Source organism: Halopseudomonas pachastrellae (genome assembly GCF_900114765.1).
Lineage (GTDB): Bacteria > Pseudomonadota > Gammaproteobacteria > Pseudomonadales > Pseudomonadaceae > Halopseudomonas > Halopseudomonas pachastrellae.
The window spans coordinates 56,940-106,546 of record NZ_FOUD01000018.1; the positions used below are offsets into that span (position 1 = coordinate 56,940).

Genomic DNA, 49,607 nt, shown 5'->3' on the forward strand with positions numbered 1-49,607 from the left:
TGGCCAGTATAAATCGCATCACTGCCCAATTCTTCGTAGCGCTGCACAACCAGCGGATGCGGATGCCCGTATGGGCTGTGATACGCAGCGCTGAATACCACCCAGTCCGGCGCCACCCGCCGGATGAACGCAAAGCTCGACGAACTGCGACTGCCATGATGCGGCGCCAGCAACAGGTTTGCCGGCGCCAGCAGCGGCAGCAGGGCATACTCCTCGGCCTGACGAATATCGCCCGGCAACAACAAGACCTGGCTGCCGGCGCGCACCTGCAACACGCAGGACTGGCCATTGGCAGGCGCATCAGGCAGCGCCGCACGCAACAGCGTGAACTCGACCCCATCCCAAGACCAGCTTTCCCCGTGGCGGCACACCTGCGCGCCCAGCCCCGGCAGGCGCTCGGGCTGACCCGCAACCAGGCGCTTGGTCGGCAGCATACGCACCACACTGGGTGCGCCACCGGCGTGATCGTTATCGCCATGACTGACCAGTAGCATGTCCAGTTGCTCAACCCCCAAAGCCAGCAGGCTGGGCACCACGACCGCCTCGCCGAGATCAAAGCCGCTGGCCAGCCGTGCACCGGCGTCATACAGCAGCGTGTGCTCAGACGTCTGCAGCAACACCGATAAGCCCTGCCCCACATCCAGCGTCACGACACGCAGCTCCCCGGGCGCCGGCCGCGTTTGCTCGGCCATCAGTAGTGGCAGCAGACACAGCAACGCCAGCGGCCGCAGGACAACGCTGCCGGGCAACAGCAAAAGCACGCACCCAGCCAGGGCCAGACTCCAGCTCCCCCAGCCCGGAAAAGACAGATAAATCAGCGGACTCCAGCTGCCCGCCCAGGCAAGCACCGTCATCAACAGGTTGAGTAACCAGGCAGCCAGCAGCAACGGCTGCCCCCAGCCGACCGTCAGCTCCATAACGCTGCCCAGCAGTGCCAGCGGCACTACCAGCAGGCTTATCCAGGGAATCGCCAGCAGATTGATCAGCATCGAGGCGCCACTGGCCGGCATGCCCCAGAGCACCAGCCAGGGCCAGAGCCCGATAAAGGCAACCCACTGGGCCCGCCCCCAGCGCCACCACAAACTGCAGTTATGCAGCCGTCCGCCCATTGCCAGGATCAACAGCGCAACCGCCATAAACGACAGCCAGAAGCCGGCACGCAGGGGCGCCGCCGGATTGGCCAGCACAACCATGCACATCGCCAGCAGCCAGACCGTAAGCGGCGCAACGGAGCGACGCCACAGCTGCAGCAACAGAGCCGCCGCACACATCAGCAGCGCTCGCTGCACCGGCACTGCCATCCCGGCCAGCAGCGCGTAACCGGCTGCAGCGCCCAGCGCCAGCGGCGCAGCCAGCCACAGTTGGGGCCAGGGCCAATGCCAGGGGGAGCAGCGCAGCAGCAGCTGCACCAATACAAAAAAGGCCAGAGCCAGCATGCCAACGTGCAGGCCGGAGATGACCAGCAAGTGGCTCGTGCCCGTGCGCTGCAGCACCTCCCAGTCGGCATCGGAGAGGGCCTGGCGATCCCCTATCAGCAAGGCCAGCAGGCGCTTGTTGTCCTCGGACACCAAAGTGGCGCCCAGATGCCGGTGCAATCGATCACGCCATTGCCCCAAGGGCGGCGCAGCTGCGATGCGCTGCCCGCCCCGCACACTCCCCACAGCACCGATGCCCTGGGCGTACAGCCAAGCCTCGTAATCAAATGTACCCGGGTTGCGCATGCCTCTCGGGGCACGCAAACGTACCGTCAGTTGCCATTGCTCGCCCGCACGGACGGCCTCTCCACCCCACCAGTGCAAGCGCATCAACGGCAGGCGCTGGCCCTCCAGACTACGCCCATCACGCAACATGAAGCGCCATCCGGTCTCGGTTTGCTCAGGCAAGGCGGCGACGGTCCCGACCAGCTCCAGCGTCTGATTATCCAAGCGCGATGGAAGACGCTGCCCAAGCTGCCATTGATGCCAGGCCAGCGCCCAGCACGCGCCCAGCGCAAAGACCAGGAGCAGCCGACCTGCAGGCCGGCGACGCAAGAAAAAGGCAATCAGCGCAAGGACCAGCCAGCCCCACCAGAGCAGCGCGGGCAAGCGGGTAAAACAGAGCGGGATCAGCAGGCCGACCAGCAGCGTGGTCAGCAGCAAGTAGGGGTGAGTCACGGAAACATCCTGTTTTCCTGTGGGCAGCTGCCGACGCATCTCGCTGCTTGGTTGGCAGCGCTACAGGCACCTCCGGAAAGACCCGGAAAAAAAACGGCACCAGACCCTCGCCGTCAGGCAGTAGTGCAGAGGTATCAATCCGGGCATAATTGGCCAACGCCCACCTAGCCGAATCCTGCGATGCCACGCCGTTTTCTCAAACGCATGATGCCCCACCCGGATCGGATCAAAGGCAGCAAGTCCCTGCAGTTCATGGGCAACCTGCTGCACGATCCCAACCTCTGGCATCTCAACCGCCATAGCGTCTCCCGCGCGATGGCCGTTGGCCTGTTCGTCGCCTTCCTGCCGATTCCGATGCAGATGGCCGTGGCAGCGGCGGTGGCCATCGTTGCGCGCTCCAACCTGCCGATTTCTGTCAGCCTGGTCTGGCTGACCAACCCGGTCACTATGCCGCCGATCTTCTTTGCCCAGTACAAGGTCGGTACGTTGCTGCTGGGCGCACCAGAGCGCAGCATGCCGATGGAGCTATCCTTCACTTGGCTGATGTCCGAGCTGCAGCACATCTGGCAGCCGCTGCTGCTAGGCTCATTGATCGTTGGCACGGTCATCGCCGGACTGGGCTACGTCCTGACGCTGTTGTATTGGCGCATCTGGGTGTCGCGCAACTGGCAGCGCCGCAAATTGCGACGCCGTCGCCAGTCGCCCGAGTAATCAGCGCTCAGACCTGCTCGCGCAGTTGCCCGTGCTTGAGGGTGAAGGTGCGATCCATACGCGCTGCCAGCGCCAGATCGTGGGTGACCACCAGAAAGGCAGTCTGCAGGGTTTGGCTGAGCTCCAGCATCAGTTGCTGAATGCTTTCGGCGGTCTGCTGATCAAGGTTGCCGGTCGGCTCATCCAACAGCACACAGGCAGGCTGACTGATCAAGGCTCGGGCAATGGCCACCCGCTGACGCTCGCCACCGGACAGCTCGGCCGGCTTATGGCCAATGCGCTCGCCCAGCCCTACCCGCTCCAACATTGCAGTTGCACGCTCTCGGCCCTCACTGATCGGCGTTCTGCCAATCAGCAGCGGCATGCACACGTTCTCCAGGGCAGTGAACTCCGGCAACAGGTGATGGAACTGATAAACGAACCCCAGCTCCTGATTGCGCAGGCGACCGCGCTCAGCCTCCTTCAGCGTCGACAATTGCTGCCCGGCCAGTCGTACTTCGCCCGAGGTCGGCGTATCAAGCCCGCCGAGCATGTTCAGCAGAGTGGTCTTGCCTGAGCCGGAACTGCCGACAATGGCGACGCGCTCACCGCGCAGCAAGCGCAACTGGACCTCATCCAGCACCCGCAGGGTTTGCGGGCCGACTGAGTACTCCTTACTCAGATCACGGCATTCGAGAACGACATCAGTCATAACGCAGGGCCTCCGCCGGCTCGGTACGTGATGCCCGCCAGGCGGGATACAAGGTAGCAAGGAAACTCAAACTCAGGGCGGTGGTACAAATCACCACAACATCGCTCCAGATCAGCTCTGAGGGCAGATAGCTGATGAAATAGACATCCGAGCTGAGGAACTGGATACCCAGCACCCGCTCCAGCCAGGCGACCATATCGGACACATTCAGCGCTGCCAGCACGCCGAGGATGCAGCCACTGACAGTACCAACGATGCCGATCAGTGAGCCCTGCACCATGAAGATGCCCATGATGGAGCCGGGCGTGGCGCCCAGGGTGCGCAAAATCGCGATATCGGCCTTTTTGTCCGTTACCACCATGACCAGCGTCGAGATGATGTTGAACGCTGCCACCGCGACGATCAGCATCAGCAGCAGACCAATCATGGTCTTTTCCATCTTGATTGCCGCAAACAGGTTGCCGTGGGTGCGCGTCCAGTCCTGGGCGTAATAGTCGCCCGGCAGCTCGCGAACCAAGTCCCAGGCCACCTGCGGCGCCTCGAACAGGTTCTGCAATTGCAACCTCACACCCTGCACCTGTCCCGGCTGCCAGCGACTCAGGCGCGCCGCGTCGGCAACGTGAATCATCGCCAATGAGCCATCCAGCTCGGCACCGACCTTGAACACACCGGCCACCGTGAAGCGCTTCAAGCGCGGGAAGACCCCGGCCGGCGTCACCGACGCTTCGGGCAGTACGAAGGTAAGCTTGTCGCCCGGAGCGACATCAAAGCGCTTGGCAATCAACTCGCCAATGACGATACCAAACTCGCCTTCGGCCAGATTATCCAGCGAGCCGGACTGCATGTGGTTCTGCAGGATAGAGACGCGCTTTTCGGCCTGCGGGTCAATCCCGTTGACCAGCACCGGGGCCACGCTGCCGTTATGCGTCAGCATGCCCTGCAATTGAATGAAGGGCGCCGTGCCGACAACCTTGGGGTTGCTCTCCAGCTGCTCTGCCAGCGAGCGCCAATCATCGATGGGCTGATAACCGTTGATGGTCGCATGCGGGACCATGCCCAGGATGCGGGTTCGCAGCTCGCGATCAAAACCATTCATCACCGACAGCACCAGGATCATGACCATGACGCCGAGCGTCAGGCCCAACATGGAGATCAGTGAGATAAAAGAAATGAAGTGATTACGCCGCTTGGCGCGGGTATATCGCAGGCCGATAAAAAAGGGTAAGGGTCTGAACATGAAAAGCAGGCTACCTTGTATCCGGCCCCAGCCGGTGAATTGTGCGCGACATGTTACACTGAACGACGGAGGCTGGTCAGCGCCTGTCATCAGCGCCCAACGAGAATCGCCATGCACACAGACCATGAAGACCACCGTGAGTTCTTTCGTATTCAGGATCAGGTGTATCTTGAGTGCAGCCCCATCGACGGCCCAGAGGTAGAACTCGATGCTCAACAGAGCACGCTGTTCAATCTGCTGGCCGACATGCACATGCTCGACTACGAGTCGCAGCATCTTCTGCGCCAGATCAGCGAGCGCGACCGCGCGTTGGCGCAATACCTGAAAATCATCAATAAACGCATCGACCTGCTCGGTCGCTCCGTAGCCCAGGAGCTGACAGCAGACCTTGGCGCGCCACGGCAGGTTACCCTGAGCGAGGGCGGCGTCGATTTTGACCACCCCGCCCCCTTCCCCGAAGACAGCTGGCTGGCTGTGCGCATGGTACTGCTACCAGCGCCACTTGGACTGGTCATGCCGGCGCGCGTCACCCGCTGCGAGTCGACTCAGACGCCCGGCACCTGGCGCATTGCAGTGAACTTTGATGTCATCAACGATGCCCAACGCCAACTACTGGCTCGGCATATCCTGCAAAAACAGGCGCAAGATATACGCGCCGCTAAATCGACCTGAAAGGAACTCACCATGAAAAGCCTCTCTGCCCTGCTGTTTGGCGCCAGTGTACTGCTGGCCACAACCGCCCAGGCTGACACCCTGCGCATCCCCGTTGGAGAACAGGCGGGCAGCAATCAGAGCGCCCTGCCCCAGCGCGGCGCCAGCTTCGACAGCGTCAGCTCACGCTGGGGCGAGCCCAGCCGCCGCCATGCCGCGGTAGGTCAGCCGCCAATCACACGCTGGGATTATCCCGGCTTCAGCGTCTACTTCGAGTACGACAAGGTGATCAACAGCGTCCGGCAACACAAGGCGCCCTGATCTGACATGACACTGATCTACGGCCACCGCGGTGCACGAGCAGAAGCACCGGAAAACACCTTGCCCAGCTTCCAGAAGGCGCTGGACGCCGGCGTCACCCGAGTCGAGCTGGACCTGCACCTGTCGGCAGATCAGCAGTTAATGGTCATCCACGATCCGACGCTCAAGCGCACCACCGGGCTACGCGGCAAGGTAGCTCAGCACACCGCCGCCGAGTTGACGCGCATGGACGCAAGACTCGGCCTGCCCGGCTGGCCCACACCCTGCCCTATACCGACGCTGGAGCAACTACTGCAGGCCTGCCCGCAGATTGAGCACTATCAACTTGAAGTCAAAAGCGGGTCCGAGCGCCAGTCCCGCATCGTGCTCAATGCAATCATGGCGCTGGTCGAGCGCTATCAACTGCACGACAAGGTGGTGGTTACCTCGGCCAGCCGCACACTGCTGCGCTACGCCAAACGCAGCGGTTTTGCGCTACCTACCGGCCTGGTTGAGGAGTACGGGCTGCTCAACCCGCTGAAAAGTGCGCGCCGTTACGGCTGCCAGTATCTGATCCTCAACTGGAAGCTGTGCAACGCCGAGCGTCTGCGCCAGGCTCAGGCGCAGGGCCTGCACGTTTCAGTCTGGACGGTGAACGACGCCGCCCGCATGCAGCAACTGATCAACATGGGCGTCGACAGCCTGATCACGGACTACCCGGCAAGAGCGATGGAAGTGAGTCAGGGGCGCGGCTAGCGCGCCCCTGCGGGTCAAAACAGACGGTTCAGACCGTCCAATGCCGCGACACGATAGGCTTCGGCCATGGTCGGGTAGTTGAAGGTAGTGTTAACGAAGTAGTTCATGGTGTTGGCGCCATCTTTCTGGTTCATGATGGCCTGACCAATGTGCACAATCTCCGCCGCCTGGTCACCAAAGCAGTGAATACCAAGCACTTCCAGGGTTTCGCGGTGGAACAGAATCTTCAGCAGGCCAACCGGCTCACCACTGATCTGCGCCCGGGCAATGCTCTTGAAGAACGCCTGACCGATCTCGTAGGGCACGCGGGCCTCGGTGAGTTCGCGCTCGGTCTTGCCCAGCGAGCTGATCTCCGGAATCGTGTAGATGCCGGTCGGCACGTCGTCAACAAAGCGCCAGGCATCGTTGCTGACAATATTGCCGGCCGCCGAACGCCCTTGGTCAAACGCAGCACTGGCCAGGCTCGGCCAGCCAATCACGTCACCCACGGCGTAGATGTTCGGCACACTGGTGCGGTAGTTTTCATCCACCTCAAGCTGACCGCGACCATTGGGGTGCAGGCCAACGTTCTCCAGCCCCAGACCATCGGTGTTGCCGGTCCGCCCATTACACCAGAGCAGCGCGTCAGCCTTCAGACGCTTGCCTGACTTGAGCTGCAGCACCACACCGCGACCATCTACACCCTCAATCTTCTCGTATTCCTCGTTATGCCGGATCAGCACGCTGCTGTTGCGCAGGTGGTAGCTGAGCGCGTCGGAGATCTCGTCATCCAGGAAGCTGAGCAGCCGGTCACGGGTATCGATCAGATCAACCTTCACGCCAAGACCGCAGAAAATCGACGCATATTCACAGCCGATAACGCCAGCGCCGTAGATGATCAGCGTGCGCGGCGTGTGGTTGAGCTTGAGAATGGTGTCGCTGTCGTAGATACGCGGGTGGCTAAAATTGACGTCTGCGGGGCGATACGGACGCGAACCGGTCGCGATAATCACCTCTTTGGCCATCAGCTTGTCGACAGCACCTGAGCCGTCGACCACCTCAAGCGTGTGCTCGTCAGCAAAGCTACCTTTACCGAAAAACACATCTACCCGGTTGCGCGCGTAATAACTGGTACGCGAGGCAACCTGCTTGCCCATCACTTTCTCGGCGCTGCGCAGAACGTCCGGGAAAGAGAACCAGCGCGGGTCGCCAATCTGACGGAACATCGGGTTGGTGTTGAACTGGATAATCTGCTTGACCGAGTAACGCAACGCCTTGGACGGAATGGTCCCCAGGTGAGTGCAGTTGCCGCCAACTTCCTTGCGCTCCTCCACGACGGCCACCTTGCGACCGTGCTTGGCGGCATTCATCGCCGCCCCTTCACCCGCCGGGCCAGAGCCCAGCACCACTACGTCGTAGTTGTATACGGCCATTCGGTATTCCTTGTTTCAACAGGCAATTCAGAGTGCCACGCAGGGCGATGGAGCCCTAGTCGACCTTGGTCGCGTCGTGAGCGAGATCGGTGCGCGGGCGCTGGACGACGCCGGCGTTGGCGCTCGCCTCTTCGCACTTGGTGGTGTCACCACCACAGATACCACAGGCCTTGTCAACACCAACGGCGCCGATGCCGCCACAGGAGCCGGCAATCGGCTTGCGGCCCATCATTACGCCGACCGCCATACCGGCGAACAGCAGCAGCATCAGGGCAAACGCCAGAAGCCAAACCATGAGTTACTCCTCGCCCTCAATCAGGGCATTGAAGCGTGGGGTGGCGCGAGATTCGAACACGTCGCCCGTACGCACTACAAAAAACGCGGGAATCTGATGACTGACAGCATAGTCCCAGCCAGCCTCCTCTCCCATGATCATCAGCACCGTAGACAGGCCATCGGCGCGAGTGGCCGAGTCATCCAGCACCGTCACCGCAGCCAGACGGTGCATCACGGGCCGACCCGTCCGGGCATCGAACGTGTGGGAATAACGCTGCCCATCCAGTTCGAAATAATTGCGATAGTCGCCCGAAGTCGACACCGACTCACCGTCCAGCGCCAAGATAATCTGAGCCACGCGATTGTCATCCCGCGGTTCTTCGACGGCGATACGCCACGGCCGGTCACCTGGTTTGCGACCTACCGCCTTCAGCTCGCCGGTAATCTCCACCATATAACTTTTGATGCCGTAGTGCTCGAGTCGTTCAGCCACCCGGTCCACCATGTAGCCGGCGCCGATACTGCTGAAGTCAACCGTCAACGGCACATCCTTGCACAGCTGACCATCGTCGATGTGCAGATGCTGCTGGCCAACTTGAGCCATGGCCTGCTCGAGCAGCTCCTGGTCAGGCACCGTCTGCAGCTGCGGGTCGCCATGAAACCCCCAGAGCTTGAGCAAAGGCGCCACAGTCACATCGAACGCACCATCACTCTCAGCACTCAGACGATCGGACTGCGCCATCATGGTCAGCACGGATTCCGGCATGTCCATACAGGTCCCTGCCGGCGCGGCATTGAACTGTGCCAGCGTCGAGTCGGCACGCCAGGTGGACACCTCGGCGTCGAAGCGCGCCAGCATGCCGTCTATATCGGCCTGCAGCGCCTCTGTGTCCGGCGCATCATCGACAGGCACCCACTTGATCGAATAGGTGCTGCCCATGGTGGCGCCGTACATTTCGGAAACCGGGTCTACAGAATTGAAACAGCCCGTTAGGGCTGTTGCCAGAGCAACAGCAATAACGGGCCGGATAACGCTCAGGCGCATGTACTAGCCGCCGAAGTCGTCGAGCAGGATGTTCTCGGGTTCAACACCAAGGTCCTGCAGCATCTTGATCACGGATGCGTTCATCATCGGCGGTCCACACATGTAGAACTCGCAGTCTTCAGGAGCCGGATGGTCCTTCAGGTAGTTCTCGAACAACACATTGTGGATAAAGCCTGTGGGGCCTTCCCAGTTGTCTTCCGGCAGTGGATCGGACAGCGCCAGATGCCACTGGAAGTTGTCGTTCTCGGCCGCCAGTTGGTCGTACTCTTCAACATAGAAGGCCTCACGCAGCGAGCGTGCACCGTACCAGAAGCTCATCTTGCGCTTGGAGTTCAGGCGCTTGAGCTGGTCGAAGATGTGCGAGCGCATGGGAGCCATACCGGCACCACCGCCGATGAAGACCATCTCGGCGTCGGTGTCCTTGGCGAAGAACTCACCGAACGGACCGTACACGGTCACCTTGTCACCCGGCTTCAGCGAGAAGACCCAGGAGGACATTTTGCCCGGCGGCAGGTCATCACGACCCGGCGGCGGCGAGGCAACACGAATGTTGAACTTCACCAGACCCTTTTCTTCCGGGTAGTTCGCCATGGAGTAGGCCCGGATAGTGGTTTCATCCACTTTGGAGACGTACTTCCAGAGGTTGAACTTGTCCCAGTCGCCACGGAATTCCGGCTGAATGTCGAAATCCTTGTAGTGAACGGTGTGCGGCGGACACTCCAGCTGAACATAACCACCCGCGCGGAAGTCGACGTTCTCGCCTTCGGGCAGCTTCAGCGTCAGCTCTTTGATGAAGGTCGCCACGTTCGGGTTGGACTCGACGGTGCATTCCCACTTCTTCACACCGAAGACTTCTTCCGGCACTTCGATCTTCATGTCCTGCTTGACCGGAGTCTGGCAGGACAGGCGCCAGCCTTCCTTCGCTTCACGCTTGGTGAAGTGCGACTCCTCGGTCGGCAGCATTTCGCCACCGCCGCTTTCAACGATGCACTTGCACTGGGCACAGGTACCGCCGCCGCCACAGGCGGAGGACAGGAAGATGCCGTTGGCAGACAGGGTGTTCAACAGCTTGGAACCGGCAGCAACAGTAACCGTGCGTTCACCATTGATTTCAATGGTGACATCGCCGCTGCTGACCAGCTTGGAACGGGCAATCAGAATGATGGCTACCAGCGACAATACAATCGCGGTAAACATCCCGACGCCCAGATAGATTTCCATGTTCATCAGTTACAGCTCCTCTTACAGTTGCACGCCGGAGAAGGACATGAAGCCCAGCGACATCAGACCAACGGTAATGAAGGTGATGCCCAGACCGCGCAGACCATCCGGCACATCGCTGTACTTGAGTTTTTCACGGATACCCGCCAACGCAACGATCGCCAGCGCCCAGCCGATACCGGCACCCGCACCGTAAACCACGCTCTCACCGAAAGCGTAATCACGCTCAACCATGAACAGCGACGCACCCATGATGGCGCAGTTCACGGTAATCAGCGGCAGGAACACGCCCAGGGCGTTGTAGAGCGCAGGTACGAACTTGTCGAGCAGCATCTCGAGGATCTGCACGATAGCCGCGATCACACCGATGTAGCTCAGCAGACCCAGGAAGCTCAGATCAACGTTCGGCATGCCGGCCCAGGCCAGCGCGCCATCCTTGAGCAGGTAGGTGTAGATCAGGTTGTTGGCCGGAACGGTGATGGTCAGTACCACGACCACCGCAATACCCAGACCCAGCGCTGTCTGCACCTTCTTGGAGATGGCGATAAAGGTACACATCCCCAGGAAGAAGGCCAGCGCCATGTTTTCGACGAAGATCGCCCGCACCAGCAGGCTAATGTAATGTTCGATCATGGCTTACATTGCCTCCTTCATGGCGCGGCTCTGCGGCGCCATCTTGAACTCAGCCTCTTCCACCTGATCTTTCTTCCAGGAACGCAGGCCCCAGATGATCAGACCGATGATGAAGAACGCAGACGGCGGCAGCAGCAGCAGACCGTTGGGCTGGTACCAGCCACCGGCGTTGACCACCGGCAGAATCTCGATACCGAACAGCTTGCCGGCACCCAGCAGCTCACGCACGACCGCAACGCAGATCAGGATGAAGCTGTAACCCAGGCCGTTACCCACACCGTCCAGGAAGCTCATGTGCGGCGGGTTCTGCATGGCGAAGGCTTCAGCGCGACCCATTACGATACAGTTGGTAATGATCAGACCGACGAAAACCGACAGCTGCTTGCTGATGCTGTAGGCATAGGCCTTGAGCACCTGGTCAACCACGATTACCAACGACGCAATGATCACCATCTGCACGATCATGCGGATCGAGCTGGGGATCTGGTTACGTACGATGGAAATAAAGAAGTTGGACAGCGCAGTTACCGAAGTCAGCGCGATACACATGACCAGGGTCACGCTCAGGCTGGTGGTAACCGCCAGCGCCGAACAGATACCGAGGATCTGCAGGGCAATCGGGTTATTGCTGAAAATAGGCTCGAACAGAACCTGTCTTGCAGTGGCTTTAGCCATGATTATGCCTCCCCTGCACGAAGATGATCGAGGAACGGACCGAAGCCGTCTTCACCCAGCCAGAAACGCACCAGACTCTCAACACCGCGGCTGGTCAGTGTGGCACCGGCCAGACCGTCAACCTGGTGTTCAGCTTTCGGGCTGTTCGGATCGACGCTGCCTTTGATGACACTGATATCAACGTCACCAGACTCATCGTAGACGACCTTGCCCTGCCACTGAGCCTTCCAGTTCGGGTTGTCGACTTCACCGCCCAGACCGGGGGTTTCGGCGTGCTGATAGAAGCCCAGACCAACGACAGTTTGCAGGTCGCTTTCCAGCGCCATGAAACCATAGAGGGTCGACCACAGACCGTAGCCGTGAATCGGCAGGATCAGGGTCTTGATGCTGCCATCAGTGTTCTCGACGACATAGACAGTGGAGTAGTCGGCACGACGACGGATGCTGGCAATGTCCTGCTCACCGGTGAGCTGCTGGGACATATCCGGATCCTTGGAAGCCTTCTGCTGATCAAAGGTCAGCGGGTCCTGAGCATCGCTGAACTCGCCTGTGCGCAGGTCAACCAGACGCGGCGTAATTTGCGAAAACTGCTCTTCGATGCTGCGGCTTTCGTCATACAGGCCGGCAATCTGCAGGATGTTGCGTTGCTTGTCCTGCAGACGGTTGGTGGTCTGTACCGGCTTGAGTGCAACAGCGGCAGCCGAAACCACCACCGAGCAGACCAGACAGACGAGCAGCGCTACCGTGAGCGTGCGGGCAACGGATTCTTTCTTACTGGACATTGCGTGCAAGCCTCCGTTTGATGTTGGCCTGAACCACGAAGTGGTCGATGAGCGGAGCAAAGAGGTTGGCAAACAGAATTGCCAGCATCATGCCCTCAGGGAATGCCGGGTTGACGACACGAATCAGGATGACCATCAGACCGATCAGCGCACCGAAGATCCACTTGCCGGTATTGGTCATGGAAGCCGACACCGGGTCAGTCGCCATAAAGATCATGCCGAAGGCAAAGCCGCCAATCACCATGTGCCAGTACCACGGCACACCGAACATCGGGTTGGTGTCGGAGCCGATGCCGTTGAACAGCAGGCTGGTGGCGATCATGCCGATCATCACGCCAGCAACGATGCGCCAGTTGGCGATCTTGGTCATCAGCAGCACCGCACCACCAATGAAGATGGCCAGTGTGGACACTTCACCCATGGAACCCTGCATGTTGCCGTAGAAGGCGTTCAGCCAGGTCAGGCCGCTGCCGACTACCTGCTCGATGCCACCGGAAGCAGCCATGCTCAGCGCGGTCGCGCCGGCAAAACCGTCCACGGCAGTCCAGACCGCGTCACCAGACATCTGCGCCGGGTAGGCGAAGAACAGGAACGCACGGCCGGTCAGCGCCGGGTTGAGGAAGTTCTTGCCGGTACCGCCAAACACTTCCTTGCCGATCACCACACCGAAGCTGATACCCAGCGCGACCTGCCACAGCGGGATGCTCGGCGGTACGATCAGGGCAAATAGGATGGAGGTCACGAAGAAACCTTCGTTCACTTCATGCTTGCGGATGGAGGCAAATACCACTTCCCAGAAGCCACCGACCAGGAAGGTCACGGCGTAGACCGGGAGGAAGTAGGCAGCACCGTGGATCAGGTTATCCCACAGGCTCGCCGGGTCAAAACCGGCAAACATGGCAATCAGCGCCAGACGCCAGTTGTCCTGAGCGGCCAGCAGACCGGGGTTACCTGCGTAGATGGTGTTGGCCTGAAAACCGATGTTGTACATCCCGTAAAAAATCACCGGGAAGGTGCACAGCCATACGGTAATCATCATGCGCTTGAGGTCGAGACCGTCACGCACGTGAGCAGTGGTCTTGGTGACGCTGCCCGGGCGGTAGAAGAAGGTATCAATGGCTTCGTACAGGGCATACCACTTTTCGTGCTTGCCGCCCTTTTCGAAGTTGTGCTCGATCTTGTCGAGGAATGAACGCAGGCCCATGTCAGCCCTCCTTCTCGATGCGAGTCAGGTTGTCCCGCAGAATCGGGCCGTACTCGTACTTGCCAGCGCAGACGTAGCTGCACAGCGCCAGGTCTTCTTCATCCAGTTCCAGGGCACCCAGCTTCTGCGCCATGTCAGTATCACCGACAACCAGATAACGCAGCAGTTGGGTCGGCAGGATGTCCAGCGGCATGATCATCTCGTAGTTGCCCACCGGAACCATGGCACGCGGACTGCCGTTGGTGCTGGTGTCAAAGTCGAACAGACGGGAAGGATTCAGCTTGGAAATGAAGATATTCAGTACCGAGTGCTTCTTAACGCCAGCACGCAGGTAGTGCAGCATCTGACGTTCGGTGCCTTCTTTGAGCACCGACACCTGGGAGTGGAAGCGACCCAGGAATGCAACCGGACCACGCGCCAGACGGCCACCGAACACGGAACCGGTGATCAGGCGATTCTCACCGCTTTTCAGCTCACCAGCGGTCAGCTCGTCCAGCTGGGCACCTAGGCGGGTTTTCAGCAGGCGGGGCTTTTCGACCTGCGGGCCAGCCAGAGCAACGTAGCGATCAGTCCAGATGCGACCTTCGGTGAACAGCACGCCGAACGCAATCACGTCCTGATAGTTGATCTGCCAGACGCTCTTGGTCTCGCCAACCGGATCCAGGTGGTGGATATGCGTGCCGGCCAGACCAGCCGGGTGCGGACCGGCAAAGCTTTCAGTGCTGACGCCACTGACGTTCTCGCCCGGCAGGCTGACGCCATCGGCCTTGCACAGCCAGACCTTGGCCATGCGGGCCAGGACTTTCAGACCGTTCTCGAATTCAGCCGCATGCTGCTTGATGATCACAGCCGGATCAGCCGCCAGCGGATTGGAATCCATGGCAGTGACAAAAATCGAACTGGGCTTGGCATCAACGGCGGGCGTTTTGCTGAACGGGCGGGTGCGCAGTGCGGTCCAGAGACCGGACGCAATCAGCTGGTCACGTACCTGCTGATCAGTCAGCTGCTCAAGGGCAGCGGCGCTGTGGGCATCAAAGCTGACCGCATCGTCACCATCGATATCGATGACAACCGACTGCAGTACACGCTTCTCACCGCGATTGATGGCACTGATGGTGCCAGCCGCAGGCGCGGTAAACACGACACCGGGTGTTTTCTTGTCGCTGAACAGAATCTGCCCCAGCTTGACCCGGTCCCCTTCGCGCACCTCCATGGTCGGCTTCATACCGTGGTAGTCGAAGCCAACAACAGCGACGCTGCGTACCGGACGTGCGTCCTCGATACGCTGCTCAGGAGAACCGGTGATCGGCAGATCCAAGCCCCGTTTGATTTTTATCATACGATTAGCCTAATCACTTGGTGGAATCTTTCAGGGCGGGCCGCTTACGCGAACAGATGCATGCGCCGAAAACCGATTGACAGCAGGTGCAAACGAACAGGGCAAGGCGACCACAAACCCCAATAAAAAATCCCTCTAAGTATAAAGAGCATGACTTTTCAATGCTACTGAGCCACTTGGGTTTTTCCCTTTTTATATGGCTTGCATTGATGAAATCTATGGATGCGCACTGCCCCTGCCGCCAACCTCGAAACACCCGGAAACACTGTATGTTCAGGGCGGCGACAACGCAGCAGGATAGACTGAACAGGTATCACCATCATAGCCGAGTCAAGCCATGCCATTACCCTTGCGCCCCATGACCCTTGCCCTGATGCTGACCATGAGCTGCACCAGCACCGCCGACGCCGCCCTTGAGCTGCGCAACCAGCACCTGTTCCGCTACTTGCTGGTCGACGTCTACACCGCCGAGCTCTACAGCGCCCCCGACACATCGCTTGAACAGGCCCTGAACAGCGACACACCGCTGCGCCTGACCCTGCGCTACCACCGCAACATCGACCGGGACGACCTGACCAAGGCTGCACTAACAACACTTGAGCGCCAGCATGGCAGCGAACAGCTGCAGCAGTGGCAAGACGAGCTTACTGCCCTGCACCAGGCGTTCCGCGACGTCAGCGCCGGAGACACCTACAGCCTGGATCGCCGGCCCGACGGCAGCCTTGAGCTGCACTACAACGACAGCCTGGCCTACCGCAGCGACACACCCGGGCTGGCGACTCTGTACCTTGGAATCTGGCTCGACGAGGACGGGCTATCCGAGGGCTTGCGCAGCGCGCTGCTCAAGTAACCCGACAAACAGGCAACAAAAAAGGCGCCGAAGCGCCTTTTTTGTCAGTACCCGCGAATCAGGCCGGGAATGCCGGCGGATTGACGTGGGCCATGTCTTCCAGAATGCGAACAACCTGGCAGCTGTAGCCAAACTCGTTGTCGTACCAGACGTACAGGATGACGCGATTGTCATTGCAGATGGTCGCTTCAGCGTCGACCACACCGGCGTGACGGGAACCAACAAAGTCAGTGGAAACCACTTCCTGGGAGTTGGTGAAGTCGATCTGCTTGTGCAGCTCGGAGTGCAGCGCCATGTGACGCAGGTAGTCGTTGACCTCGTCACGATCAGTCGACTTTTCCAGGTTCAGGTTCAGAATCGCCATGGAAACGTTCGGCGTCGGTACACGAATGGCGTTACCGCTCAGCTTGCCAGCCAGCTCCGGCAGTGCCTTGGCAACCGCTTTGGCAGCGCCGGTCTCGGTGATAACCATGTTCAGAGCGGCGCTGCGACCACGACGGTTGCCCTTGTGGAAGTTGTCGATCAGGTTCTGGTCGTTGGTGTACGAGTGAACAGTCTCAACGTGGCCGTTAACGATACCAAACTTGTCGTTGATCGCCTTGAGCACCGGCACGATGGCGTTGGTAGTACAGGACGCAGCGGAGATGATCTTGTCTTCCGGCGTGATGACCGCGTGGTTGATACCGTGAACCACGTTTTTCAGATCACCCTTGCCCGGCGCGGTCAGTACAACCTGGCTGGCACCCTTGCACTCCAGGTGCTGGGACAGGCCGGCCTCGTCACGCCACACACCGGTGTTATCGACAATGATCGCGTCTTCAATACCGTAGGAGGTGTAGTCGATGCTGGTCGGGTCACTGGCGTAGATAACCTGGATCAGGTTGCCATTGGCAGTGATGGTGTTGTTTTCTTCATCGATGGTGATGGTGCCCTGGAAGGAACCATGAACCGAATCGCGACGCAGCAGGCTGGCGCGCTTGGCCAGGTCGTTGGCAGCGCCCTTGCGCACAACAATGGCACGCAGACGCAGGCCGTCACCGGCACCGGACTTCTCGATCATGATGCGAGCCAGCAGGCGACCGATACGACCAAAGCCGTACAGCACAACGTCACGACCGTGGCGACGTTCGCCAGCCTTGCCGATAACGCTGGCCAGCTCGTCACGCAGGAAGGCATCCAGATCGTCGCTGCCGCTGGCGCGGAACTTGTTGACCAGACGGGCCAGATCAATGGAAGCCGGACCCAGGTTCATATCCAGCAGCGCGGTGAGAACCGGGAAGGTGTCGTGTACGGACAGTTCGGTATCGTCGATCTGACGCGCAAAACGGTGCGATTTCAGCAGGCTGATGACCGAGCGGTTGACCAGGCCACGTCCATAAATGGACGTCACCACGTTATGTTCACGGTACAGGCGGCCGATCAGAGGAATCATCGCCTCAGCGGTTGCTTCACGGTCCGTCCAGTTTTCCAGACACTGCTCAAATTGCGCTTGAGTCACGGCTATACCTTCCAAGTCTTGGTAACTAAAGGGCGCATATTATGCGTTCAGTGACCGCTATAGGCAATGATTCGCAAAAAACCAGCCGGTGCGGGCACAAACGTGACGAGCGCGTTAAACTGCCTGCCTTCGTCAGCCGGCCGCTGGCCAGCGCAACCCGAACCAACCCAAGAGTCATCGCATGCCCGCATCACAGCCGCTGCTATCTCCTCCTCTGACGGCCACCACCGGCAACCGCCTGTACTGGACGGGCCTGCAGGGCGCGGCCAGAGCGCTGGCGATCGCCGAAGGGGCCGAGCAACACTCGGGCCTGAGCCTGGTCATCACCCCCGACAGCGCCTCGGCCGACAGCCTTGAGCAGGAACTGCGCTTCTTTGCCCCGCAGTTGCCGGTCATCAGCTTCCCTGACTGGGAAACCCTGCCCTACGACCGCTTCTCGCCGCATCAGGACATCATTTCACAGCGCCTGAAAACCCTGTTCCAGTTGCCACGCATCGAACAGGGCATTCTCGTCGTACCGATGACTACCGTCCTGCACCGCCTGCCGCCCCGCGCCTTCCTCGGCGGCTCGGTACTGCTGATGGAAGTCGGCCAGCGCCTGGACATCGACCAGATGCGCCTGAACCTGGACGCCGCCGGCTACCGCTGCGTCGACACCGTGTATGAGCACGGCGACTACGCCGTACGCGGCGCCCTGCTCGACCTGTACCCGATGGGCAGCAGCCTGCCATACCGCATCGACCTGTTCGATGAAGAAATCGAAACCCTGCGCACCTTCGACCCCGAGAGCCAGCGCTCCATCGACAAGGTTGATCGCATTCATCTACTACCGGCCAAGGAGTTCCCGCTCGACAAGTCGGCCCTGACCGGTTTTCGCGCGCGCTTTCGCGAGCGCTTTGAGGTCGACCACCGGCGCTGCCCGCTGTATCAGGATTTGAGCGAAGGCCTGGTGCCCCCCGGCATCGAATACTACCTGCCGCTGTTCTTTGATGAGCTGGCCAGCCTGTTCGATTACCTGCCGGACAACACCCGCCTGTTCACGCTGCCGGGGATCGAGCAAAGCGCCGAACACTTCTGGCAAGACGTACGCACCCGCCACAGCGAACAGGGCGTGGACCCGACTCGCCCGCTGTTGCCGCCAGCCGAGCTGTTTCTGCCGGTTGAGGACGTTTTTGCCCAACTCAAGCGCCAGCCGCGCATCATCTGCCACCAGGACCGCCCCGACGAGCCCCAGGCTAATGTCTTCGACTGCCCGGCAGCCCCGGAACTGGCTATCGACAACAAGCTGGAAAACCCGCTGTCGGCGCTGCAGCACTTTTTGCAACAACACCCGGGGCGCACTCTGTTTGTCGCTGAAACGGCAGGTCGGCGCGAAGCACTGACCGAGCTGCTGGCACGCATTCAACTCAAGCCCGCGGCCGTCGACAGCTGGCCCGAGTTCACCGCCAGCGACACCCCGGTAGCAATCACCATCGCACCACTGGATCAGGGCATGCAGGTCAACAGCGCCGGCGTGGCGCTGATCGCCGAGAGCCAGCTGTTCGGCCAGCGCGTGATGCAGCGCCGCCGCCGCGGCAAGGCCACCGACCTTGGCGATGCGGTGATTCGCAACCTGACCGAGCTGCGCGAGGGTGCCCCCGTGGTTCATATCGACCACGGTGTCGGGCGCTACCTTGGCCTTACCAACCTGACCGTCGAGGACCAGCAAGCGGAGTTTCTGGTACTGGAGTACGCGGACGAAGCCAAGCTGTACGTTCCGGTCGCCAACCTGCACCTGATTGCGCGCTACTCCGGCAGCGACGACGGCAGCGCGCCACTGCATCGGCTTGGTTCTGACCAGTGGCAGAAAGCGCGCCGCAAGGCCGCCGAGAAGGTACGCGACGTTGCCGCCGAACTGCTCGACGTTTACGCCCGCCGCGCCGCCCGCCAGGGGTTCAGCTTTGCCAACCCGGAGCACGACTACCAGAGCTTTGCCGACGATTTCCCGTTCGAGGAAACCGCCGACCAGGCCGCCGCCATTGAGGCCGTGGTCAGCGATATGACCAGCGCCCAGCCGATGGACCGCCTGGTCTGCGGCGATGTCGGCTTCGGCAAAACCGAAGTAGCGATGCGCGCCGCGTTCCTCGCAGTCCACAGCGGCAAGCAGGTCGCCGTTCTGGTACCCACGACCCTGCTCGCCCAGCAGCACTACAACAGCTTCAAGGATCGCTTTGCCAATTGGCCGGTACGCGTTGACGTGATGTCACGCTTCAAGTCGGCCAAGGAAGTTAAAGCCGCCGCGGCCGAACTGGCCGAGGGTAAAGTCGACATCATGATCGGCACCCACAAATTGCTGCAGGGTGATGTGCAGTTCAAGGACCTGGGCCTGGTCATCATCGATGAAGAGCACCGCTTTGGTGTGCGCCAGAAAGAAGCGCTCAAGGCGCTGCGCAGCGAAGTCGATGTGCTGACACTTACCGCGACCCCCATTCCGCGCACGCTGAACATGTCCTTCTCGGGCATGCGCGACCTGTCGATCATTGCCACGCCGCCGGCGCGGCGGCTGTCGGTCAAAACCTTTGTCATGGCCCAGCAAAAGCCCGTGGTCAAGGAAGCGATTCTGCGTGAGCTGCTGCGCGGCGGCCAGGTCTATTACCTGCACAACGAGGTAGAAACCATCGAGAAGTGCGCAGCCGATCTGGCCGAACTGGTGCCGGAGGCCCGCATCGGCATCAGCCACGGCCAGATGCCAGAGCGCGCGCTGGAACAGGTGATGCGCGACTTCTACCACCGCCGCTTCAATATTCTGGTTACCAGCACGATTATTGAAACCGGTATCGACGTACCCAGCGCCAACACCATCATCATCGAGCGGGCCGACAAGTTTGGCCTGGCGCAGCTGCATCAGTTGCGCGGCCGCGTCGGCCGCAGCCATCACCAGGCCTACGCCTATCTGCTGACCCCGGAGGGCCGCAAGGTCACCAGCGACGCCGAGAAGCGACTGGAAGCCATCGCCGCCGCCCAGGACCTGGGCGCGGGCTTTACCCTGGCGACCCACGATCTGGAAATTCGCGGTGCCGGCGAGCTGCTCGGCGAAGGCCAAAGCGGCCAGATTCAGGCCGTTGGCTTCACCCTGTACATGGAGATGCTCGAGCGCGCCGTCAAAGCCATCAAACAGGGCAAGCAGCCCGAGCTTGAGCAACCGCTGGGCGGTGGCACCGACATCAACCTGCGCCTGCCGGCACTGATCCCCGAGGACTACCTGCCGGATGTGCATGCGCGCCTGATCCTCTACAAACGCATCGCCAACGCGACCGACGACGAAGCTCTGAAGGACCTGCAGTTAGAAATGATCGACCGCTTCGGCTTGCTGCCCGAGCAGGTCAAGACGCTGTTCCGCATTACCGCACTCAAGCTGCACTGCGAACCACTGGGCATCAGCAAGATCGACGTTGGCGCAGAACACGGCCGCATCGAGTTTGCCGCCGACACCCGTATCGACCCGATGATTCTGGTGCGCATGATTCAGGACAGCCCGCAGCGCTACCGTCTTGAAGGCGCCACGGTATTCCGCTTCAATGCTCCGATGGGCAATGCCGAATTGCGCCTGAACACCGTAGAGGCGCTCCTGGAGCGCCTCACAGAAACCCCGCCCAACACCCCACAAGGCAAAGGAAAACGCCCATGAAACAGTTGAGCAACGCGCTCGGCCTGCTACTGCTGACCACCCTGCTGGCCGCTGCGCCAATAGCTCAGGCAGAGGACTACCTGGTTGAGGTGGTCTTCTTTGGCCAGCCCTCCTCCCCACTGGTGCAAGGCACGCCACCAGACCTGGACTGGAGCGCCGACGCGGTCGACCTGACCTCCACGGCGCGCGCCGATGTGCGCAGCATCGACAAGACCCGCTATCAACTCGACAGCCAGGTCCGCAAGCTTGAGCAAAGTGGCTATGAAATCTACCTGCATCAGGCTTGGTCGCAGCCGCTGGACAACGACCTGGTAGTGGCACTGCATCGCGGCCAGGCAGACAACGGCATCTACCCGGTACAGGGCCTGGTTCGCCTCAGTCAGGAGAATCTGACCGAACTGCAGGTCGCCTTCTGGCGCAACCGCCCTGCTGCCGGCCTCGGTATCCAGTCAAGCTCCTCAGTGGTATCGGAGCAGCTGCACCAAACCCGCGCCCTGCGCCCGAACGAGGTCCACTATCTGGACCACCAGAGCCTGGGCATGCTGGTCACCATCCGCCGCTAAGCAGATATCGCCGGCGGCTCAGGCCGCCGGCGCCACCAACGCCCGTAACAGCGAGCGCACCTGCTGCATCCCGTCCTTCACAACCGCCTCGATGGCAGCCATGGTAATCACCTCAGTGGATTTGCCCGCCGCCGGATTGACTACCAACGCAAGACACGCATAAGCCAGCCCCAGCTCGCGAGCCAGCGCCGCCTCCGGCATACCGGTCATACCGACCAGGTCAGCACCGTCACGCTCGAGCCGACGTATCTCTGCCGCCGTTTCCAGACGTGGCCCCTGGGTAGCCGCATACACACCGCCATCGCGACAGCTGATACCCAGCTCAGTGGCCGCACGTAGCAATCCGGCGCGCAGGGACGCATCATAAGGCTCGGCAAAATCCACATGCACCACCTCGTCCAGACCGTCCTCGTAAAAGGTGGAGGGTCGGCCCCAGGTGTAATCAATCAACTGGTCCGGCACACAAAAGCGGCCGGTCGGCAGGTCAGCGTGAATCCCGCCCACCGCATTGACCGCAATGATGCGACTGACGCCGGCGTCGCGCAGCGCCCACAGATTGGCGCGGTAATTGACCCGGTGCGGCGGGATGGTGTGCGGATGCCCATGGCGCGCCAGAAAGCAGACCGGCTGGCCGGCCAGCTCGCCGTGTACTAGCGGAGCAGAAGGCTCGCCCCAGGGAGTCTGCGGGCGGCTTTCACCGGTCAGCTGCAGACCCTCCAGCTGACTCAGGCCGGTGCCACCAATGACACCCCAGATCCCGCTCATGCGTCCACCGCCTGCTCAGAGCGCGTCTCAGGCCCCGGCTCGCCCTCGCCAGCCTGGGCGCGGCGTAACGCCAGCGCATCAGGCAGGTGCAAGGTAGACGTGGGGAAGGCAACCTGCGCCTCATGGGACTCGATAATGTCGAGAATCTTCAGCAACACGTCTTCCTTGACCCGGTGGAACTCGGCCCACACCGGCGTGGTGAAGCAATAGATGAAAAAGTCCACCGAAGACGGCGAGCAGCGATCAAAGAAGACCATCAGCGTCTGGTCCTGATCGATATCCTCGTGCCCCTGCAGCATCTGCCGGACGTCAGCGACGATCTGCTCCATGCGACCGATATCGGCATAGCGGATACCAATATGCTCGTAGATGCGTCGATGGGTCATGCGTGACGGATTTTCCACCACGATGTTGTTGAAGATCGCGTTGGGGATGTACAGCGGGCGCTTGTCAAAGGTACGAATACGGGTCAGACGCCAGCCGATGTGCTCAACGGTGCCTTCGATATTGCGATCAGGCGAGCGCACCCAGTTACCCACCACAAAGGGACGATCCAGGTACACCATCAAGCCACCAAAAAAGTTGGCCAGCAGGTCCTTGGCGGCAAAGCCGACCGCCAGCCCGCCAATACCACCAAAGGCCAGCACCCCGGAAACGCTGTAGCCCAAAGATTGCAGGATCACCAGTGCAGCAGTAATCACCACCGAGGCGCGCAACAGCTTGCCAATGGCGCTCACCGTGGTCTGGTCCGCCGGCTTGTCGCGGTAACGCGGATCAACCAGCCGGCGCTCAATCTGCTGCATCAGGCGCAGCAGGAACCAGGCCAGCAGCACAATCAGCAACACCCGCTGGATCTGATCAAGCACCTGCTCCAGCGCCTGATCCATCTGCACAGCCGTAATCCGGGCTGCCCACATGAGCCCCATGCTCCAGATCATCACCCACGCCGGACGGCGCGCCGCGTCGACCAGGGCATCGTCCCAAATGTTACGGGTCCGCTCGGCACGGCGCTGAACATGATCCAGCACGCGCTTGACGATGTAAGCCAGTACCAGGGCCGAAAACACCACGGCAAAGACCTGGTAAATCCAGTATTCGCCAATCAACGGTAGCTGCTCTATCTGCTCAGGCAGCTGTTCCAGTAAGTCATTCAAACCAGCTCAAACTCCTTTAGTACGGACACAGCAGCACGCCATTGTGGCGTGGCGCGGTAATCAGACATGACAGGTCGACGAGCCAGCATGCGAGCGATGCGCGCCGGCGCCTGCAAGCCAATGCGCTGGGCATGCACCAGCCCTTCTTCTGCCGCCGCCCGGTCGTTGCAGATCAGCAGCATGTCGCCACCGGCCGCCTGGGCAGCATCAATCCGCTCGGGGATACCGCCAACCGCGTGAGCCCCAGCCATGGTCAGGTCATCACTGAAGATCACGCCGTCAAAGCCAAGCTCCGCGCGCAGAATTTCCTGCAGCCAGCGCAGCGAGAACCCGGCCGGCAAACTGTCGACCTGCGAGTACACAACGTGGGCCGGCATGATGCCGTCCAGCTTGGCTGCAAGCCGAGCGAAGGGCACCAGGTCCGTGCGACGAATATCCTCTAATGGGCGGTCATCGACCGGCAATGCGAAGTGCGAGTCGGCCTCAGCCCAGCCATGACCAGGAAAGTGCTTGCCCGTAGCAGCCATGCCGGCGGCGTGCAGGCCATCCAGATAAGCACTGGCCAAGCGGGCAACACGCTCAGGGTCGCCGCCCAGCGAGCGATTACCAATCACCTGGCTACGGCCGTAATCCAGATCCAGCACCGGCGCAAAGCTGATATCGATACCGCAGGCGAGCATCTCGGTCGCCATTACCCAGGCCGCCGTGCGCGCCACCTCGTCGGCACGCTCATCCGGCACCGCGGCAACATCGGCCAACGCCGGCAAACGCAGCACATCGCGGCGCAGACGCTGCACGCGCCCACCTTCCTGATCAATCGCAATCAGCATATCCGGACGCTCGGCACGGATGGCCCGCACCAGCTCGGTCACCTGCTGCGGCGATTCGGTGTTGCGGGCGAACAGAATCAAACCGGCCACTTCAGGTTGACGCAACAACTGCCGATCTTCCGCCTGCAGCCACAGGCCGGGCAGATCCAGCATCAATGCACCCTGTTTCAATGCAAATTCTCCTGATGAAACACTAAAAGACGCCTGCTAACGCCACACAAGCGGGCAAAAGTCAGGCGTCGATCTGGACTATGCAACCGACCGGCGTACGCGCGAACAGTTCCACCATCTCGGTGTTACGCATGCGCACGCAGCCATGGGACAAAGGCCGCCCCATCGGCTGGTCATCGCCGGTGCCATGTATATAGATGTAGCGTCGCTGGGAGTCGACATCGCCGCCGCGATTAAAACCCGGCTCCTCCCCGCACAACCAGAGGATACGGCTGAGGATCCAGTCACGCTGGGGAAAAGTAGCCGCCAGCTCTGGCGACCAGACTTCGCCGGTTGGCCGGCGGCCAATAAACACCGCTCCACACGGCTGCCCCTCACCAATACGTGCACGAATCCGGTGACGGCCACGCGGGGTACAACCGGAGCCTTCCGCCTCGCCTGCGCCATTGAGCGCAGTTGAAACGGCATAGCGGCATACCACCTGCCCCTCGGCATAACCGACGAGCTGCTGGTCAGAAAGGGATATATGAATACGGTCGAGCTGCATGTCACCTCCAACGCTGCGCACACCATAGCGGACAGCGCAGCGGAGGTAAATGCGGCAAGATCAGGCGAGCGCGGCCTGCTCCTGGGCGACAGCGCTGTCGGCACGCATGCCTGCAGCCAAAAAGGGCACCATCAGGCGTAAAACGCTGTCCACCGGGCGTGGCTCGCCCAGCTCAGCCTCGGCAATGGCGCGCAGAGCCTTCATGCTGGACATGGTAAACGCCGCGCTACCGAGCATGAAATGCACGCGCCAGAACAGCACCTGCGGGGGAATGCCCGGGACGGCACCCACCACCAGGCCCATGTAACGCTGGAACACCTTGCCGTACACCTCGCTGAGGTATTTGCGCAGGTGCCCCTGACTCTGGCTGAAAGCAAGCCCCAACAAGCGCATGAATGTTGCCAGATCATTGCCGCTGCGCGGCTTGACCGCCAGCGCCTGATCGACCAGCATCTCAAGCAAGGTTTCGAGGCTTTGCTGCGCCGCATCGCCGCGCTGCTCGCGCAGGTCAAGCTCACGCTCCAGGCTGCTGACAAAGGGGTCAAGGAAGCGCACAAAGACCGCCTGGATAAGCGCCTTTTTGGAACCAAAGTGGTAATTGACCGCGGCCAGATTGACCCCGGCCTTACTGGTAATCAAACGCAGCGACGTTTCGGCAAAGCCTTTTTCCGCAAACAGCTGCTCGGCAGCATCCAGAATGCGCTTGACGGTATCAGACTGCGCCATGCGTCCCTCCCCGGTTGACGTACAGGATAAAAGCGAACAATCGTTTCAAACATACGTTTAAAACGAAATACCGTCAACCCTTCCTGCCCCCGCCTGCATGAAACCCGCATTACGCCCCGGCACACCGCACACTCTCTCCCTTTAACAGCACCAGCGAACCGCCAGATCAAATTCAGGGTTGTCGAGCGCAGTTAACTGTATATAATCACAGCTACTGGATAAAAACACAGGCACCATTCCATGCAGAAGCTAACCGCACGACAACAGCAGGTTCTGGCCTTCATCAAGGAGTACATGGACGGCAACGGGTACCCGCCGACCCGGGTCGACATCGCCAAGACACTGGGCTTCAAGTCCCCCAACGCCGCCGAGGATCACCTGCGCGCACTGGCACGCAAAGGCGCCATTGAAATGATCCCCGGCGCGTCCCGCGGCATCCGCCTCCCCGAGTCAGAGGCTGACAGCAGCGACGGCCAACTGCCCGTCATCGGCCGCGTCGCCGCTGGCGCACCAGTCCTGGCGCTGGAGAATGTCGAGGATCATTGCCGTATCGACCCGGACTTTTTCCAGCCACGTGCCGATTATCTGCTGCGTGTACAGGGTGAAAGTATGCGTGACATCGGCATTATGGATGGCGACCTGCTGGCAGTGCACCGCACCAGTGAAGCCCGCAACGGCCAAATTGTCGTGGCACGCATCGGTGAAGAGGTGACCGTAAAACGCTTTCAAAAGCAGGGCCGCAAGGTCTCGCTGATAGCTGAAAACCCCGACTTCAAACCAATCGAAGTCGACCTCACCGAACAGGAACTTACCATTGAAGGTTTAAGCGTCGGCGTTATCCGTCGCTGAGGAGCTGATCATGCAGTACGCCCGCACCGAACAACAGACCCTGACCCAGGCCGACCTGTTTCACAACGCCCTGATGGCCAGCCGACTCAAACACGAGCGTCTTGATGCCACGCCCAGGCAGACAGTCGAAGATACGGAAGGCAGCTACAGCGAGATGAGCCTGCAAGGCAGCGCGCGCCAGTGCCTGCAATGGCTTGCGCCGGTACTGCGTGACCTGAGCACACGTAACAGCCGCCGCTGGCTGACCCTGATCGACCCGCCGGCAGCCGTCAGCCAGCAATGGCTGCGCGGTGCCAACCTCGACCCGCAGCGCATCATGATTGTGCGCTCCAAGTCCGGCATGGACACCCTGACCCTGTGCTGTGACCTGCTGAAGATGGGCGGCAGCCATACGGTTGTCAGCTGGCTCGACAAAGACAGCTGCAGCGCACCACGGCTTGAGCGCGCCGCCCGGATCGGCCATTGCCATAGCCTGAACGTGCACCTGGGCTGATACAAAGAAAAAGGCCAGCTTTTCAGCTGGCCTCTTTTGTGTCTGCTCGGCGCTCAGTGCAGAACCCGATCCTCCGGGATCAGCTCGCCGTCTTCGTCTTCATCGTCCATCATCTGCCCGGCCATCTGCATGCCGGCGCTGATCATCACCTTGGCGACTTCAATGTAGTTGCCCTGCAGATATTCGCGTGCATCGTCGGAAAACTCGATTACCAGCAGCGGCTCCCCTTCCTCGTCGGAACGACGCAGCGCCACCTTGCCGTTGGCGAGTTCGACGATTTCCAGAAAGGGTGAAGACATGACACGGTTCTCCTGTATGACAGCGGCGCAGTGTAACACAGCGCCGCTCTCAGAGCATCCGCGCTACCACTCCTGCATGCCGTCGCGGTAGGCCGCCACACGCTCGGACAGCGCCTGCAGGGCCTCCTGCGCATCTGCGCTGCCCCACTCGGTCGTAGCAACGGCGCTGCTCGCTATCAGCGACTCGGCTTTGCTGTCAGCTGGCACCGGCGGCGCCTGCAAGCGCTGCCAGGCGCCGATCACGCCTGCCAGCCAGGTGCCCTTGCTGTCAGCCAACTCGGTCAGCTCCGCCAGCTCCGGACCGGGAAAGCGCTGCACCACCGACGGAACCAGCACAGCCTCGACCTGACGTGCATCAACCAGCGGCCAGCGATAGCGGTCGGCGACTTCATGGATCAGTGCCAGCGCCCCGCGGTACAGGTGAAACACTGCGTGCTCGCGGTGGTACTGCGCCTGGGTCAAGGCATCAAGCGCATTGCTGCTCTCAGCCTGCTGCCAGGACTCAATCGCCTTGCGCGCAAAGAACAGCGCCTGATTGGTACGGGTATAAGCTTCATTGGCCATGGCTGATCACCTCAACGCTTGGCTTTCTTGCTGCGGCTGTCGTCAACCGACCACTTCTTGCCGTCGTGGAATGCACGCCAGCCAGTCGGTTTGCCTTCAACTTCCGTCTGTACGTACTGCTCCTTGGTCTTGCGACTATAGCGCACCACGGTCGGGTTACCATCCGGGTCAGCAACCGGCGCATCCAGCAGGAAGTGATACTTGGGATCGATTTCGCTCTTGTGCGGCAGCAATTCCTTAACCAGCGGCGCACGGGTTTCCCGGTTTTTCGGGAACTGGCTGGCGGCCAGGAACAACCCAGAAGCCCCGTCCCGCAAGACGTAGACATCGTCTACCTTCTCGCACTTGAGCTCGGGCATGGGCACAGGATCAGCCTTGGGCGGCGCTGCCTCGCCGTTGCGCAGCAACTTGCGGGTGTTCTTGCACTCGCTGTTGGTGCAGCCGAAGTACTTGCCGAAACGGCCGGTCTTCAGCTGCATTTCACTGCCGCACTTGTCGCACTCCAGCGTCGGGCCATCGTAGCCCTTGATCTTGAACTGGCCCTCTTCAATCTCGAAGCCAGAGCAGTCCGGATTGTTACCGCAAACATGCAGCTTGCGACGTTCATCAATCAGGTAGCTGTCCATCGCCGTGCCGCACAGGCCACAGCGACGCTTGCCGCGCAGTACGCGGGACTCGCCCTCGTCATCATCGGCGGCCACTTCGTTGCCCGGCACCAGGTTGATGGTGGCCTTGCAGCGCTCTTTCGGCGGCAGCGCGTAACCAGAACAGCCGAGAAATACGCCGGTAGACGCCGTACGAATCATCATTGGCCGTCCGCACTCATGACAGGCAATGTCGGTCAGCGTCGGCTGATTGGCGCGCATCCCTTTGTCATCACCTGATGCAGAAGCTGCGCTAAGCTTGGCGCTGAAGTCGCTGTAGAAATCATTCAGCACCTTCTTCCAGAACACCTTACCCTGCGCCACGTCATCCAGCGACTCTTCCATATTGGCGGTAAAGCCATAGTCCATCAGGTTGGGGAAGCTCTCATTCAGGCGCTCGGTCACGATGTCGCCCATCTTCTCGGCGTAGAAGCGACGATTGTTGAGCGTGACGTACCCACGATCCTGAATGGTGGAAATAATCGAGGCATAGGTCGAAGGACGGCCGATACCGCGCTTCTCCAGCTCTTTTACCAGGCTCGCCTCGGCGTAACGCGCCGGCGGCTTGGTAAAGTGCTGTTTGGGCTCCAGGGCCTGCAACGCCATGACGTCATCAACCTGAATCTCAGGCAGCACCTCGTCCTCACCGCCCTTACCCTGCTGCGGCATCACGCGGGTGTAACCATCAAACTTGAGGATCCGACCCTTGGCACGCAGCTCAAAGTCACCAGCAGCCACCTGGATGTTAGTGGACAGGTACTTGGCCGGCGTCATCTGACAGGCCACAAACTGACGCCAGATCAGCTCGTACAGACGCTCGGCATCACGCTCCATGCCTTTGAGATCAGTCTGTTTAAGCTTCACATCGGAGGGGCGAATAGCTTCGTGAGCCTCTTGCGCACCTTCCTTGCTGCTATACAGGTTGGGCTTTTCCGGCAGATAAGGCGCGCCGAAGTTGCTTTCGATATAGCTGCGCGCCATGGCGATCGCGTCCGCCGACAGGTTGGTCGAGTCGGTACGCATATAGGTGATATAACCCGCCTCATACAGACGCTGGGCCATCATCATGGTTTTCTTTACGCTGAAGCCCAGGCGCGTACTCGCAGCCTGCTGCAGCGTGGACGTAATAAAGGGCGCATTGGGGCGCGAGCTGGTCGGCTTGTCTTCACGTTTGGCAACCTTATAGGCCGCCTCTGTCAGCAGTGCCAGGGCCGCATCGGCCTCGGCCTTGTTGCCCGGGCGGAAGGTCTCGCCGTTCTGCTTGACGACCTGAAAGCGCACGCTTTCGGCCTTGGGGGTGTTCAGCTTGGCGTGAACCTCCCAGAACTCCTCGGGTACGAACGCACGAATCTCGCGCTCGCGATCGACAATCAGCTTTACGGCTACCGACTGCACCCGACCGGCAGACAGGCCACGGGCGATTTTCTGCCACAGCAGCGGCGACACCATATAGCCGACCACGCGATCGAGAAAACGCCGCGCCTGCTGCGCGTTGACCCGGTTCATATCCAGGTCGCCCGGCTCGGAAAAAGCCTCCTGAATCGCCTTTTTGGTAATTTCGTTGAACACCACGCGCTTGTAGCGGGAATCATCACCGCCGATGCTCTCGCGCAAGTGCCAGGCAATAGCCTCCCCTTCGCGGTCCAAGTCCGTCGCGAGATAGACGGTGTCAGCGTCCTTGGCCAGGCGGCGCAACTCGTCCACCACCTTTTCTTTGCCGGGCAGGATCTCGTAATGGGCTTTCCAGTCGTTTTCCGGATCAACGCCCATGCGCTTGACCAACTGGGCGCGCGCCTTCTGCTGCTTTTCCTGCTCGCTGGCAGCAGCCTTGCGCCCACCTTTGGGTTTGCTTTCGGTCTTGCCGCTGCCGCTGGTGGGCAGGTCGCGAATATGGCCGATACTCGACTTCACCACAAACTCGTTGCCGAGATACTTGTTGATTGTCTTGGCCTTGGCTGGCGACTCCACAATGACCAGTGCTTTTCCCATGGATACTTGTTTTCCTGACCCGAACTGAACTCGAAGCTGACACTCAACCCCTTCTGGCAGGACACTGCCGGACAGGCTGGAGGGCCAGAGCCTACACGTCTTCGCTGATAAAGGTAAAGCGTGGATATGCCTCGCCGTCAACCTCGACCTGCTCGTTGAACATGGCCAGCGGTCTGACCCAGAGATCAAAATCACCGTACAGAGTGCGATAGACCACCAAGGCTTCCTCGGTCTCTGAGTGTCGCGCCAGACCGATAACCTGATAGTCCTTTCCTTTATAGTGCCGATAGCGTCCTGGACGCATGTACAACCTCCTCACAGCAATAAAAAAGCCGAGGCACAGGGCCTCGGCTTCATTCACCAGCCAGAGCCGTTAGACGCGCTCAAAGACCGTGGTGATGCCCTGACCCAGGCCAACGCACATGGTAGAGATACCAATGGTGCCGTTGTTCTGTTTCATGACGTTCAGCAGAGTGCCGGAGATACGCGCACCGGAGCAGCCGAACGGGTGGCCCAGGGCGATAGCGCCGCCGTGCAGGTTCACCTTCTCGTCCATCTGGTCCAGCAGCTTCAGGTCTTTCAGGACCGGCAGAGCCTGGGCAGCGAAGGCTTCGTTCAGCTCAACGAAGTCAACATCGCTCATGCTCAGACCAGCGCGCTGCAGGGCCTTCTTGGTGGACGGCACGGGACCGTAACCCATAATCGCCGGATCAACACCAGCAACCGCCATGGAGCGGATAACCGCCAGCGGCTCCAGACCCAGGGCCTGAGCGCGCTCAGCAGACATCACGATCATGCAGGAAGCGCCGTCAGTGATCTGCGAGGACGTACCCGCAGTAACGGTACCGCCTTTGGGGTTAAATGCCGGACGCAGGGCAGCCAGGCTTTCCAGCGTGGTCTCCGGGCGGATGGTCTCGTCTTCGGTGAACAGCTTCAGGAAGCCGTTCTCGTCGTGACCTTCCATCGGGATGATCTCATCCTTGAAGTTGCCCTCAACGGTGGCCTTGTGGGCCAGACGGTGAGAACGCTCACCAAAGGCATCCTGCTGCTCGCGAGTGATGCCGTGCATCTTGCCCAGCATTTCAGCAGTCAGACCCATCATGCCGGACGCCTTGGCAGCGTACAGCGACAGGGCCGGGTTCGGATCAACACCGTGCATCATGCCGACGTGGCCCATGTGCTCAACACCACCAACGACGAACACATCACCGTTGCCGGTCATGATCGCCTGCGCGGCGGTGTGCAGCGCGCTCATGGAAGAGCCACACAGACGGCTTACAGTTTGCGCAGCACTGGTGTGCGGGATCGGGGTCATCAGCGACGCCATGCGCGCGATGTTCCAACCCTGCTCCAGGGTCTGGTTTACACAGCCCCAGATTACATCTTCAACTTCTGCCGGATCGATCTTCGGGTTACGTGCCAGTACGCCGGTAATCAGGTTGGCGGACAGGGTTTCAGCACGCACGTTGCGGTACATGCCGCCCTTGGAACGGCCCATCGGGGTACGGCCGAAGTCGACAATAACGACGTCTCTCGGATTCAGGCTCATAGATTTACTCTCGCTCTGTACGTTCCGCGGTTAACCGAAGAATTTCTGACCGTTCTTCGCCATTTCACGCAGCTTTTCAGTCGGTGCGTACATGGCGCCGAATTCGGCGTATTTGTCAGCGATGGCGACGAATTCAGCCACGCCCAGGGTGTCGATGTAGCGCAGCGCGCCACCACGGAAGGGCGGGAAGCCGATACCGTAGACCAGACCCATATCAGCGTCGGCCGCGGACTCGACGATGCCGTCTTCCAGGCAGCGTACGGTTTCCAGACACAGCGGAACCATCATGATCTCGATGATTTCTTCGTCGGTAAACTCGCGTTGCTCCAGAACCACTTCTTTCAGCAGTTCGTAAGCCTTGGCGTCGACCACCTTCTTCGGCTTGCCCTTCTTGTCCATCTCGTAGGCGTAGAAACCGCTACCGGTCTTCTGACCCAGGCGGCCGGCGTCGTACATGACGTCAACAGCGGTGCGGGTCTTGTCAGCCATGCGATCCGGGTAACCTTCGGCCATGACGTCACGACCGTGATGACCGGTGTCCATGCCGACAACGTCCATCAGGTAAGCCGGGCCCATCGGCCAGCCGAATTTTTCCATGATCTTGTCGACGCGCTGGAAGTCAGCACCCATACCGATCAGACGAGCGAAGCCGCCGAAGTACGGGAACAGAACGCGGTTGACCAGGAAGCCGGGGCAGTCGTTGACGACAACCGGGGTCTTACCCATTTTCTTGGCGTAGGCAACGGTGGTGGCAACAGCCTTCTCGCTGGACTTCTCGCCACGAATAACCTCAACCAGCGGCATCATGTGTACCGGGTTGAAGAAGTGCATGCCGCAGAAGTTTTCCGGACGCTTCAGCGCTTCGGCCAGGTAGGTGATGGAGATGGTAGAGGTGTTGGAGGTGATGATGGTGTCTTCAGTCACCTGACCTTCTACTTCAGCCAGCACGGCGTGCTTGACCTTCGGGTTCTCGACAACCGCTTCAACCACCAGGTCAACTTCCTTGAAGTCGCCGTAGGACATGGTCGGGCGGATGGCGTTCAGCGCCTTGGCCATCTGCTCGGGCTTCATGCGGCCCTTGGCTACACGCTTGCCCAGCAGCTTGGAGGCTTCGTCCAGACCCAGCTGGATGCCTTCCTCGCGGATGTCCTTCATCAGGATCGGGGTGCCCTTGACCGCAGACTGGTAGGCGATACCGCCACCCATGATACCCGCGCCCAGTACGGCAGCCAAGTTCACGTCAGCAGCCTGCTTATCGTACTTCTTGGCCTTGTGCTTGAGCACCTGATCATTCAGGAACAGACCTACCAGGCTGGCAGCAACAGACGTCTTGGCCAGCTTGGCAAAACCAGCGGCTTCCACTTCCAGTGCTTTTTCACGACCATGGTTGGCTGCTTTCTGAATGGTCTTGATGGCTTCAACCGGCGCCGGGTAGTTCGGGCCAGCCTGACCTGCAACGAAACCTTTGGAGGTTTCGAACGCCATCATCTGCTCAATGGTGTTGAGCTTGATCTTTTCCAGCTTGGGCTGACGCTTAGCCTTGTAATCCAGCTCGCCAGCGATGGCACGCTTGATCACGTCGATGGCAGCGGCTTTAAGCTTGTCATCAGCAACAACAGCGTCAACAGCACCGGCTTTCAGTGCCTTGTCAGCGCGCTGCTCGGAACCGCCGCAGATCCACTCAATGGCGTTATCCACACCGATGATGCGCGGCAGGCGAACAGTGCCACCGAAGCCCGGGTAGATACCCAGTTTAACTTCCGGCAGACCGATCTTGGCGCTGGCGGCCATGACACGGAAGTCAGCAGCCAGACACATTTCCAGACCACCGCCCAGCGCGATGCCGTTGATGGCAGCGACCGTGGGGACATTCAGGTCTTCAAACGCGTTGAAGATCTTGTTGGCGGACAAGTTGCCGGCAACCAGATCTTCTTCAGGCAACTTGAAGGTGCTGACGAATTCGGTGATGTCGGCGCCGACGATGAACACGTCCTTGCCGCTGGTGACAACAACGCCCTTGACGTCGGCGTTGTTCTGGATGGCCTGCACTGCCGCATCGAGCTCGGACAGAGTGGCGCTGTTGAACTTGTTGACCGACTCGCCCTGCAGATCAAATCTGAGCTCGACGATGCCGTCTTCAAGGCCTTGAACCGTGATGGCTTTACCTTCGTAAATCATCAACTGATCTCCACGCTATGAAAAGCACATGAGAAACACCGGCTGACCCGACCGCCTGTGCAGACGAGGGCCAAACCCGTGTCATGAACGATCCCGATAATCCGGGACGGGATGAACCAAAAAATTCATACGACCGTTTGATTCGGGTGCGCACACCTTCTTTCAATTCCTGACGGTTGTCAATTGCCGGCGCACCGCCCAGGCGCCGCCCAACAGCGTACGCCCCTGCGAAGACAGATTCAAAGTCATTGAAAAACAAGGCGTTGCGACGCAAACATGTCGCGACCCGCAGAACATAAAATCAATGCGCCAGCACACCAACACATCACTATAGAAGCCTGCCGAGCGGCGCGCCAGAGCGCCTGGCGACCTCCGGCCGTATGCCCGGCACTGGGCCGGCGCTTTCAGCCGGCGTATGCTGAGTTCGAAGATCGTAAATAGAGAAGCTAGCCGCCCATCGACACAACGCATGACAGCTGAAAAAGGTCGGGGCTTAGGAAGAGTGGTCACATCACCTTAAGCGGAATCAGCGACGCACCGCTTGCGATCAGGCCGGGGCAACGCCTAGTATCCGAGCAAAAAGGAGAAAGAGCCTATGCTGTACAAACACGTTCTGGTGGCCGTCGATCTGATTGAAGAGTGTCGGGCGGTTGCCGATCACGCCATGCAGCTGGCCAACGCACTGAATGCCAAGCTGTCGCTGCTGCATGTGGTCGAGCCGCTTGCGATGGCCTACGGGGGCGATGTGCCCATGGACCTGTCGATGCTGCAACAGCAGCAGTTCGAGCAGGCCAAGGAGCGCATGCAGCTGTTTGCCGCCGACTACGGGCTGCCCGACGAGTGCCTGCAGATCGCCTTCGGCCATCCACGCCAGGAAATTCACCGGGTGGCCACCGATCAGGAGTGCGACCTTATCGTTGTAGGTAGCCACGGTCGACACGGCCTCGCCCTGCTACTGGGCTCTACCGCCAATGACGTACTGCACGGCGCACCCTGCGATGTCATTGCGGTACGGCTGGGGAAGAAGGGCTAACGGCCCTCCGGGAGCTGCAAGCCGCAAGCCTCAAGCTGCAAGAGAAACCCGAAAGACAGCTTTCCCTCGCTTGCAGCTTGTAGCTTGCAGCTAGAGCGGAGCGGCTTAGCCGCCCGCTTGGTCTTCCAGCTCCGCCCAGCGCTCCATCGCGGCGTCCAGCTCAGCCTGTTTCGCTTCTACCGCGGCCAGTACCGGGGCGGTGACGTCGTGGGGTTGCTGGTAGAACGCCGGATCTCCGACCTGCGCCTGCAGCGCGTCCAGCTCAGCCTCCAGTCTTTCCAGCAAGGCCGGCAGCGCATCCAGCTCGCGTTGCAGCTTGTAGCTCAGCTTTGGCTTACTTGCCGGCGCCGCGGCGGCCGGCGCGGCTGCCGGCTCGGGCTCGACAGCGGTTGCGGTCTGCCCTTGCGCCTTCTCACCCCACTCCGCCAGCTGGTCAACGCTGCCGCCCTGACGCAGCCAGTCTGCGTATCCGCCAACGTATTCGCGCACGCGGCCGTTACCTTCAAACACCAGACTGCTGGTGACCACATTATCCAGGAACGCCCGGTCGTGGCTGACGATCAGCACCGTGCCGTCAAAGCCGGCCAACACGTCCTCCAGCAACTCCAGAGTTTCCACATCCAGGTCGTTGGTCGGCTCGTCGAGCACCAGCATGTTCGCCGGTTTGCTGAAAAGACGCGCCAGCAGCAGACGGGCGCGCTCACCACCAGACAACGCCTTGACCGGCGTGCGCGCACGCTCAGCCGAAAACAGAAAATCACCGAGGTAACTGATAATGTGCCGGCGATCGCCGTTGATCTCGATAAAATCGCGACCCTCGGAGATGTTGTCGATTACGGTCTTTTCCGGATCCAACTGATCGCGCAGCTGGTCAAAGTAGGCCACTTCCAGTCGCGTGCCGCTATGAATACGGCCGCTGGTCGGTTGCAGTTGGCCTAGCAGCAGCTTGAGCAGCGTACTCTTGCCCGAGCCGTTATTGCCGATCAGGCCGATGCGGTCACCGCGAATCACGTTCAAAGTCAGGTCACGCACCAGAGGCGCCTTGTCCGGCCAGGCAAAGTTGACCGCCTCGGCCTCAATCACGCGCTTGCCGGAGGCTTCTGCGGTCTCCAGCTGGAAGCTCGCCTTACCCTGACGCTCAATCCGCTGGGCACGCTCTTCACGCATGGCCTCGAGCGCACGCACACGCCCTTCGTTACGGGTTCGGCGCGCCTTGATGCCCTGACGAATCCAGGCTTCTTCCTGCGCCAGCTTCTTGTCGAACAGCGCATTGGCGGTGGCTTCGGCAGCCAGTTGCTGCTCCTTGTGCTCCAGAAAGCTGCGGTAGTCGCCCTGCCAGTCGATCAACTGGCCGCGATCCAGCTCCAGAATCCGGGTTGCCAGCGCCTGCAGGAACGAACGGTCGTGGGTAATAAACAGCACCGCACCACGAAACTCCAGCAGCACCGACTCCAGCCAGGCAATGGTATGGATATCCAGGTGGTTGGTCGGCTCATCCAGCAGCAGCACATCCGGCTCGGCAACCAGCGCTTGGGCCAGCAGCACGCGGCGGCGCCAGCCACCGGACAGCTCGGACATCTGCTTGTCGGCGGGCAGGCCGAGTCGTGTCAGCGTGGTATCGACCAGTTGATCCAACCGCCAGCCGTCTTTGGCTTCGAGCTGAACCTGCACTTTCTCCAGCCGGGCCAACTCCGCATCACCCATATCGCCAGTGATCAGGTGGTGGTACTCAGCCAACAGCTCACCCACCCCGGCAAGGCCAGAGGCAACCACGTCATACACCGTCTTGTCGTCAGCTGCAGGCAGCTCCTGCGGCAGCTGGCCAATTTTCAAACCCGGCGCAAACCAGATGTCGCCTTCATCCGCCCCCTGCTCACCGGTCACCAGTCGAAACAGGCTGGACTTGCCGGCGCCATTGCGACCGATCAGACACACCCGCTCGCCACGGTCGAGCTGAAAGCTCACCTTGTCGAGCAACGGATTGAGGCCGTAGGCCAGGGATACATCAGAGAACGAGAGCAGCGCCATAACTCACCTGTTGGTTTGCAAGCCGCATAGTCTACCCTGTGGCGCGCGCGCCGATAACCGCTGTGCGCCATTTCACATGCCGACCCTATGCCGCCGTCAGGCAACAGGCTAAGCTGTGCGCAAACAGGCTGCAGCCAGCAAAGCAGACAGCCGCAAAGACAATTCCCGAGCTTGCAACGCCCACGCGGCAGGAGAATCATGCGTCGCCACACCCGCTCCTTTCTCACCTGTACTCTTCTTGCCGGCCTGCTGCTGCCCGTGCTGGCCCAGGCCAATGCCCGCCTGGACAGCCAGCGCCTGAACTACGATCGGGCGCTGGAAGCCATCGACAAGGAGCAGTGGGAGCAGTTTCGGCAGCTGGAGCCGGGGCTGCGCGACTACGTGCTGTACCCCTATATCCGCCAGGCCTACCTTAACCAGACCTTCGACAGCGCAACCGATCAGGATCTGGCTGACTTTGTTCGCGACCACAGCACCCTGCCCTTTGCCAGCCGCCTGAAAGACCGCTGGCTGACTCGCCTGGCGCGCCAGGGCAAATGGCAGCAATTTGACCAGCAGTACCAGGAGGCCGACCGCAACGCCAGCCAGGACTGCCGCCGCGCCATGCACCAGTGGGACAGCGGCGATCGTGCCGGCGCCATGCAGCAGGCCCAGACACTCTGGACTGTCGGTCGCTCCCAGCCCAACGCCTGTGATCCGCTGTTTGACCGCTGGCGTGCCGCCGGCGGCCTGAACGACGACGTGGTCTGGCAGCGTATCCGGCTGGCGCTGCTGTACCGTCAGGACGCCCTGGCCCGCTACCTGACCAAGCTCATGCAAAACAACCAGGCGCTGGCCACCCTGTTTGTCGACACCGCTACCCAGCCGACCAAACTACGCGATGCCAGCGCCTATCGCAGCCTGCCGCCCCAGCGCATGGCCGATATCGCGACCGTGTCGCTGCGCCGCCTGGGCCGCGACGACGCCAGCACCGCGCTGAGCCTGTGGCCGCAGTACAAGGATTTGCCCTACGCCGAGGAAGACCGCCTGGCGATCACCCGCGACATTGGCGTGCGCCTGGCCAAAAAGGTCGACCCTGCTGCCCTGCCCTTCATGGCTGCCAACGACCCACAGATGAAAGATGACGACGTCAGCGAGTGGCGCGTGCGTCTGGCCCTGCGGACCCGCCAGTGGGACACCGCCAGCCAGCTTACAGCCCAACTGCCACCCTCACTGGCCGGGCAGAGCCGCTGGCGCTACTGGCGCCTGCGCAGCGCCCAACTGGCCAACAATGGTGTAGGTGAGCTGGTCAGCGACTACCAGGCTCTGGCCCAGGAGCGGGATTTCTATGGCTTTCTGGCGGCCGAGCGCGCGCGTCAGCCCTACGCCCTGAATCACCAGCGCGCCAGCGTGCCAGAGGCCGTGATGCAAAGCGTGCAGCAAGACCCGGGCACCCTGCGCGCCAAGGAGTTTCTGGACCGTAATGAAGTTATCAACGCGCGCCGCGAGTGGTATCACGCCGGCGACCGCTTCAACCGCGAGCAGTTGATTGCCCAGGCAGTACTGGCCAACCAGATGGCCTGGTACTTCCCGGCCATCCGCGGCATCAGCCAGGCGCAATACTGGGACGATCTGGATATCCGCTTCCCCATGGCCTACCAGCAGTCAATCAAGGATCAGGCCCAATCCCGGCAGATCAACTCCACCTGGGTGTACGCCATCACCCGCCAGGAAAGCGCCTTCATGGCCGACGCGCGCTCGCACGCCGGCGCCATGGGCCTGATGCAACTGATGCCGGCCACCGCACGGGAAACCGCGCGACGCTACGCCATCCCCTACTCCGGCAATCAGGATGCCCTGATCCCCGAGCGCAACATCGCCTTGGGCGCCGCCTATCTGTCAGGCCTGCACCGCCAGTTCTCGGGTAACCGGGTCCTCGCTTCGGCCGCCTATAACGCCGGCCCCGGCCGCGTGCGCCAATGGACCCGCGACATGGGTAGCCTGCCATCAGATGTGTGGATTGAGGCCATTCCCTTCGATGAGACGCGTAAGTACGTGCAGAGCGTGCTCAGCTACGCGGTTATCTACGGTGAGAAGCTTGGCATTCAGCAGCCGGTGATGGAGCAGCACGAGCGCTATCTGGAGCCTTGAGCCCCAGAGCGCTCAGGACTCCAGGCGCTGCAACCGGTTACGTACCACCTCGACCAGTTGGTCGGGCTGGAATTTGGACAGAAAGCCATCGCAGCCAACCTTCTCGACCATGGCCTTGTTGAAGTTGCCGGACAGCGAGGTGTGCAGCACCACATACAGGTCTTTCAGGCGCGGGTCCTTGCGAATCTCGGTGGTTAACCGGTAGCCGTCCATCTCCGGCATTTCGGCATCGGTAATCACCATCAGCAGCCGCTCATTGAGGTCCTCGCCCGCATCGGCCCAGCCCTGCAGCATGCGCAGGGCTTTCAGCCCGTCGGTTGCCACATGCAGCTGCAGGTCGAGCTGCGCCAGTGTGTCGCGCACCTGATTAACACCGGTCGGCGAGTCATCCACCACCAGCACTTCTCGCCCGCGGGCTCGCTGCAGCAGCGGATCTTCCAGCAGCGCATCGCTGACCCGGGTATTGAACGGCACGATCTCCGCCAGCACCTTTTCCACGTCGATAATCTCGACCAGACGCATGTTGTCCAGGCGCGTAATGGCGGTCAGGTAATGCGCGCGCCCGGCACCGCGCGGCGGCGGCTGCACGGCATCCCAGTTGAGGTTCATGATGCGATCGACAGCGCGCACCAGAAATGCCTGCACAGACAAATTGTACTCGGTGACAATGATGGTGCTGTTGGCGTCTACAGCCTGCGGCTGCAGGCCGATGGCGCCAGAGAGGTCGATGACGGGAATGGTCTGCCCGCGCAAATGAATGACCCCGACCACATTGGGATGGCGCTGGGGCATCTGGGTGAGCGCGGGCAAGGTCAGCACTTCACGAATCTTGAATACGTTCAGCGCGAACAGCTGCGGCCCGGCGAGCTGGAACAGCAATATTTCCAGCCGGTTTTCGCCTACCAGTCGCGTGCGCTGGTCGACCGTATCCAGAACCCCTGCCATAACGTCGCCTCATCGTGCCGATGGAACAAGCGCTGGCACCAGGCCAGCCTGTTTTCAGCAGTATAGCCCTACAGCTACGGCACGGGGCAAGCGTCCGTCAGGCCGACACCGATTATTCACGCACGGGCACGACGAGCGGTGACCGAGCGGATCAGTAGTAGGCGTTCTCGGTAACGCTGTGGTCGGTGGCGTCGCGCACACCGTTGATCTCGGGAATCCGCGCCACCATGGTTTTTTCGATGCCTTCCTTGAGGGTGACATCAACCATGCCGCAACCCTGGCAGCCACCACCGAACTGCAGAATCGCAATGCCACCCTCAATCACATCCACCAGCTTGACGTCGCCACCATGGCTGGCCAGACCGGGGTTGATCTCGGTTTGCAGCAGGTAGTTGATGCGATCGTTCAGCGGACTGTCATCGTTGACCATAGGCACCTTGGCGTTGGGTGCCTTGATGGTCAGCTGACCGCCCATGCGGTCGGTGGCAAAGTCCACCAGCGCCTCTTCGAGAAAGGGCACGCTGACGGCGTCTTGCCAGACGTTGAACGAGTCCAGCTTGAGCAACTCGTCTTCCGGCTTCTGTTCGCCGGGCTTGCAGTAGGCAATACAGGTCTCCGCATAGGGCGTGCCCGGCTGGGTGATAAACACCCGAATGCCGACGCCTTCGGAATCCTGCTTGGACAGCAGGTCAGCAAGGTAATCTTCTGCCGCCTGGGTAAAAACAATGCCTGCCATGAAATGCCTCGTACTCAATGACCTATAGGGCGCAAGTGTAAGGGATGCCGGCCCACGAATAAAGCCCTACCTTTTTACTTGGTTATTAACCCCCGCGCGACGACATCCGCGCCGTGCTATGATTTGCGGCTTTTCAGAGCGCCTTTTCCGGAGTACCCATGTCTGACCGAAGCACCCGCCTGACCGCCCTGCGCAACGCCCTGCAGCAGCGCATTTTGATTCTCGACGGTGGCATGGGGACCATGATCCAGAGCTATAAACTGGAAGAAGCAGACTACCGTGGCGAGCGCTTTGCCGACTGGCCCAGCGACGTCAAGGGCAACAACGATCTGCTGCAACTGACGCAGACAGACGCCCTGTCGGCCATTCAAAAGGCCTACCTGGACGCCGGCGCTGACATCATTGAAACCAACACCTTCAACGCCACGCGCATCTCTCAGGCCGACTACGGCATGCAGGCGCTATCCTACGAGTTGAACGTGGCCGGCGCCCGCATCGCGCGCCAGGTGTGTGATGCAAAAACCGCCGAAACCCCGGATCGCCCGCGCTTTGTTGCCGGCGTACTGGGCCCGACCAGCCGCACGTGTTCCATCTCGCCGGACGTAAACGACCCGGGTTACCGCAACGTCACCTTTGACGAACTGGTCGAGAACTACATCGAGTCCACCCGTGGCCTGATCGAAGGCGGCGCCGACCTGATCCTGATCGAAACCATCTTCGATACCCTGAACGCCAAGGCCGCCATCTTTGCCGTGCAGCAGGTGTTTGAGGAGGACGGCATCGAGCTGCCGATCATGATCTCCGGCACCATTACCGACGCCTCCGGCCGCACGCTCTCGGGCCAGACCACCGAGGCCTTCTGGAACTCGGTACGCCACGCCAAGCCCATTTCCATCGGTTTGAACTGTGCCCTGGGCGCCAAAGACCTGCGCCCCTATCTGGAAGAGCTGTCGAACAAGGCGAATACCTTTGTATCCGCCCACCCGAATGCCGGTCTGCCGAACGAGTTTGGCGAATACGACGAGACCCCGGAAGAAATGGCTGCGGTGATCGACGATTTTGCCCGCGCCGGCTTCCTTAATATTGTCGGCGGCTGCTGCGGCAGCACCCCCGCGCATATTCGCGCCATTGCCGAGACCGTGGCCAAGTACCCGCCCCGGCAGATCCCGGAGATTGCCCCGGCCTGCCGTCTGTCGGGCCTGGAGCCCTTTACCATCGACCGGCAGTCGTTGTTCGTCAACGTCGGCGAGCGCACCAACATCACCGGTAGCGCCAAGTTTGCCCGCCTGATTCGCGAGGAGAACTACACCGAAGCCCTTGAGGTCGCCCTGCAGCAGGTGGAGGCCGGCGCCCAGGTCATCGACATCAACATGGACGAGGGCATGCTCGACTCCAAGGCGGCGATGGTGCGCTTTCTCAACCTGATCGCCGGTGAGCCCGATATCTCCCGCGTGCCGATCATGATCGACTCCTCCAAGTGGGATGTGATCGAGGCCGGCCTCAAGTGCATTCAGGGCAAGGGCATCGTCAACTCGATCTCCATGAAAGAAGGCGTCGAGCAGTTCAAGCAGCACGCCCGCCTGTGCAAGCGCTACGGCGCTGCGGTCATCGTCATGGCCTTTGATGAAGCGGGTCAGGCCGACACCGAGGCGCGCAAGAACGAGATCTGCAAACGCTCCTACGACATTCTGGTCAACGAAGTCGGCTTTCCGCCGGAAGACATCATCTTCGATGCCAACATCTTTGCCGTCGCCACCGGCATTGAGGAGCACAACAACTACGCAGTTGATTTCATCAACGCCTGTGCCTACATCCGTGACAACCTGCCCTACGCGCTGAGCTCGGGTGGCGTGTCCAACGTGTCGTTCTCGTTCCGCGGCAACAACCCGGTGCGCGAGGCCATTCACTCGGTCTTCCTCTATTACGCCATTCGCAGCGGTCTGACCATGGGTATCGTCAACGCTGGTCAACTGGAAATCTATGATGAGATCCCCGCCGAGCTGCGCGACCGCGTCGAGGACGTAATCCTCAACCGCAACCCTGATGCCACCGACGCCCTGCTGGCCATTGCCGAGCAGTTCAAGGGCGATGGCGCCGCTAAGGAAGCGGAAAACGAAGAGTGGCGCAGCTGGCCGGTCGAAAAACGCCTTGAGCACTCACTGGTCAAGGGCATCACCGCCTGGATCGTCGAGGACACCGAGCTGGCCCGCCAGCAGGCCAAGCGCCCGATTGAGGTTATTGAAGGCCCGCTGATGGCCGGCATGAACGTGGTCGGCGACCTGTTCGGCGCCGGCAAGATGTTCCTGCCCCAGGTGGTCAAGTCCGCCCGCGTAATGAAACAGGCCGTAGCGCACCTGATCCCCTTTATCGAGGAGGAAAAGGGCGACACCCCCGAGGCCAAGGGCAAGATCCTGATGGCAACGGTAAAAGGCGATGTACACGACATCGGCAAGAATATTGTCGGCGTGGTCCTGGGCTGTAACGGCTATGACATCGTCGATCTGGGCGTAATGGTGCCGGCGGAAAAAATCCTGCAGACCGCCATCGACGAGAAGTGCGACATCATCGGCCTGTCCGGCCTGATCACCCCGTCGCTGGACGAAATGGTGCACGTCGCCAAGGAAATGCAGCGCCGCGATTTTCACCTGCCGCTGCTGATCGGCGGTGCGACCACCTCCAAGGCGCATACTGCTGTGAAGATCGAGCCCCACTACCACAACGATGCGGTGATCTACGTAACCGATGCATCGCGCGCGGTAGGTGTTGCCACCTCACTGCTGTCCAAGGAGCTCAAGCCTGCCTACGTGCAGCAGATCCGCGAAGACTACGCCGTGGTGCGCGAGCGCACCGCCAACCGCTCGGCACGTACCGAATACCTGACTTACCAACAGGCGGTCGACAACCGCCTGCAGTTGGACTGGAGCGACTACCAGCCGCCCGCCCCGCGCGCACTCGGCGTGCAGACGCTGGACAACATCGACCTGCGCGTACTGGCTGACTACATCGACTGGACGCCCTTCTTTATTTCCTGGGATCTGGCCGGCAAGTTCCCGCGCATCCTGCAGGATGAAGTGGTCGGCGAGGCGGCAACCGCGCTATATGCCGACGCCCGCAGCATGCTGACCCGACTGATCGACGAGAAGCTGATCAGCGCCCGCGCGGTCTTCGGTTTCTGGCCTGCCCAGCAGGTCGCGCATGACGACATCCAGCTGTTCGACCCGCAAGGTGAACCACTGGCTCAGCTGCACCACCTGCGCCAGCAGACCATCAAGCCCGACGGCAAGCCCAACCTCTCGCTGGCCGACTTTGTAGCCCCGGCAGACAGCGGCAAGACCGACTACGTTGGCGGCTTTATCACCAGCGCCGGCATTGGCGCCGAAGAACTGGCCAAAGAGTACGAAGCCAAGGGTGACGACTACAGCGCGATCATGGTCAAGGCGCTGGCCGACCGTCTGGCCGAGGCCTGCGCCGAGTGGCTGCACGAGCAGGTGCGCAAGACCTACTGGGGTTACGACAGTGCCGAAGAGCTGGACAACGACAGCCTGATCCGTGAGCAGTATCGCGGTATTCGGCCGGCGCCCGGCTACCCGGCCTGCCCCGACCACACCGAAAAGGCCACCCTGTTCAAGCTGCTCGACCCTGAAGGCACCAGCGGCGTGACTCTGACCGAGCACTTTGCCATGTTCCCGGCAGCGTCGGTCAGCGGCTGGTACTTCTCGCACCCGCAGAGCCAGTATTTTGCGGTAGGCAAGATTACCCGCGATCAGGTTGAGTCCTACAGCACCCGCAAGGGCCAGGATCAGGCAGTCAGCGAACGCTGGCTGGCACCCAACCTCAGCTACGACAACTGATGGCCCTGCTCCCCGCCCGCGCACGGCTGCGCAGTATCGCCGTGCTCGGGCTGCCGATCATGGGCGGCATGCTGAGCCAGAGCCTGCTTAACCTGGTGGACGCCGCCATGGTCGGCAGCCTGGGCAGCGAGGCGCTGGCAGGTGTGGGCCTGGGCAGCTACGCCAACTTCATGGCGGTTGCCCTGGTAATGGGCCTTGGCGCCGGGGTGCAGGCCATGGTCGCCCGCCGCCAGGGCGCTGGCGACACCCAGCATATCGCCGGCCCACTCAATGAAGGCCTGCTGATCGCGCTGCTGCTGGCAATTCCCCTGACGCTGATTTGCTGGACCCAGGCCGAGCGCATTATTCGCTTTCTCGCCGACGACCCTGCGGTGGTCGAGATTGGCACCCATTACTTTCAGTGGCGCGTGCTGGCGATCATTGCGGTGGGCGCCAACTTTGCCTTTCGCGGTTACTGGAACGGCACCCACCGGGCCGGACGCTACCTGCAGATTCTGATCATCATGCACCTGGCCAATGTGCTGATCAGCTACGGCTTGATCTTCGGCCGCTTCGGCTTGCCGGAGATGGGCGCAGAAGGCTCAGGCATGGGCACCGCGATAGCCATGCTGCTGGGTTCGGCGCTGTACTTCGCCATCACCCTGCATGGCGGGCGCGAACACGGCTTCCTGCGGGCCCGGCCACGCGCTGCAGACATTCGCGCCATGCTGCGCCTGGCGCTGCCCAACTCGCTGCAGCAGTTCTTCTTCGCCACCGGCATTACCACCCTGTTCTGGATTGTCGCGCGCATCGGCACCGACGAGCTGGCCATCGCGCACGTGCTGGTCAACCTGGCGCTGTTCCTGATTCTGCCCGGCGTGGGCCTCGGCATGGCCGCCACCACGCTGGTCAGTCACAGCCTGGGAAGGCAGGAGCCTGAGCAAGCCTATCGCTGGGGCTGGGACGTGGTCCGCGTGGCTATCCTGGTGCTCTTTGTACTGGGCATGCCCTTCTGGCTCGCGCCACACCTGATCCTTGGCCTGTTTACCCAGGACCCGGAACTGATCGCGCTCGGGGAATGGCCGCTACGCATTACCGGTTTGGGCATGAGCCTGGATGCGACCGCCCTGGTGCTCACCCAGGCACTGCTGGGCGCCGGCGCCAGCCGCACCGTCATGGCCGTGAACTTGGGTAGTCAGTGGCTACTGTTTTTGCCCTGCGCCTATCTTGCCGGGCCGGTGCTGGGCGGCGGGCTGCTGCTGGTATGGCTGCTGCAGAGCCTGTATCGCTGTATCAACTCGATGATTTTTGCGGTGATGTGGCGGCGCCGACACTGGGCCGAGATTCGCATTTGAGGCGCTAAGCACCTAAGCTGGCAGAGCGCCCCAACGGAGCTGTGCCCATGACCGAGTCTGATCAACAACAGCCACAAGACAAACCGATGCGCCTGCGCGACACCCTATCCAGCGTACTGGCCGCCGCGCTGGGCGTCCAAAGCAACCGTGCACGCGAGCGCGACTTCAGCCAGGGCAAACCCAGCCACTTTATTATCGCCGGCGTTGGCTTTACCCTGCTATTTGTACTGTGTGTGCTGGGCGTGGTGAAGCTGGTCCTGCACGCAGCCGGCTGACAGTCGCCTACTGGCCGCTGACCCAGAAAACAGCCGCCACCACGACGATGAGAATCAGCGCAACCGCAGCCAAAGCGTCCAGCGAGGAATCCGTGGCAGTGCTGTCCTGCAGATTGTGGTCTGTCATATAAAGGCCCTCTATCTTGTTGTTATGGTTGTTGCCGTCATGTCAGGTACCAGTTAAGACCATTCCAACCAGCCTCTCAAGGCCGCTTTTTATGTACAAAACAGATCTAAACATATAGATAAACATTCCTTTTGTGCATATTCAAAAACTGCTATTGTCTGCCCGCCCAAGCCTGAAGGGTCATGACTAAAGAAGGGGCCAGCAGTGCCCCATGAACAGGTTTCTGTATGTATATCTACGACGAATATGATCAGCAGATCGTCGAGGACCGCGTAAAGCAGTTCCGCGATCAGACCCGCCGCTTTCTCGCTGGCGAGCTGAGCGAGAGCGAATTCCTGCCGCTGCGCCTGCAGAACGGCCTGTATGTACAGCGCTACGCGCCGATGTTGCGCGTTGCCATCCCCTACGGCCTGATTTCTGCCAGACAGGTGCGCAAGCTGGCCCTGATTGCCCGTCAGTACGACAAGGGCTACGTGCATTTCAGTACCCGTCAGAACGTGCAGTTCAACTGGCCCGCACTGGAAGATGTGCCGGACATTCTGGCCCACCTGGCCGAAGTCCAGATGCACGCCATTCAGACCAGCGGCAACTGTATCCGCAACACCACGACCGATCAGTTTGCCGGCGTCGCCGCAGACGAGCTGGTTGATCCGCGCCCCTGGTGCGAGATCATCCGCCAGTGGTCCACCTTCCACCCGGAATTTGCCTTCCTGCCGCGCAAGTTCAAGATCGCCGTGAACGGCGCCGAAGCGGACCGTGCCGCTATCGGTGTACACGACATCGGTCTGAACGTTGTGCGCAACGAGGCCGGCGAGATCGGCTTCCGCGTGCTGGTCGGTGGCGGCCTTGGCCGTACCCCGATTGTCGGCTCGCAGATCTGCGAATTCCTGCCGTGGCAGCACTTGTTGACCTACCTCGACGCCATCCTGCGTGTGTACAACCGCTATGGCCGTCGCGACAACAAGTACAAGGCGCGTATCAAGATCCTGGTCAAGGCACTGACCCCCGAGGTGTTTGCCGAGAAAGTGGCTGCCGAATGGGCGCACACCAAGGATGGCCCCGCCACCCTGACCCAGCAGGAGCTGGATCGTGTTGCCGGCCACTTCTCCGCTCCTGCCTACGAGCACTTCAGCGGTGACGACGCCGACTATCTGGCCAAACGTGAAGCAGAAAAAGGCTTCAACAACTGGGCCCTGCGTAACGTGCACGCTCACAAGGTACCGGGCTATGCCGCGGTCACCCTGTCGCTCAAGCCAACCGCGGTTGCTCCGGGCGATGCCGACGACAAACAGCTCGACGCCATTGCCGATCTGGCCGATCAGTTCAGCTTCGGCGAGCTGCGCGTTACCCACCAGCAGAACCTGGTGCTGGCTGACGTGCGCCAGAGCGATCTGTACGCGCTGTGGCAAGCCTGCCGCAAGCACGGCTTCGCCACCCCGAACATCGGCCTGCTGACCGACATCATCTGCTGCCCCGGCGGCGACTTCTGCGCCCTGGCCAACGCCAAATCGATTCCGATTGCCGAAGCCATCCAGCGCACCTTTGATGACCTGGACTACCTGCACGACATCGGTGATCTGGACCTGAACATCTCCGGCTGCATGAACGCTTGCGGTCATCACCACGTTGGCCATATCGGCGTGCTGGGTGTCGACAAGAAGGGCCAGGAGTTCTATCAGGTATCGATTGGCGGCAACAGCGGTCGCGACGCCAGCATCGGTCAGATCCTCGGCCCGTCCTTCTCGGCCGAAGACATGCCCAGCGTGATGACCAAGGTAATCGATGTCTACATCGAGAACCGCACCCCCGAAGAACAGTTCCTCGATACCTTCAAGCGTATCGGCATGGCACCTTTCAAGGAGCGCGTGTATGCAGCGGCTAATTAAGAACGGTGAGGTGATCAACGACAGCTGGCACCTGCTCGACAAGGACGCCACGCTGGACGGCCTGCCCAACAGCGACAGCATCATCGTGCCGCTGGCCCTGTGGCTGGAACACAGCCATGCCCTGAAAGCCCGCGACGGCGGTCTGGGTGTGTGGCTGGACAGCGATGAAGAAGTGGAAAGCATCGCAGACGATCTGAGCCAGTTTCAGGTCGTCGCGCTGAACTTCCCGGTCTTCAGCGACGGCCGCAACTACTCCAACGCCCGCCTGCTGCGTGACCGCTACCAGTACCAGGGTGAAGTGCGCGCCATTGGCGACGTCCTGCGTGACCAGCTGTTCTTCATGCAGCGCTGCGGCTTTGACGCCTTCGCCCTGCGTGCCGACCGCAACGCCGACGAGGCGCTGGAGAGCCTGAAAGACTTCTCCAACACCTACCAGGCCGCGACTGACCAGCCTCTGCCGCTGTTCCGCCGCCGCGCCTGAGGCGCATATAAAAAAACCGGGGCTCTGCCCCGGTCAGACTGCTGACAAAGCCCCTAGCCGAAAGGCGGGGGCTTTTGTTTAATGGGTTGTCGTTTATCGCAGGCCAACCCGATGCTCAAACCCCCTTCACCCAAACAACACGCGCTGGAGATGGTCACCCTCGAAGAACTGGTGCCAGCTGACCATCTGCTGCGCAAGATCGCCCAGCACATTGATTTCGAGTTCATTCGTCCTGCCACCCAGCACCTGTATTGTGCTGACAACGGTCGCCCGGCGATTGACCCGGTCACTCTGTTCAAGATGCTGTTTATTGGCTACCTGTTCGGCGTGCGCAGCGAACGACAGTTAATGCGCGAGAT

44 protein-coding genes (1 of these 44 only partly in view) are annotated in these 49,607 nt (G+C 60.8%); 17 read left to right on the forward strand and 27 right to left on the reverse strand.

Features of this window, described 5'->3' with window-relative positions; genetic code table 11:
* Positions 1-2,153 carry the 5' portion of a DNA internalization-related competence protein ComEC/Rec2 gene (locus tag BM116_RS14290; protein ID WP_169847247.1) on the reverse strand. 94 nt of this gene lie to the left of the window's left edge, so only the first 2,153 of its 2,247 coding nucleotides appear in the window; the start codon lies at positions 2,151-2,153; its stop codon lies beyond the left edge, outside the window.
* A gap of 180 nt (positions 2,154-2,333) precedes the next feature.
* Here BM116_RS14290 and BM116_RS14295 point away from each other — a divergent pair, with 180 nt between their 5' ends.
* Positions 2,334-2,864, forward strand: a complete 531-nt coding sequence (locus tag BM116_RS14295; RefSeq protein WP_083725943.1) for a DUF2062 domain-containing protein — start codon at positions 2,334-2,336, stop codon at positions 2,862-2,864.
* A gap of 7 nt (positions 2,865-2,871) precedes the next feature.
* On the opposite strand, the gene lolD is transcribed toward BM116_RS14295, so the two are convergent.
* The gene (lolD, locus tag BM116_RS14300) at positions 2,872-3,555 is read right to left on the reverse strand and encodes a lipoprotein-releasing ABC transporter ATP-binding protein LolD (RefSeq protein WP_083725945.1); all 684 of its coding nucleotides are present in this window, start codon (positions 3,553-3,555) and stop codon (positions 2,872-2,874) included.
* Positions 3,548-4,792 carry a lipoprotein-releasing ABC transporter permease subunit gene (locus BM116_RS14305; protein WP_083725947.1) on the reverse strand — a complete coding sequence of 415 codons (1,245 nt, stop codon included), beginning with the start codon at positions 4,790-4,792 and terminating at the stop codon, positions 3,548-3,550. The genes lolD and BM116_RS14305 overlap by 8 nt, the downstream gene beginning before the upstream one ends.
* Positions 4,793-4,903: 111 nt before the next feature.
* Here BM116_RS14305 and BM116_RS14310 point away from each other — a divergent pair, with 111 nt between their 5' ends.
* From BM116_RS14310 to BM116_RS14320, 3 genes are read left to right on the forward strand one after another with little or no spacing between them, the layout of a single operon-like run.
* The gene (locus BM116_RS14310; protein ID WP_083725949.1) at positions 4,904-5,464 is read left to right on the forward strand and encodes a PilZ domain-containing protein; all 561 of its coding nucleotides are present in this window, start codon (positions 4,904-4,906) and stop codon (positions 5,462-5,464) included.
* 12 nt (positions 5,465-5,476) lie between these two features.
* The gene (locus tag BM116_RS14315) at positions 5,477-5,764 is read left to right on the forward strand and encodes a hypothetical protein (protein WP_083725951.1); all 288 of its coding nucleotides are present in this window, start codon (positions 5,477-5,479) and stop codon (positions 5,762-5,764) included.
* A gap of 6 nt (positions 5,765-5,770) precedes the next feature.
* Positions 5,771-6,499, forward strand: a complete 729-nt coding sequence (locus BM116_RS14320) for a glycerophosphodiester phosphodiesterase (protein WP_083725953.1) — start codon at positions 5,771-5,773, stop codon at positions 6,497-6,499.
* A gap of 14 nt (positions 6,500-6,513) precedes the next feature.
* On the opposite strand, the gene sthA is transcribed toward BM116_RS14320, so the two are convergent.
* The 9 genes from sthA to BM116_RS14365 form a co-directional block, all read right to left on the reverse strand.
* A complete protein-coding gene (gene sthA / locus BM116_RS14325; RefSeq protein WP_083725955.1) occupies positions 6,514-7,911 on the reverse strand; it encodes a Si-specific NAD(P)(+) transhydrogenase in 1,398 nt (465 codons plus the stop codon).
* Positions 7,912-7,966: 55 nt separating this feature from the next.
* Complete coding sequence (gene nqrM / locus BM116_RS14330; RefSeq protein WP_083725957.1) at positions 7,967-8,206, reverse strand: (Na+)-NQR maturation NqrM; 240 nt, start codon at positions 8,204-8,206, stop codon at positions 7,967-7,969.
* A 3-nt stretch (positions 8,207-8,209) separates the two neighbouring features.
* Positions 8,210-9,127: an FAD:protein FMN transferase gene (locus BM116_RS14335; protein WP_328586211.1), complete on the reverse strand. Its 918-nt coding sequence runs from the start codon at positions 9,125-9,127 to the stop codon at positions 8,210-8,212.
* 108 nt (positions 9,128-9,235) lie between these two features.
* Positions 9,236-10,459: an NADH:ubiquinone reductase (Na(+)-transporting) subunit F gene (gene nqrF / locus BM116_RS14340; protein WP_083725961.1), complete on the reverse strand. Its 1,224-nt coding sequence runs from the start codon at positions 10,457-10,459 to the stop codon at positions 9,236-9,238.
* A gap of 15 nt (positions 10,460-10,474) precedes the next feature.
* Positions 10,475-11,083, reverse strand: a complete 609-nt coding sequence (gene nqrE / locus BM116_RS14345; RefSeq protein WP_083726043.1) for an NADH:ubiquinone reductase (Na(+)-transporting) subunit E — start codon at positions 11,081-11,083, stop codon at positions 10,475-10,477.
* A 6-nt stretch (positions 11,084-11,089) separates the two neighbouring features.
* Complete coding sequence (locus BM116_RS14350) at positions 11,090-11,761, reverse strand: NADH:ubiquinone reductase (Na(+)-transporting) subunit D (RefSeq protein ID WP_083725963.1); 672 nt, start codon at positions 11,759-11,761, stop codon at positions 11,090-11,092.
* Between the two features lie 2 nt (positions 11,762-11,763).
* Entirely contained in the window at positions 11,764-12,543 is a 780-nt protein-coding gene (locus BM116_RS14355; RefSeq protein ID WP_083725965.1) for a Na(+)-translocating NADH-quinone reductase subunit C, read from the reverse strand.
* Entirely contained in the window at positions 12,533-13,747 is a 1,215-nt protein-coding gene (locus BM116_RS14360) for an NADH:ubiquinone reductase (Na(+)-transporting) subunit B (protein WP_083725967.1), read from the reverse strand. Before BM116_RS14360 ends, BM116_RS14355 begins: the two co-directional genes overlap by 11 nt.
* Position 13,748: 1 nt before the next feature.
* Entirely contained in the window at positions 13,749-15,086 is a 1,338-nt protein-coding gene (locus tag BM116_RS14365; RefSeq protein WP_083725969.1) for a Na(+)-translocating NADH-quinone reductase subunit A, read from the reverse strand.
* A gap of 337 nt (positions 15,087-15,423) precedes the next feature.
* Between BM116_RS14365 and BM116_RS14370 the strand changes: the two genes are divergently transcribed.
* Positions 15,424-15,936: a chalcone isomerase family protein gene (locus BM116_RS14370; protein WP_083725971.1), complete on the forward strand. Its 513-nt coding sequence runs from the start codon at positions 15,424-15,426 to the stop codon at positions 15,934-15,936.
* Positions 15,937-15,994: 58 nt separating this feature from the next.
* On the opposite strand, the gene BM116_RS14375 is transcribed toward BM116_RS14370, so the two are convergent.
* On the reverse strand, positions 15,995-17,440 hold the full coding sequence (locus BM116_RS14375; protein WP_407920319.1) for a glyceraldehyde-3-phosphate dehydrogenase: 1,446 nt from the start codon (positions 17,438-17,440) through the stop codon (positions 15,995-15,997).
* 175 nt (positions 17,441-17,615) lie between these two features.
* On the opposite strand from BM116_RS14375, the gene mfd reads away from it, so the two are divergent.
* Both mfd and BM116_RS14385 read left to right on the forward strand, forming a co-directional pair.
* Entirely contained in the window at positions 17,616-21,101 is a 3,486-nt protein-coding gene (gene mfd / locus BM116_RS14380) for a transcription-repair coupling factor (RefSeq protein WP_083725975.1), read from the forward strand.
* Positions 21,098-21,664, forward strand: a complete 567-nt coding sequence (locus BM116_RS14385) for a CsiV family protein (RefSeq protein ID WP_083725977.1) — start codon at positions 21,098-21,100, stop codon at positions 21,662-21,664. The genes mfd and BM116_RS14385 overlap by 4 nt, the downstream gene beginning before the upstream one ends.
* 18 nt (positions 21,665-21,682) lie before the next feature.
* Here the strand turns inward: BM116_RS14385 and BM116_RS14390 are convergent, their stop codons facing one another.
* The 5 genes from BM116_RS14390 to BM116_RS14410 form a co-directional block, all read right to left on the reverse strand.
* Entirely contained in the window at positions 21,683-22,429 is a 747-nt protein-coding gene (locus BM116_RS14390; RefSeq protein ID WP_083725979.1) for an S-methyl-5'-thioinosine phosphorylase, read from the reverse strand.
* Positions 22,426-23,583, reverse strand: a complete 1,158-nt coding sequence (locus BM116_RS14395) for a mechanosensitive ion channel family protein (RefSeq protein WP_083725981.1) — start codon at positions 23,581-23,583, stop codon at positions 22,426-22,428. Before BM116_RS14395 ends, BM116_RS14390 begins: the two co-directional genes overlap by 4 nt.
* Positions 23,580-24,566 carry a beta-N-acetylhexosaminidase gene (gene nagZ, locus BM116_RS14400; RefSeq protein WP_083725983.1) on the reverse strand — a complete coding sequence of 329 codons (987 nt, stop codon included), beginning with the start codon at positions 24,564-24,566 and terminating at the stop codon, positions 23,580-23,582. Before nagZ ends, BM116_RS14395 begins: the two co-directional genes overlap by 4 nt.
* Before the next feature lie 79 nt (positions 24,567-24,645).
* A complete protein-coding gene (locus BM116_RS14405; RefSeq protein WP_083725985.1) occupies positions 24,646-25,131 on the reverse strand; it encodes a L,D-transpeptidase in 486 nt (161 codons plus the stop codon).
* Between the two features lie 60 nt (positions 25,132-25,191).
* On the reverse strand, positions 25,192-25,857 hold the full coding sequence (locus tag BM116_RS14410; protein ID WP_083725987.1) for a TetR/AcrR family transcriptional regulator: 666 nt from the start codon (positions 25,855-25,857) through the stop codon (positions 25,192-25,194).
* A gap of 240 nt (positions 25,858-26,097) precedes the next feature.
* On the opposite strand from BM116_RS14410, the gene lexA reads away from it, so the two are divergent.
* A complete protein-coding gene (gene lexA, locus BM116_RS14415) occupies positions 26,098-26,706 on the forward strand; it encodes a transcriptional repressor LexA (protein WP_083725989.1) in 609 nt (202 codons plus the stop codon).
* Between the two features lie 10 nt (positions 26,707-26,716).
* Positions 26,717-27,199 (forward strand): SOS-induced cell division inhibitor SulA, encoded by a 483-nt coding sequence (sulA, locus tag BM116_RS14420; protein ID WP_083725991.1) that lies wholly within the window; start codon positions 26,717-26,719, stop codon positions 27,197-27,199.
* 53 nt (positions 27,200-27,252) lie between these two features.
* On the opposite strand, the gene BM116_RS14425 is transcribed toward sulA, so the two are convergent.
* From BM116_RS14425 to fadB, 6 genes are all read right to left on the reverse strand, one after another.
* A complete protein-coding gene (locus tag BM116_RS14425) occupies positions 27,253-27,498 on the reverse strand; it encodes a hypothetical protein (RefSeq protein WP_083725993.1) in 246 nt (81 codons plus the stop codon).
* A 63-nt stretch (positions 27,499-27,561) separates the two neighbouring features.
* Positions 27,562-28,062, reverse strand: coding sequence for a DUF6586 family protein (locus BM116_RS14430; RefSeq protein ID WP_083725995.1), 501 nt, complete (start codon positions 28,060-28,062; stop codon positions 27,562-27,564).
* 11 nt (positions 28,063-28,073) lie between these two features.
* On the reverse strand, positions 28,074-30,695 hold the full coding sequence (gene topA, locus BM116_RS14435; protein WP_083725997.1) for a type I DNA topoisomerase: 2,622 nt from the start codon (positions 30,693-30,695) through the stop codon (positions 28,074-28,076).
* Positions 30,696-30,786: 91 nt separating this feature from the next.
* The gene (locus BM116_RS14440; protein WP_083725999.1) at positions 30,787-30,999 is read right to left on the reverse strand and encodes a DUF1653 domain-containing protein; all 213 of its coding nucleotides are present in this window, start codon (positions 30,997-30,999) and stop codon (positions 30,787-30,789) included.
* A 69-nt stretch (positions 31,000-31,068) separates the two neighbouring features.
* Positions 31,069-32,244: an acetyl-CoA C-acyltransferase FadA gene (gene fadA / locus BM116_RS14445; RefSeq protein WP_083726001.1), complete on the reverse strand. Its 1,176-nt coding sequence runs from the start codon at positions 32,242-32,244 to the stop codon at positions 31,069-31,071.
* A gap of 30 nt (positions 32,245-32,274) precedes the next feature.
* Complete coding sequence (fadB, locus tag BM116_RS14450; protein WP_083726003.1) at positions 32,275-34,422, reverse strand: fatty acid oxidation complex subunit alpha FadB; 2,148 nt, start codon at positions 34,420-34,422, stop codon at positions 32,275-32,277.
* 595 nt (positions 34,423-35,017) lie between these two features.
* Here fadB and BM116_RS14455 point away from each other — a divergent pair.
* Positions 35,018-35,455 carry a universal stress protein gene (locus BM116_RS14455; protein ID WP_083726005.1) on the forward strand — a complete coding sequence of 146 codons (438 nt, stop codon included), beginning with the start codon at positions 35,018-35,020 and terminating at the stop codon, positions 35,453-35,455.
* Between the two features lie 105 nt (positions 35,456-35,560).
* Here the strand turns inward: BM116_RS14455 and BM116_RS14460 are convergent, their stop codons facing one another.
* A complete protein-coding gene (locus tag BM116_RS14460; RefSeq protein WP_083726007.1) occupies positions 35,561-37,483 on the reverse strand; it encodes an ATP-binding cassette domain-containing protein in 1,923 nt (640 codons plus the stop codon).
* A gap of 198 nt (positions 37,484-37,681) precedes the next feature.
* On the opposite strand from BM116_RS14460, the gene BM116_RS14465 reads away from it, so the two are divergent.
* Entirely contained in the window at positions 37,682-39,613 is a 1,932-nt protein-coding gene (locus BM116_RS14465) for a transglycosylase SLT domain-containing protein (protein WP_169847248.1), read from the forward strand.
* 12 nt (positions 39,614-39,625) lie between these two features.
* On the opposite strand, the gene BM116_RS14470 is transcribed toward BM116_RS14465, so the two are convergent.
* Both BM116_RS14470 and nfuA read right to left on the reverse strand, forming a co-directional pair.
* Complete coding sequence (locus tag BM116_RS14470) at positions 39,626-40,558, reverse strand: chemotaxis protein CheV (RefSeq protein WP_083726011.1); 933 nt, start codon at positions 40,556-40,558, stop codon at positions 39,626-39,628.
* Between the two features lie 151 nt (positions 40,559-40,709).
* Positions 40,710-41,294, reverse strand: a complete 585-nt coding sequence (nfuA, locus tag BM116_RS14475; RefSeq protein ID WP_083726013.1) for a Fe-S biogenesis protein NfuA — start codon at positions 41,292-41,294, stop codon at positions 40,710-40,712.
* A gap of 158 nt (positions 41,295-41,452) precedes the next feature.
* Between nfuA and metH the strand changes: the two genes are divergently transcribed.
* From metH to BM116_RS14505, 6 genes are all read left to right on the forward strand, one after another.
* Positions 41,453-45,145 carry a methionine synthase gene (gene metH, locus BM116_RS14480; protein ID WP_083726016.1) on the forward strand — a complete coding sequence of 1,231 codons (3,693 nt, stop codon included), beginning with the start codon at positions 41,453-41,455 and terminating at the stop codon, positions 45,143-45,145.
* On the forward strand, positions 45,145-46,479 hold the full coding sequence (locus BM116_RS14485) for an MATE family efflux transporter (protein WP_083726018.1): 1,335 nt from the start codon (positions 45,145-45,147) through the stop codon (positions 46,477-46,479). The genes metH and BM116_RS14485 overlap by 1 nt, the downstream gene beginning before the upstream one ends.
* A gap of 47 nt (positions 46,480-46,526) precedes the next feature.
* Positions 46,527-46,754 carry a DUF2970 domain-containing protein gene (locus BM116_RS14490; RefSeq protein ID WP_083726020.1) on the forward strand — a complete coding sequence of 76 codons (228 nt, stop codon included), beginning with the start codon at positions 46,527-46,529 and terminating at the stop codon, positions 46,752-46,754.
* 354 nt (positions 46,755-47,108) lie between these two features.
* Entirely contained in the window at positions 47,109-48,767 is a 1,659-nt protein-coding gene (locus BM116_RS14495; protein ID WP_083726022.1) for a nitrite/sulfite reductase, read from the forward strand.
* Entirely contained in the window at positions 48,751-49,248 is a 498-nt protein-coding gene (locus BM116_RS14500; RefSeq protein ID WP_083726045.1) for a DUF934 domain-containing protein, read from the forward strand. Before BM116_RS14495 ends, BM116_RS14500 begins: the two co-directional genes overlap by 17 nt.
* Positions 49,249-49,359: 111 nt before the next feature.
* The coding region (locus BM116_RS14505; protein ID WP_139222367.1) for a transposase at positions 49,360-49,607 on the forward strand (248 nt) is incomplete at its 3' end.

Coding starts and splice junctions, on each gene's coding strand:
- BM116_RS14440 (WP_083725999.1), bottom strand. CDS start 30,999: ATGCGTCCAGGACGCTATCGGCACTATAAAGGAAAGGACTATCAGGTT.
- BM116_RS14405 (WP_083725985.1), bottom strand. CDS start 25,131: ATGCAGCTCGACCGTATTCATATATCCCTTTCTGACCAGCAGCTCGTC.
- BM116_RS14320 (WP_083725953.1), top strand. CDS start 5,771: ATGACACTGATCTACGGCCACCGCGGTGCACGAGCAGAAGCACCGGAA.
- BM116_RS14315 (WP_083725951.1), top strand. CDS start 5,477: ATGAAAAGCCTCTCTGCCCTGCTGTTTGGCGCCAGTGTACTGCTGGCC.
- BM116_RS14500 (WP_083726045.1), top strand. CDS start 48,751: ATGCAGCGGCTAATTAAGAACGGTGAGGTGATCAACGACAGCTGGCAC.
- BM116_RS14430 (WP_083725995.1), bottom strand. CDS start 28,062: ATGGCCAATGAAGCTTATACCCGTACCAATCAGGCGCTGTTCTTTGCG.
- lexA (WP_083725989.1), top strand. CDS start 26,098: ATGCAGAAGCTAACCGCACGACAACAGCAGGTTCTGGCCTTCATCAAG.
- BM116_RS14365 (WP_083725969.1), bottom strand. CDS start 15,086: ATGATAAAAATCAAACGGGGCTTGGATCTGCCGATCACCGGTTCTCCT.
- BM116_RS14390 (WP_083725979.1), bottom strand. CDS start 22,429: ATGAGCGGGATCTGGGGTGTCATTGGTGGCACCGGCCTGAGTCAGCTG.
- sulA (WP_083725991.1), top strand. CDS start 26,717: ATGCAGTACGCCCGCACCGAACAACAGACCCTGACCCAGGCCGACCTG.
- BM116_RS14490 (WP_083726020.1), top strand. CDS start 46,527: ATGACCGAGTCTGATCAACAACAGCCACAAGACAAACCGATGCGCCTG.
- nfuA (WP_083726013.1), bottom strand. CDS start 41,294: ATGGCAGGCATTGTTTTTACCCAGGCGGCAGAAGATTACCTTGCTGAC.
- nagZ (WP_083725983.1), bottom strand. CDS start 24,566: ATGCTGGATCTGCCCGGCCTGTGGCTGCAGGCGGAAGATCGGCAGTTG.
- BM116_RS14385 (WP_083725977.1), top strand. CDS start 21,098: ATGAAACAGTTGAGCAACGCGCTCGGCCTGCTACTGCTGACCACCCTG.
- BM116_RS14370 (WP_083725971.1), top strand. CDS start 15,424: ATGCCATTACCCTTGCGCCCCATGACCCTTGCCCTGATGCTGACCATG.
- BM116_RS14485 (WP_083726018.1), top strand. CDS start 45,145: ATGGCCCTGCTCCCCGCCCGCGCACGGCTGCGCAGTATCGCCGTGCTC.
- BM116_RS14410 (WP_083725987.1), bottom strand. CDS start 25,857: ATGGCGCAGTCTGATACCGTCAAGCGCATTCTGGATGCTGCCGAGCAG.
- BM116_RS14335 (WP_328586211.1), bottom strand. CDS start 9,127: ATGGGCAGCACCTATTCGATCAAGTGGGTGCCTGTCGATGATGCGCCG.
- BM116_RS14470 (WP_083726011.1), bottom strand. CDS start 40,558: ATGGCAGGGGTTCTGGATACGGTCGACCAGCGCACGCGACTGGTAGGC.
- topA (WP_083725997.1), bottom strand. CDS start 30,695: ATGGGAAAAGCACTGGTCATTGTGGAGTCGCCAGCCAAGGCCAAGACA.
- BM116_RS14360 (WP_083725967.1), bottom strand. CDS start 13,747: ATGGGCCTGCGTTCATTCCTCGACAAGATCGAGCACAACTTCGAAAAG.
- BM116_RS14465 (WP_169847248.1), top strand. CDS start 37,682: ATGCGTCGCCACACCCGCTCCTTTCTCACCTGTACTCTTCTTGCCGGC.
- BM116_RS14295 (WP_083725943.1), top strand. CDS start 2,334: ATGCCACGCCGTTTTCTCAAACGCATGATGCCCCACCCGGATCGGATC.
- BM116_RS14350 (WP_083725963.1), bottom strand. CDS start 11,761: ATGGCTAAAGCCACTGCAAGACAGGTTCTGTTCGAGCCTATTTTCAGC.
- metH (WP_083726016.1), top strand. CDS start 41,453: ATGTCTGACCGAAGCACCCGCCTGACCGCCCTGCGCAACGCCCTGCAG.
- BM116_RS14305 (WP_083725947.1), bottom strand. CDS start 4,792: ATGTTCAGACCCTTACCCTTTTTTATCGGCCTGCGATATACCCGCGCC.
- lolD (WP_083725945.1), bottom strand. CDS start 3,555: ATGACTGATGTCGTTCTCGAATGCCGTGATCTGAGTAAGGAGTACTCA.
- BM116_RS14310 (WP_083725949.1), top strand. CDS start 4,904: ATGCACACAGACCATGAAGACCACCGTGAGTTCTTTCGTATTCAGGAT.
- fadA (WP_083726001.1), bottom strand. CDS start 32,244: ATGAGCCTGAATCCGAGAGACGTCGTTATTGTCGACTTCGGCCGTACC.
- BM116_RS14455 (WP_083726005.1), top strand. CDS start 35,018: ATGCTGTACAAACACGTTCTGGTGGCCGTCGATCTGATTGAAGAGTGT.
- BM116_RS14355 (WP_083725965.1), bottom strand. CDS start 12,543: ATGTCCAGTAAGAAAGAATCCGTTGCCCGCACGCTCACGGTAGCGCTG.
- nqrF (WP_083725961.1), bottom strand. CDS start 10,459: ATGAACATGGAAATCTATCTGGGCGTCGGGATGTTTACCGCGATTGTA.
- mfd (WP_083725975.1), top strand. CDS start 17,616: ATGCCCGCATCACAGCCGCTGCTATCTCCTCCTCTGACGGCCACCACC.
- BM116_RS14495 (WP_083726022.1), top strand. CDS start 47,109: ATGTATATCTACGACGAATATGATCAGCAGATCGTCGAGGACCGCGTA.
- BM116_RS14425 (WP_083725993.1), bottom strand. CDS start 27,498: ATGTCTTCACCCTTTCTGGAAATCGTCGAACTCGCCAACGGCAAGGTG.
- fadB (WP_083726003.1), bottom strand. CDS start 34,422: ATGATTTACGAAGGTAAAGCCATCACGGTTCAAGGCCTTGAAGACGGC.
- sthA (WP_083725955.1), bottom strand. CDS start 7,911: ATGGCCGTATACAACTACGACGTAGTGGTGCTGGGCTCTGGCCCGGCG.
- BM116_RS14460 (WP_083726007.1), bottom strand. CDS start 37,483: ATGGCGCTGCTCTCGTTCTCTGATGTATCCCTGGCCTACGGCCTCAAT.
- nqrM (WP_083725957.1), bottom strand. CDS start 8,206: ATGGTTTGGCTTCTGGCGTTTGCCCTGATGCTGCTGCTGTTCGCCGGT.